The 57,671-nt window shown below is 63.7% G+C and carries 43 protein-coding genes (2 of these 43 cut by a window edge); 4 read left to right on the plus strand and 39 right to left on the minus strand.

The features are described 5' to 3' along the window. The 10 genes from BUA69_RS11165 to BUA69_RS11210 all read right to left on the minus strand — a co-directional run. Positions 1–377: the beginning of an MDR family oxidoreductase gene (locus tag BUA69_RS11165; RefSeq protein WP_046136540.1), read on the minus strand. 613 nt of this gene lie to the left of the window's left edge; 377 of the gene's 990 nt are visible here — the first part of the coding sequence; the start codon lies at positions 375–377; its stop codon lies beyond the left edge, outside the window. Between the two features lie 216 nt (positions 378–593). Beyond that, positions 594–1,283 carry a response regulator gene (locus BUA69_RS11170; RefSeq protein WP_046136541.1) on the minus strand — a complete coding sequence of 230 codons (690 nt, stop codon included), beginning with the start codon at positions 1,281–1,283 and terminating at the stop codon, positions 594–596. Continuing rightward, positions 1,280–3,955 (minus strand): sensor histidine kinase, encoded by a 2,676-nt coding sequence (locus BUA69_RS11175; protein ID WP_046136542.1) that lies wholly within the window; start codon positions 3,953–3,955, stop codon positions 1,280–1,282. The genes BUA69_RS11170 and BUA69_RS11175 overlap by 4 nt, the downstream gene beginning before the upstream one ends. 1 nt (position 3,956) lies before the next feature. Next, positions 3,957–4,517, minus strand: coding sequence for a potassium-transporting ATPase subunit KdpC (kdpC, locus tag BUA69_RS11180; RefSeq protein WP_046136543.1), 561 nt, complete (start codon positions 4,515–4,517; stop codon positions 3,957–3,959). A gap of 13 nt (positions 4,518–4,530) precedes the next feature. Beyond that, complete coding sequence (kdpB, locus tag BUA69_RS11185) at positions 4,531–6,588, minus strand: potassium-transporting ATPase subunit KdpB (protein WP_046136544.1); 2,058 nt, start codon at positions 6,586–6,588, stop codon at positions 4,531–4,533. A gap of 11 nt (positions 6,589–6,599) precedes the next feature. Then, positions 6,600–8,309, minus strand: a complete 1,710-nt coding sequence (gene kdpA / locus BUA69_RS11190) for a potassium-transporting ATPase subunit KdpA (RefSeq protein WP_046136545.1) — start codon at positions 8,307–8,309, stop codon at positions 6,600–6,602. Positions 8,310–8,337: 28 nt separating this feature from the next. Further along, on the minus strand, positions 8,338–8,424 hold the full coding sequence (gene kdpF / locus BUA69_RS21550) for a K(+)-transporting ATPase subunit F (protein WP_072866540.1): 87 nt from the start codon (positions 8,422–8,424) through the stop codon (positions 8,338–8,340). A gap of 469 nt (positions 8,425–8,893) precedes the next feature. Continuing rightward, positions 8,894–9,952 carry a D-TA family PLP-dependent enzyme gene (locus tag BUA69_RS11200; protein ID WP_143154490.1) on the minus strand — a complete coding sequence of 353 codons (1,059 nt, stop codon included), beginning with the start codon at positions 9,950–9,952 and terminating at the stop codon, positions 8,894–8,896. Between the two features lies 1 nt (position 9,953). Further along, on the minus strand, positions 9,954–10,733 hold the full coding sequence (locus BUA69_RS11205; RefSeq protein WP_046136639.1) for an SDR family oxidoreductase: 780 nt from the start codon (positions 10,731–10,733) through the stop codon (positions 9,954–9,956). A 21-nt stretch (positions 10,734–10,754) separates the two neighbouring features. After that, the gene (locus BUA69_RS11210; protein ID WP_046136547.1) at positions 10,755–11,138 is read right to left on the minus strand and encodes a RidA family protein; all 384 of its coding nucleotides are present in this window, start codon (positions 11,136–11,138) and stop codon (positions 10,755–10,757) included. Between the two features lie 195 nt (positions 11,139–11,333). Between BUA69_RS11210 and BUA69_RS11215 the strand changes: the two genes are divergently transcribed. Then, on the plus strand, positions 11,334–12,794 hold the full coding sequence (locus BUA69_RS11215) for a M81 family metallopeptidase (RefSeq protein ID WP_046136548.1): 1,461 nt from the start codon (positions 11,334–11,336) through the stop codon (positions 12,792–12,794). Between the two features lie 156 nt (positions 12,795–12,950). On the opposite strand, the gene BUA69_RS11220 is transcribed toward BUA69_RS11215, so the two are convergent. The 7 genes from BUA69_RS11220 to BUA69_RS11250 form a co-directional block, all read right to left on the minus strand. After that, positions 12,951–14,969: a beta-N-acetylhexosaminidase gene (locus BUA69_RS11220; protein ID WP_046136549.1), complete on the minus strand. Its 2,019-nt coding sequence runs from the start codon at positions 14,967–14,969 to the stop codon at positions 12,951–12,953. Between the two features lie 51 nt (positions 14,970–15,020). Then, positions 15,021–15,887: a MurR/RpiR family transcriptional regulator gene (locus tag BUA69_RS11225; RefSeq protein WP_046136550.1), complete on the minus strand. Its 867-nt coding sequence runs from the start codon at positions 15,885–15,887 to the stop codon at positions 15,021–15,023. A gap of 41 nt (positions 15,888–15,928) precedes the next feature. Next, on the minus strand, positions 15,929–17,005 hold the full coding sequence (locus BUA69_RS11230) for an ABC transporter ATP-binding protein (RefSeq protein ID WP_046136551.1): 1,077 nt from the start codon (positions 17,003–17,005) through the stop codon (positions 15,929–15,931). A gap of 96 nt (positions 17,006–17,101) precedes the next feature. Continuing rightward, complete coding sequence (locus BUA69_RS11235) at positions 17,102–18,301, minus strand: ABC transporter substrate-binding protein (RefSeq protein WP_046136640.1); 1,200 nt, start codon at positions 18,299–18,301, stop codon at positions 17,102–17,104. 147 nt (positions 18,302–18,448) lie between these two features. Beyond that, positions 18,449–19,291 (minus strand): carbohydrate ABC transporter permease, encoded by an 843-nt coding sequence (locus BUA69_RS11240; RefSeq protein WP_046136641.1) that lies wholly within the window; start codon positions 19,289–19,291, stop codon positions 18,449–18,451. Between the two features lie 110 nt (positions 19,292–19,401). After that, positions 19,402–20,289 (minus strand): carbohydrate ABC transporter permease, encoded by an 888-nt coding sequence (locus tag BUA69_RS11245; RefSeq protein ID WP_046136552.1) that lies wholly within the window; start codon positions 20,287–20,289, stop codon positions 19,402–19,404. A gap of 11 nt (positions 20,290–20,300) precedes the next feature. Further along, positions 20,301–21,455 (minus strand): Gfo/Idh/MocA family protein, encoded by a 1,155-nt coding sequence (locus BUA69_RS11250; protein ID WP_046136553.1) that lies wholly within the window; start codon positions 21,453–21,455, stop codon positions 20,301–20,303. Between the two features lie 423 nt (positions 21,456–21,878). On the opposite strand from BUA69_RS11250, the gene BUA69_RS11255 reads away from it, so the two are divergent. Together BUA69_RS11255 and BUA69_RS11260 are read left to right on the plus strand one after the other, a co-directional pair. Continuing rightward, entirely contained in the window at positions 21,879–22,373 is a 495-nt protein-coding gene (locus tag BUA69_RS11255) for a hypothetical protein (RefSeq protein WP_046136554.1), read from the plus strand. Between the two features lie 4 nt (positions 22,374–22,377). Beyond that, positions 22,378–23,571: an MFS transporter gene (locus BUA69_RS11260; RefSeq protein WP_046136555.1), complete on the plus strand. Its 1,194-nt coding sequence runs from the start codon at positions 22,378–22,380 to the stop codon at positions 23,569–23,571. 259 nt (positions 23,572–23,830) lie between these two features. Here BUA69_RS11260 and BUA69_RS11265 read toward each other — a convergent pair whose 3' ends face one another. The 17 genes from BUA69_RS11265 to BUA69_RS11345 all read right to left on the minus strand — a co-directional run bounded on the left by BUA69_RS11265 (position 23,831) and on the right by BUA69_RS11345 (position 43,066). Further along, entirely contained in the window at positions 23,831–25,414 is a 1,584-nt protein-coding gene (locus BUA69_RS11265; RefSeq protein WP_046136556.1) for a peptide ABC transporter substrate-binding protein, read from the minus strand. 55 nt (positions 25,415–25,469) lie between these two features. Then, positions 25,470–26,477 (minus strand): ABC transporter ATP-binding protein, encoded by a 1,008-nt coding sequence (locus tag BUA69_RS11270; RefSeq protein ID WP_046136557.1) that lies wholly within the window; start codon positions 26,475–26,477, stop codon positions 25,470–25,472. Next, entirely contained in the window at positions 26,477–27,517 is a 1,041-nt protein-coding gene (locus tag BUA69_RS11275; RefSeq protein ID WP_046136558.1) for an ABC transporter ATP-binding protein, read from the minus strand. Before BUA69_RS11275 ends, BUA69_RS11270 begins: the two co-directional genes overlap by 1 nt. Beyond that, positions 27,514–28,698, minus strand: a complete 1,185-nt coding sequence (locus BUA69_RS11280) for an ABC transporter permease (RefSeq protein ID WP_046136559.1) — start codon at positions 28,696–28,698, stop codon at positions 27,514–27,516. The genes BUA69_RS11275 and BUA69_RS11280 overlap by 4 nt, the downstream gene beginning before the upstream one ends. Then, positions 28,695–29,621 (minus strand): ABC transporter permease, encoded by a 927-nt coding sequence (locus BUA69_RS11285; RefSeq protein ID WP_046136560.1) that lies wholly within the window; start codon positions 29,619–29,621, stop codon positions 28,695–28,697. The genes BUA69_RS11280 and BUA69_RS11285 overlap by 4 nt, the downstream gene beginning before the upstream one ends. Positions 29,622–29,807: 186 nt before the next feature. After that, positions 29,808–30,305 (minus strand): hypothetical protein, encoded by a 498-nt coding sequence (locus BUA69_RS11290; protein WP_046136561.1) that lies wholly within the window; start codon positions 30,303–30,305, stop codon positions 29,808–29,810. An 84-nt stretch (positions 30,306–30,389) separates the two neighbouring features. After that, complete coding sequence (locus BUA69_RS11295) at positions 30,390–32,003, minus strand: GGDEF domain-containing protein (protein ID WP_072866541.1); 1,614 nt, start codon at positions 32,001–32,003, stop codon at positions 30,390–30,392. A 101-nt stretch (positions 32,004–32,104) separates the two neighbouring features. Then, positions 32,105–33,616 (minus strand): alpha/beta hydrolase, encoded by a 1,512-nt coding sequence (locus BUA69_RS11300; RefSeq protein ID WP_160300153.1) that lies wholly within the window; start codon positions 33,614–33,616, stop codon positions 32,105–32,107. 155 nt (positions 33,617–33,771) lie between these two features. Next, positions 33,772–34,575 carry an IclR family transcriptional regulator gene (locus BUA69_RS11305; RefSeq protein ID WP_082093942.1) on the minus strand — a complete coding sequence of 268 codons (804 nt, stop codon included), beginning with the start codon at positions 34,573–34,575 and terminating at the stop codon, positions 33,772–33,774. Positions 34,576–34,621: 46 nt separating this feature from the next. Further along, a complete protein-coding gene (locus tag BUA69_RS11310) occupies positions 34,622–35,818 on the minus strand; it encodes an aminotransferase class V-fold PLP-dependent enzyme (protein WP_046136563.1) in 1,197 nt (398 codons plus the stop codon). A gap of 50 nt (positions 35,819–35,868) precedes the next feature. Beyond that, positions 35,869–36,360, minus strand: a complete 492-nt coding sequence (locus BUA69_RS11315) for a RidA family protein (protein ID WP_046136564.1) — start codon at positions 36,358–36,360, stop codon at positions 35,869–35,871. A gap of 19 nt (positions 36,361–36,379) precedes the next feature. Next, positions 36,380–37,339: an ABC transporter ATP-binding protein gene (locus BUA69_RS11320; protein WP_201777477.1), complete on the minus strand. Its 960-nt coding sequence runs from the start codon at positions 37,337–37,339 to the stop codon at positions 36,380–36,382. A gap of 8 nt (positions 37,340–37,347) precedes the next feature. Continuing rightward, positions 37,348–38,367 (minus strand): ABC transporter ATP-binding protein, encoded by a 1,020-nt coding sequence (locus BUA69_RS11325; RefSeq protein WP_046136644.1) that lies wholly within the window; start codon positions 38,365–38,367, stop codon positions 37,348–37,350. After that, entirely contained in the window at positions 38,364–39,584 is a 1,221-nt protein-coding gene (locus BUA69_RS11330; protein WP_046136566.1) for an amidohydrolase/deacetylase family metallohydrolase, read from the minus strand. The genes BUA69_RS11325 and BUA69_RS11330 overlap by 4 nt, the downstream gene beginning before the upstream one ends. Next, positions 39,584–40,447 carry an ABC transporter permease gene (locus BUA69_RS11335; protein WP_046136567.1) on the minus strand — a complete coding sequence of 288 codons (864 nt, stop codon included), beginning with the start codon at positions 40,445–40,447 and terminating at the stop codon, positions 39,584–39,586. The genes BUA69_RS11330 and BUA69_RS11335 overlap by 1 nt, the downstream gene beginning before the upstream one ends. Then, positions 40,447–41,388: an ABC transporter permease gene (locus BUA69_RS11340; protein ID WP_046136568.1), complete on the minus strand. Its 942-nt coding sequence runs from the start codon at positions 41,386–41,388 to the stop codon at positions 40,447–40,449. The genes BUA69_RS11335 and BUA69_RS11340 overlap by 1 nt, the downstream gene beginning before the upstream one ends. A 145-nt stretch (positions 41,389–41,533) precedes the next feature. Next, complete coding sequence (locus BUA69_RS11345; protein ID WP_046136569.1) at positions 41,534–43,066, minus strand: ABC transporter substrate-binding protein; 1,533 nt, start codon at positions 43,064–43,066, stop codon at positions 41,534–41,536. Positions 43,067–43,430: 364 nt separating this feature from the next. Between BUA69_RS11345 and BUA69_RS11350 the strand changes: the two genes are divergently transcribed. After that, positions 43,431–44,108 carry a hypothetical protein gene (locus BUA69_RS11350; protein WP_046136645.1) on the plus strand — a complete coding sequence of 226 codons (678 nt, stop codon included), beginning with the start codon at positions 43,431–43,433 and terminating at the stop codon, positions 44,106–44,108. Between the two features lie 8 nt (positions 44,109–44,116). Here the strand turns inward: BUA69_RS11350 and BUA69_RS11355 are convergent, their stop codons facing one another. From BUA69_RS11355 to BUA69_RS11375, 5 genes are all read right to left on the minus strand, one after another. Continuing rightward, on the minus strand, positions 44,117–45,718 hold the full coding sequence (locus BUA69_RS11355) for a copper resistance CopC/CopD family protein (protein WP_072866542.1): 1,602 nt from the start codon (positions 45,716–45,718) through the stop codon (positions 44,117–44,119). Between the two features lie 55 nt (positions 45,719–45,773). Continuing rightward, the gene (locus BUA69_RS11360; protein ID WP_082093943.1) at positions 45,774–46,298 is read right to left on the minus strand and encodes a YcnI family copper-binding membrane protein; all 525 of its coding nucleotides are present in this window, start codon (positions 46,296–46,298) and stop codon (positions 45,774–45,776) included. 52 nt (positions 46,299–46,350) lie between these two features. Next, entirely contained in the window at positions 46,351–46,692 is a 342-nt protein-coding gene (locus tag BUA69_RS11365; protein ID WP_046136570.1) for a hypothetical protein, read from the minus strand. Positions 46,693–46,852: 160 nt separating this feature from the next. Further along, complete coding sequence (locus tag BUA69_RS11370) at positions 46,853–47,782, minus strand: Tim44 domain-containing protein (RefSeq protein ID WP_342021231.1); 930 nt, start codon at positions 47,780–47,782, stop codon at positions 46,853–46,855. Positions 47,783–48,083: 301 nt separating this feature from the next. Beyond that, a protein-coding gene (locus BUA69_RS11375) for a DUF5801 repeats-in-toxin domain-containing protein (protein WP_046136572.1) crosses the window boundary here: on the minus strand, positions 48,084–57,671 show its 3' portion. Its footprint extends 765 nt past the window's final position; the window shows 9,588 of its 10,353 coding nt (coding positions 766–10,353); its start codon lies beyond the right edge, outside the window; it ends in the stop codon at positions 48,084–48,086.

Consider the following 57,671-nt stretch of genomic DNA (forward strand, 5'->3'; position numbering starts at 1 on the left):
ATCATGGCGTCGCGGGTGGAGAGGCCATCGGGGAGCGGCACCAGCCAGTCGGCATTGACGCGGGCGCGTTCGGCATAGCCGCCCCAATGGGCTTCGCCGACACGCCAGCCGGTCAATACCACGGGCTGGCCGGCGACATAGCGCGGATCGGCGCTGTCGCGGACGATGCCGGCAAAGTCGATGCCGGCGACATGGGGATAGTTGCGCACGAGACCACCGGCGCCGGTCAGCACCAGGCCATCCTTGTAGTTGAGCCCGGCCCAGTCGATGTCGACCGTGACATTGCCTTCGGGCAGGCGCGCATCGTCCAGTTGCTGGACCGATGACTGAACCACGCCCGCGGCGTCCTTGTCGGTGACCAATGCGCGAAAACTCATGGGGCTATCCTCCTCGATCTGGGGTGAACCTGCCACAGGCGCGGGGATGCGGCCAGCCTGTCATTGCGCACAATCGGGCCACTACCGCTTTGCTCCCTCTCCCTCTGGGGGAGAGGGGTGGGGTGAGAGGGTCTTAAGGCGGCAATGGAAAAGGCCCCCTCACCCGGCGCAAGGCGCCGACCTCTCCCGGAGGGAGAGGTGAGGAAGGAAAGAAGACTAGTCGGGGATCAGGCGGTAGCCGACCCCGGGTTCGTTGGTGACGAGGCGCGGCTGGGCCGGATCGGCTTCGAGCTTGGCGCGGAGCTGGCCGACCAGCACGCGCAGATATTGCACATCCTCGACATGGGCCGGACCCCAGACCTGGGCCAGCAATTGGCGATGGGTGAGAACCCGCCCGGCATTGGTGGCGAGCAGGACCAGCAGGTCATATTCCTTGGGCGTCAAATGCACCGGCTCGCCATTGCGGGCGATGCGGCGGCGGATCAGATCGATCTCGACCGGGCCGAAGCGGAACTGGGTCTCGGCGGGGGCCGAGGCGCCATCGCGATGCCGCAGGGCGGTACGGATGCGGGCCAGCAATTCGCCGATGCCGAAGGGCTTTTCGACATAGTCATCGGCGCCGCGGTCCAGCGCCTCGATCTTTTCGGTTTCGCGGTCGCGGGCCGAAAGCACGATGATCGGTACGGCGGAAAAGGCACGGATGGCGGTGATGACATCCTTGCCGTCGCCATCGGGCAGACCGAGATCGAGCACGACCAGATCGGGCGCCTGGGTGGCGGCGAGGCGCTTGGCCTCGGCGGCGGTGCCGGACTGGATGACCTCGTAATCGACCGACAGCAGAGCCGGCTTGAGGAAGCGCTGGATCTGGGGTTCGTCATCGACGACCAGGATGCGGGGACCAGTCACGAACGGGCTCCTTCGGCGAGCGGCAGACGAATGGTAAAACGGGTGCCCCGGCGGCGCATGGCGGGGCTTTCGGCCTTGAGCGTGCCGCCCATGGCCTCGACAAAGCCGCGGGCGATGGAGAGGCCCAGACCGGTGCCGGCGGCGCGATGGTCGCCTTTGGCGCGACGGTAGAACTTGTCGAAGATGGCTTCGAGTTCGCCGGGCGGGATGCCCTTGCCCTGATCGGTGACGGCGATGGTGGCCATGCCATTGTCGACGCGGACAAAGATGGTCACCGGCAAGGCGGTGCCAGCATATTTGCGGGCATTGTCCAGAAGGTTGAACAGCACCGGATCGAGCAGGGCCGGATCGGCCAGCACCGGCGGCATGGCATCGGCAATGCTGGTTTCCACCACCAGCGCCGGATCCAGCGCGCGGGCCCGTTCAACGACATTGGTGATCAATGCCAGCAGATCGACTGGGTCACGCCGGGGTTTGACCGCGCCGGATTCGATGCGGGTCATGTCGAAGAGATTGGTGACGAAGCGGTTGAGCCGCCCGGTCTCCTCCTCGATGGACATCAGCAGGTCGGCGCGGGTCTCCCCATTCATGCGATCGCCCAGCTGACGCAGCGTGGTCACGGCACCGGTGATCGAGGCCAGCGGGGTGCGCAGATCGTGCGAGAGCGAAGACAGCAGCGCGGTCTGCAGCTTTTCGCCCTCCTTTTCCAGGGCAATGCGGGCATTGTCGCGCACCAGCCGGGCCCGGTCGATGGCGATGGCCGCCTGCTCGAGAATTGCGGCAACCTGGCGGCCCTCGTCGGGGGTCAGCGGACCGCGCTCGGCATTGAGTTTCAGGCCCACCACCCCGACCAGGCGCTGCTCGGAGCGAATGGGCAGGAACAGATAGGGCACGGCCGGCAATGTTGCGGTCAAGAAGCCGGCGGGCTCACGCTTGTCATGGGCCCAGCGGGCCGCGGTCATAGCGGTTGCATCGAGGTTTTGATCAGGAGGCCAGGCGACCTGCAATTCCAGCTCCCCACCATCGAGCGAGGCCAGCAGCACGGTATCGAGGCCCAGCGTCGTCTGCAGATGCCCGGCGGTGGCGGTCAGCACGTTATCGAGTCCATAGGCAGCCGAGAGCTTGCGGGAAAAGTCGTAGAGCGCCTGCGTGTTGCGGACAGCCTGGCGCGCCCGCCCCATCTGCTCGCGCAGACGCGCCGCCAGCGAGCCAGTGACCACGGCGACGCCCACAAAAATCGCCAGCGCCAGCACTTCATGGGGCCGGGCGATGGTGAAGGTGCGGACCGGATCGATGAAGAAAAAATTGTAGGCAAGGAAGGAAAGGCCAGCAGCCAGCAGCGCCGCAAAGCGACCTCCCAGCAATGCCGAAACCAGCACCGCGACAAGGAACAGCATGGAGAGGTTCTGCAGCGCCACCAGTTGCGACAGTCCCAGCCCCAAAACCGTGATGAGGCCAGTGGCAACAAAAGGCAGGGCCAATGTCAGCGCCCATTGCGGCAGGGTGCGACGCCGCAGCCGCAATGGATTGCGCGGCGCATCGCCCTGCCCCGGCACCATATAGACGCCGATGTCGCCGGCGGCGCGCAGCAGCGCCTCGGGCAGCGAGCGGCGCGGCAAGAGGCCGGGTCGGGGGCGACCGACGACGATCTGGGTGATGTTTTCGCGCCTAGCGATGCGCAGGATTTCGGCAACGAAATCATCGACGGTGGCGCGCCGGATTTCGGCACCCAGCCGCTCGGCCAGGTGCAGGGTCGCTTCGAGCCGCGCTGCCCTGGCAGGCGGGGGGATGGGATTGCTGGCACCGCTGAGCGACAGCACGATCCAGCGCGCATTCAGCCCGACCGCAAGGCGACTGGCGGTGCGCACCACTTTTTCGGAGAGCTGATCGGGACCGACACAGACCAACAGGCGTTCGCCGGTGGTCCAGGGCCCTTCGACGGCCTGCTGGCGCCAGATATCGGCCATCTGGTCATCGACGCGATCGGCAGTGCGGCGCAGCGCCAGTTCGCGCAGGGCGGTCAGATTGGCGGGCTTGAAAAAGCCTTCGGCAGCGCGGCCGGCATTTTCGGGCAGGTAGACCTTGCCCTCCCTGAGCCGGGCGATCAGCTCGGACGGTGGCAGATCGACCAGCACCACCTCATCGGCCTTTTGCAGCACGATATCGGGCACGGTTTCGCGCACCGGCACGCCAGCAATGCGGGCAACCAGATCGGACAGGCTTTCGAGGTGCTGCACGTTGAGCGCCGTCCACACATCGATGCCGGCGGCGAGCAGCTCGGCGATATCCTGGTAGCGCTTGGGGTGGCGCGCATCGGCATCGTTGGAATGGGCCAGTTCGTCGACGATGATAATGGCTGGCTTGCGCCGGAGCGCCGCATCGAGATCGAACTCGTCATAGGTGCGCCCCGCCTGACGGCCGGCGCGGCGCGGCAGGATTTCGAGACCTTCGAGCAGCGCTGCGGTTTCGGCGCGGCCGTGGGTTTCAACCAGGCCAATGACGATTTCGACGCCCTCGGCCCGCCGCTGCCGGGCACGGGTGAGCATGGCATAGGTCTTGCCGACGCCGGGCGCGGCACCCAGAAAAATCGTCAGCTTGCCGCGGGTTTCCCGCGCGGCAAGCTCCAGAAGGGCAGCCGGATCGGGCCGCAATGTGTCGTTGTTGTCAGTCATCTCAGCTTGCTGGTGGCGCCATGGCGTCGAGTGCCAGGTTGAGCCTTAGCACATTCACTTGCGGCTCGCCGATAAGTCCCAGCACAGGGTGTTCGATGGTGGCGGCAAGGAGGGCGGCGACCTGTTCGGGCGGCAGCGCACGCGCCGTGGCAATGCGGGCGACCTGGGTCCGGGCGAAGGCGGGCGAGATATGGGGGTCCAGCCCCGAACCCGAAGTGGTGACCGCATCGGCAGGCACCGGCATGTCCAGGGCCAGCGCGGCGCTGCGTTCGACAATGGCATTGCGCAGAGCCATCGATGTCGGGCCGAGATTGCTGGCTCCGGAGCTGGCGGCGTTGTAGTCGGCCGCCGAGGGGCGCGGATGGAAATAGCCGGCGCCAGCGAAGTTCTGTCCGATCAGCGATGAGCCAATCAGCACGCCATCGCGCTCGATGCGGCTGCCATTGGCCTGGGCGGGAAATGCCGCCTGGCCGATGCCGGTGATGGCCAGCGGATAGGCCAGCCCCAGCAGCAGGGTGAACAGGAGCATGAGCACGATGGCGGGACGAAGTTGAGCGAGCATGATGGTGCCTTCCCTAAATCAGGTTGAGGGCGGAAACCGCCATATCGACAAGCTTGATGCCCACGAACGGCGCGATCAGCCCGCCGAGGCCATAGACCAGCAGGTTGCGGCGCAGCAGGGCGGCGGCGCCCACCGGGCGGTATTTGACACCGCGCAGGGCCAGCGGGATCAACACCACGATAATCAGCGCATTGAAGATCACCGCCGACAGGATCGCCGATTGCGGCGAGGCCAGGCCCATGACGTTGAGCACGCCAAGTTCGGGATAGGTGGCCAGGAACAGCGCCGGGATGATGGCGAAATATTTGGCGACGTCATTGGCGATGGAGAAAGTGGTGAGCGAGCCGCGCGTCATCAGGATCTGCTTGCCGATCTCGACGATCTCGATGAGCTTGGTGGGGCTGGAATCCAGATCCACCATATTGCCGGCTTCGCGCGCCGCCTGGGTGCCCGATTGCATGGCGACGCCGACATCGGCCTGGGCCAAAGCCGGGGCGTCATTGGTGCCGTCGCCGCACATGGCGATGAGGCGGCCACCGGTCTGTTCGCGGCGGATGAAATCGAGCTTCTGCTCGGGCGTGGCTTCGGCGAGGAAATCATCGACGCCGGCTTCCGAGGCGATGGCGGCGGCGGTGACGGGATTGTCGCCGGTGACCATCACCGTCCTGATACCCATGGCGCGCAGGGCCGCGAAGCGCTCCTTGATGCCGGGCTTGACCACATCCTTGAGGTGGATGACGCCGAGCAGGCGCCCGCTATCGGCGACGCCGAGAGGCGTGCCGCCACTGCGCGCGACCTTGTCGACGGCGGCGAGGAATTCGCGTGGGGCGGTGTCGCGGCTGATGCCGGCAAAGGCCAGCACCGCATCGATGGCGCCCTTGCGGATCTGGCGGCCCTCGATATCGATGCCCGAAATCCGGGTCGTTGCCGAGAACGGAATGGTGGTGGTGCCATTGCCGACGATGCGCGGTTCGGTGAGGCCGAAATCGGCCTTGGCCAGCGCCACGATCGAGCGGCCTTCGGCGGTTTCGTCGGCGAGACTGGCCAGCAGCACGGCTTCGGCGAGGGAGACTTCGCTGACGCCGTCGACCGGCAGGAATTCGCTGGCCATGCGATTGCCGAAGGTGATGGTGCCGGTCTTGTCGAGCAGGAGGGTATCGACATCACCGGCGGCTTCCACCGCGCGGCCGGAGGTGGCGATGACATTGAAGCGGATCAACCGATCCATGCCGGCAATGCCGATGGCCGAGAGCAGCCCGCCAATGGTGGTGGGGATCAGGGTGACCAGCAAAGCGGCCAGGACCGCCAGAGACAGATCGCTGCCCGAATAGAGCGCCAGGCCATAAAGGCTGACCACGGCAATCAGGAAGATCAGCGTGAGGCCCGAGAGCAGGATCGACAGCGCGATCTCATTGGGGGTCTTCTGGCGCTTGGCGCCTTCGATCAGCCCGATCATGCGATCGACAAAGCTTTCGCCGGGCTTGGTGGTGATGCGGATGCGCAGCCAGTCGGAGATTACCTCGGTGCCGCCAGTGACGGCCGAACGGTCGCCGCCGCTTTCGCGGATCACCGGGGCGGACTCCCCGGTAATGGCGCTTTCATTGACCGAGGCCAGGCCAGCGACGACCTCGCCGTCGCCGGGGATCAGGTCCCCGGTTTCGACCAGCACGATATCGCCGACCCTGAGGCTGGCGGCCGGCACGATCTCGCAGCCATTATTGCCCGGCTGGCCGGGAAACAGCAGCTTCTTGGCGATGAGGTCGGCCTTGCCGCGCTTGAGGCTTTCGGCCTGGGCCTTGCCGCGCCCTTCGGCGACGGCTTCGGCGAAGTTGGCGAACAGCACGGTGAACCAGAGCCAGGCGGCGATCTGGCCGGAAAAGGCCGGTGCGCCGGTGCCGCCGCTCATTTCCAGCAGCCAGAGCAGCGTGACGAAGGCCGCCACCACTTCGGTGACGAAGATCACCGGATTGCGCACCAGTTGGCGCGGATCGAGCTTGACCAGCGCATCGCGCAGCGCCGGGAACAGGATCGCCGGGGCGAGCACTGAGGGCGAGAGGGTTTTGGACGACATGATTGCGTCTCCTAGAAGGTCTGGCCGGCGAGCATCAGCACATGCTCGAGGATGGGGCCGAGGGCGAGCGCCGGGAAGAATTGCAGGCCGCCCAGAATGAGGATGATGCCAATGAGCAGGCCGACAAACAGCGGGCCATGGGTGGGGAAGGTGCCGCTCGACGGCGCCACTCTGGGCTTGGTTGCCAGGGCCCCGGCAATGGCCAGCACCGGCACGATATAGGCGAAGCGCCCGGCCAGCATGGCCAGCCCCAGCGTGGTATTGTACCAGGGCGAATTGGCCGAGAGCCCGCCAAAGGCCGAGCCGTTATTGGCCGCCGCCGAGGTATAGGCATAAAGGATTTCGCTGAGGCCATGGGGACCGGCACTGGCGAGGCCGGCGAGCCCGGCGGGCAGCATGGCGGCGACCGAGGAGAAGCCGAGAATGGCCGTCGGCAGCAACAGCACGGCCAGCATGGCCAGCTTGATTTCGCGCGCCTCGATCTTCTTGCCCAGCAGTTCGGGCGTGCGGCCAACCATCAGCCCGGCGATGAACACGGCGAGGATCGAGAACACCAGCATGGCATAAAGACCCGAGCCAACGCCGCCGGGGAGGATCTCGCCCAGCTGCATCAGGAACATCGGCACCAGCCCGCCCAGGGGGGTAAGGGAGGACATCATGGCATTGACGCCGCCATTGGATATGCCGGTGGTGACGCCGGCATAGAGCGCGGTCATGGCCTGGCCGAAGCGGACTTCCTTGCCTTCCATATTGCCCAAAGCCGGATCGACGCCGAGCGCGAGATGGATCGGATTACCCGCGGTTTCGGCCCAATAGACGATGCCGATACCAGTGACGAGCAGGATGGCCATGGCACTGAGCAGGGCCCAGGCCTGACGGCGGCTGCCGACGATCTGGCCGAAGGCGTAAACCAAAGCAGCCGATATCGACAGCATCGAGAAGATGTTGAGGTAATTGCTGAAGGCGTTGGGGTTTTCAAACGGATGGGCGGCATTGACGTTGAAGAAGCCGCCGCCATTGGTGCCCAATTGCTTGATGGCTTCCTGGCTGGCAACCGGGCCGAGCGCGATGGTCTGGCTGGCGCCTTCGAGCGTGGTTGCCGCCATGGCGCCATCAAGCGTCTGCGGCAGGCCGAGGGCGACGAATGCCAGGGCCACGATGATGGCCATGGGCAGCAGCACGTAGAGGGTAGCGCGGGTCAGATCGACCCAGAAATTGCCGAGTTCCTTGACGCCGGAGCGGGCGAAGGCGCGGGTGACGGCGATGGCCACGGCGATGCCGGTGGCACCGGACACGAAGTTCTGCACGGTCAGGCCGGCCATCTGGCTGAAATGGCTCATGGTGGTTTCGCCGCCATAGGCCTGCCAATTGGTATTGGTGACGAAGCTGGCCGCCGTATTGAAGGCCAGGTCGGGCGCGAGGGCGCCAAAGCCCTGTGGATTGAACGGCAAATAGGCCTGCAGGCGCAGCATGGCATAGAGCAGCAGGAAACCGGCGAGGCTGAAGGCCAGCACGCCGATCGCATAGGCGAACCAGCCCTGTTCGCGGCGCGGATCGACGCCCGCCAGACGATAAAAGCCCGTCTCGACTGGCGCGAGAACGGGAGAAAGAGGCGTGCGGTCACCAGCGAACACGCGGGCCATGTAGAGGCCAAGCGGTTTGATGATAACGAGCACGGCCAGCAGAACCGCAGCGATCTGCAGCCAGCCTTGCCAGGTCATGAAAGGTCTCCTTGGGAGAAATTGAGGATTAGAAGCGCTCGGGCGCCAAAAGGGTCACGACGAGGTAGGCCGCCAGGCCCAGCGCAACGAGCAGACCGGTAACGAGGATGACCATGGCGGATCAAACCTTGCCGAGGCCGCGCGCGTAGAGCGCCAGACCGACAAAGGTGACAACAGCGATGGCAATGAAGACGAGATCGAGCATGCGAGCCTCCAGAATTGGACGCTCACAGCATCGCGCCGCCGTCCCTCAGGGTGCGATGCGAATTGTGGGGCTGGGGCATAAGGAAGGCATAAGGAAGGGGGGCCACGGCTATGGGGCAGCAACCGCAGTCACCGCGCCATCAGCGAGCGTCTCCTCCCCCTTGGGGGGAGGGGCAGGGTGGGGGTGCTGGGGCTTGAGCGAATATCGCGTTTGGGGCGGGCGCGGCACCCCCACCCCCCCCCCCCCCCCCCCCCCCCCCCCCCCGGGGGGGGGGTGCTGGGGCTTGAGCGAATATCGCGTTGGGGGCGGGCGCGGCCCCCCCCCCCCCGGCCCCTCCCCTCAAGGGGGAGGGGAGCCAGTTCTGTGCTTATGCGCGGCCTCAGTCGACCCGGCCGCGGGCGCCGACGGGGACGGTTTCGACGACTGCGTCGCCCGAAATCAGGGTCACGGTATCGAACAGGTTGCTGACGACGCAGGCGTGGTTGGGGATGATGCGAAGCTTGTCGCCGATGGCCGGCCTGGTGGCGCAATTGGTGAGGTCGATGGTGCCGTGTTCCTCGGAGAGGCCGGTGATGACAGCGCCGGGATAGGCTTCGATCAGGCCGAAGCCGTCCATGCCGAGGAGATCGCTGGTCAGCGCCTTGGAGCCGGCGTCGATGATAGCCCGGTTTTCGGTGGGGCGGCTGACCACGGTGGCGAGGACGGTCAGGGCGCAATCGGCGAAGCTGCCGACGCCTTTGGCGACCTGGAAGCGGTCGAGATAGATATAGGTGCCGGGGCGGTGTTCGGTGGCGGCGGTGACTTCATGGGCGCGCCAGACATCGGGCGTGCCGCCATTGGAGACGATGGCGGGCGGCAGGCCGGCATCGGTGAGGACGCGCCTGGCTTCGGCGAGCCAGGCGGCATTGGCCTCGACCTGCCCGGCAGCCGGATAGGTCATCAAGCCGCCAAAGGCGAGGCCGGGCGCAGCGTCGATCATCTGCGCCAAAGCCAGGGCGGCGGCCGGCGACTGCACGCCGCAGCGGCCCATGCCGGTATCGCATTCGACCAGCACGCGTAGCGGCTCCAGTGCATCGATGAAGGCGGAGGACAGACCCAGCACCGTCTCTTCGCTATCGGCGGTGACAGCGATGCGCACCCGATTGGCCAGCGCCCGCAGACGCTCCAGCTTGGCGAGCCCGATGATGTTGTAAGGCAGGAAGATGTCGCGGATCCCCGCATCGGCCATCACCTCGGCCTCGCCGAGCTTCTGCACGGTAATGCCGACGGCGCCCAGATCGATGGCCTGCTGGGCAAAGCGCGGCAGCTTGTGGGTCTTGATATGCGGCCGCAGGGCGAGGCCATGGCTATCGGCATAGTCCTGCACGCGGCGAAGATTGGCATCGACCCGGTCGATATCGATCAGAACGGCGGGGGTATCGATATCGATAATGCTCATGTCAGGCATTTCCCTTGAGGACTTCATTGACGAAACGCAGGTTCCCGGCGGTCAGCCCGGCATCGACCGGCAGCACCGTGCCGGTGATCCCCGAGGCGGCAGGGGAGCAAAAGAATACGGCAGCATTGGCGACTTCCATCGGCAGGACCATGCGGCCCAATGGATAATGCGGCAGCACATTATCGAGCAGGCTCGGGTCGGCCTCAAGGCGATGGTCCCAGGCCGGCGTGCGGACCGAGCCGGGGCAGATGACATTGGCGCGGACGCCCTGACCGCCGCGCTCGATGGCGATGGCCTTGGCATAGGCGACAAGCCCCGCCTTGGCGGCGGAATAGGCCGGGTTGCCATAATGAGCGATGGCATTGACCGAGGAGATGAAGACGAGGCTGCCCGAGCCGCGGTCAGCCATGGCAGCAACGATCGGATCGGTCATGGCATAGGCGCCATTGAGGTTGATCGCCAGTTCGGACGCCCAGATCTCGTCATCGAGATGCTCAAGCACCTCGGCGCGGGTGAAGCCGGCATTGGAGACCACCGCATCGGGCGTGCCCGCCTCGGCGAGGTAGCGGGTGATGGCGGCGCGGGTGCCCCTGGGATCGGCCTGATCGAACAATACCTGATGGGTCAGACCCATTCCATCGAGCATGCCGGCTTCGCGGTCGGCGCCGGCGACAAGCGCGCCGGCGGCCTGGAAGGCGGCGACCAGCGAACGGCCAATGCCACCGCCGGCGCCCGAGATCAACACCGTCTTGCCATCAAGGCGGAAGGGAGAAGAGGTCATGCCGGTCACCCGCTTTTCGAGTTATGGAGCCTTATAGGCGACGCATTCGATCTCGACCTTGCAGTCGACCATCATGTGGCTTTGCACGCAGGCGCGGGCTGGCGGGTGTTCGCCGAAATAGCTCTTGTAGACGCCGTTGAAGCTCCAGAAATCGCGTGGATCATCGAGCCAGACGCCACAGCGCACGACATGTTCGAGCCCGTAGCCAGCCTCGTTGAGGATGGCGATGAGGTTCTGGATGGTCAGATGGGTTTCCTCGACAATGCCGCCGCGGACGATCTCCCCGTCCTTCATGGCCACCTGGCCGGAAACGAACAGGAAGCCGCCAGCTTCCACGGCGCGGGCGAAGGGCAGGTTCTGGCCACCAGCACCCGACTTTTCAGCACCATAACGTTTGATCGACATCGCTTGCTCCAAGTTTTCTGTAAGTGAATTTCGCTATTTGGCAGCCTATCCCGTCGCAACGGCGATTTCTGCGACCAAAAGCGCGGTTTTGTGTAAATTTCTTACGTGATCAACACCGCCAGCCTGTGCTAGCGTGATTGCCACGGCGCAGTGTCTGCGTCGCCTGTCCCGACCCCAGCTTCTTGCGAGTTCATTGTGCGCCTCTTTACTGCTGCCTTGGCAACGGAAACCAATACCTTTTCGCCCATCTGCATCGACAAGCGCGCCTTTGAAGCCTCGCTCTATGCGAAGCCGGGCCAGCATCCGGCAACGCCGACATTGTGCACCGCGCCGATCACGGTGGGCCGCGAGGTCTGCGCCCGGGAAGGCTGGACGCTGATCGAGGGCAGCGCCAGCTGGGCCGACCCGGCCGGGCTGATCAACCGCGACACCTATGAATTCCTGCGCGACGAAATTCTCGACCAGCTGCGCGCAGCCCTGCCCGTCGACGGCGTGGTGATGGGGCTGCATGGCGCCATGGTCGCGGCGGGCTATGACGATCCGGAAGGGGATCTGCTGACGCGGATGCGCGAGATCGTCGGACCGGACGTACTGATCTGTGCCGAGCTCGATCCGCATAGCCACCTGACCGCCAAGCGCGTGGCGGCGACCAACTTCCTTGTCGCCTTCAAGGAGTTTCCCCATATCGACTTTGTCGACCGGGCCCGCGACCTCTGGGCCATCGTGGTGCGCACGCTCAAGGGCGAGATCAAGCCGGTGATGTCGGTGTTCGACCCGCAGATGATCGATGTGTTCCCGACCTCCAAGCAACCGATGCGCGGCTTTGTCGACCAGCTGCTGGCGCTGGAGGCCAGCGATCCGGAAATCCTGTCGCTGTCGGTGATCCATGGTTTCATGGCCGCCGACGTGCCCGAAATGGGGACCAAGATCATCGCCATCACCGATGGCAATGCGGCCAAGGGCGCGGCGCTGGCGGAAAAGCTCGGGCGTGAACTCTATGACATGCGCGGCACCTTCATGGTCAAGCAGATCGACGAAGTGGCTGCGGTCACCCAGGCGCTGGCGGCGCCCCGGGGACCGGTGGTGATTGCCGATGTGTGGGACAATCCGGGCGGCGGCACGGCGGGCGATGCCACGGTGCTGCTGGCCGAGCTGATCGGCAGGGGCGCGACCGATGTCGCGGTGGGCACCATCTGGGACCCGATCGCGGTGCAGATCTGCTTTGCCGCCGGGGAAGGCGCCGAGATCCCGCTGCGCTTTGGGGCCAAATCGGCCCCCGATACCGGCAATCCGATCGACAAGCGAGTCAAGATCATCAAGCTGGTGGCCAATGCCGAGATGAAGTTCGGCGAGAGCTTTGCCCCGTTCGGCGATGCGGTCTGGATCCAGTTCGACGGGATCGACGTGATCCTCAATTCGACCCGGGCACAGAGCTTTGACCCCAGCCTGTTCTCGGTGATGGGAATCGACCCGACGAAGCGGAAGATCCTTTTGATCAAGTCGACCAACCATTTCTATGATTCCTTCGCCCGGATCGCTGCCGAGATCATCTATTGCTCGGCCGGACGGCCCTATCCAAACACGCCAGCGACGACGAACTACCGCAAGGCGCGGCGGACGATCTGGCCGATGGTCGCCGATCCGCTGGGCGCTTAAGGCTCTCACCAGATCCGCAGCACACACGATGTCACCCCGGCGCAAGCCGGGGCCCAGTCTTGTGCGGTCAGCTAAAGTCCAGTAACCGGATCCCGGCTGGCGCCGGGATGACGGCGTCTGGTGGGGATGAGACGGGCGGGCCCGCCTCGATCAGTCCTACGCCTCGGCCCAGTGGCCATACATGATCGGCATCAGGCCAACCAAGGCGCTGAAACGCTGCCAGGACTTGCGCTCCGGCAGGGTCCAGCCGGCTTCGGCGACGGCAGAAATGCGCGGGAACACCAGGCGATCGAAGATCGCGCGGTCGGTCATCGATTCCGACCAGATGCAGGACTGCACGCCCAGCAGATGCTTGAGCTGCTCTTCGGTCCAGCCTTCGCGGGCCTCGAACTCATAGGTTTCCTGAGGGCCCGACCAGCCGGCCCAACCAGCGCCCGGTTCGGACCAGGCAACACCATTTGCCATGTCGAGATAATAGCGCTGGCCGGGCGAGGCGACGATGTCATAGCCCTGGCTGGCGAGCGCGGCGTTGATCTCCACATTGCGCCAGCCGACCAGATAGGTCTTGGACTGGTCAACGACATTGCCATGCGCCGCCTCTTCCCAGCCGCCGGTGATGGCGCCCTTGGAAGCGATGTATTCGTGCACGCGCTTGATGAGCTGCGCCTGCAGGATCGCGGTGGGCGAGCCTTCGATCTCGTCGGCGCCATTGTGATTGCCGAGCTGGTTGAGCTGGCCCTCATGTTTCTTGCGCATGGCGGGACCGGCAAGCTTTTCGAGCATATCGAGCGCCAGCGGCGAGCCCGACCAGGCGGCCAGCGGCACTTCATCGGCACCGAGGTGGAAAATATTGCCCGGGAACAGTTCGAGCAACTGATCGATCACCGCCTCGATGAAGGTATAGACCGGCTCATAAGCCGGGTTGAGGCAGTTATTGGGGAAGCCCTGCACCGACTGGTATTCGCCGACCTCATTGGGATCGCGCAGCTGCGGCAGCGATTGCAGCAGGGCATAGCAATGGCCGGGAATGTCGATCTCGGGGACGATCTGGATACCCAGGCTCTGGCCGAGGGCGACGATTTCGCGGACCGCCGCCTTGGTGTAATAGCCGCCGGTCGGGTGCGGGCCGCTGCCCAGCAAAGGCGGCAAGGCCTTGCCATGGCCGCGCCAGGCGCCGATTTCGGTCAGTTCGGGATAGCCGTCGATTTCGAGGCGCCAGCCCTCGTCTTCACTGAGGTGCCAGTGGAAGCGGTTCATCTTGTTCCAGGCGAGCAGCTTGAGCAGGCGGCTGACTTCGGCGGTCGTATAGAACTGGCGGGCGACATCGAGATGGGTGCCGCGCCAGACCAGGCCCGGCTCGTCGGCAATGGTGCCACCGCTCGGAAAGATCAATGTAGCGGGGTGCTGCTTGGCGCCGCGCAGGATCTGGCCGAGCGTGACCAGGCCATAGAGAAAGCCGGTCTGGGTGGTGGCCTTGACGGTGACCAGCGCTTCGCCAAAGGCGATTTCATAGGCCTCGGCGCCCAGGCCCTCCGTGGGAACCAGCTGCACCGGCATGCCCCCTTCGGCAGCGGGGCGGACCAGCGCCTCGACCGGGAAGAGATCGGCGACAAGGGTGGTGAAAGCGGCGGCGGCCTTGCCCGCGGCTTCGCCCTGGGGCTGCAGGTCAAGCCCGGCCGGGACCGTGCGGGCGCCGGTGGTGGCAACCGATTTCGGCCAGGGAATGATCGACACCGGCACCGGCGCCTTGGCCGGCATGGGGAAACGGGCCGCGCCCTTGAGCAATGGCGCATTGCCGCCAACGGCCTGGGTCGGCGCCGTGATGACCGGCAGGATGGCGCCATCGGCCAGCGTCACATAGGCGCTATTGGCGCCGTCGCTCCAATGGCGCAGGCCCCAGGACAGGCCGCGCACATTGACGGTCCAGGTCATGCCGGGGGCCAGCACCAGGCCGGATGGCGGCGCCAGCTGGGCATGGTTGGACAGGCGCTTGACCAGTGCGCCGCCTTCGACCGTAGCGTGCGGATCGATGCGGGCCGGGCCGGAAATGGCCAGGGTGAAATCGGCAACCGGCTCGGATCCCGCATTGGTCAGCTTGATGACATAGGCCAGCGGCTCACTGGCAGTTGCCGGAGTCCACAGCGTTTCAAGGTGCAAGGCAGGGCCGCTGGTCATAGTTCATTCCTGGATGGATTGGGGCTCTTGGAGCCGACTAGGGTAAGGAGATCAGTCCCCGAGGGGCTGGGCGTCGTCGCCATCGCGATTGACGACGAGCTGATGCTTGATGCGCCGCATGCTGGCGACCGCGGTCGAGCCGAGACGGGTGGCCACGGTCTGGGAGAGGATGTCGACAATGGCCAGAAAGGCGTAACGCCCAGGTGTTGGGCGCAGGATATCGGTGTCCTCGCGCCGGTCGAATGGCAGCAGGATATCGGCCTGCTCGGACATGTGCGAACCCGAGCGGGTGATGACGATGCGCGGCATGCCATACTCGCCGGCCACCGCCAATGCCCTGACCAGCGGCAGGTTATTGCCGGTCAGCGAGAAGGCGATGATGGCGGTGCCAGGAGGAGAGCCGGCGGCCCGCATCATCTGGGACTGGTGATCGATCGAGGAGGAGACCTTGAGGCCGAGCCGGAACAGGCGAGTCTCGGTTTCGGTCGCCACCATGGAGGAGGAACCGCCCGAGCCGAACGCGACGATGAAATTGGCTTTGACCAGGGTCTCGGCGGCCCGCTCGATGGCGTCGAAATCCAGGTGATCGAAGGTGTCGTAGATGGTGGACTGGATGCCGTTGACCACGCCCTGGGCGATTTCCCTGACGCTTTTGGGGCCGGTGGCGGGAGCGAAATAGCGCTGCCCGACGAAACGGGACTGCGCCAGGCGCACCTTGAAGTCAGCGTAGCTGTCGCAACCAAGGCGGCGACAGAAGCGGGTGACGGTGGGCGGGGACACATCGGCCTGCGCCGCCAGATCGACGATCGACAGTTTCAGCACGCTGTCGACGTCGGCAAGCACGATCTCGGTCAGCACGCGCTCGGAACGCGTGAACTCGTCTTTCTCGGTCTGCAGCAGGCCTACGATATCGAGCATGGCGATTTCCCCGTGCGGCCCCGGCGGGCTCGGCGGCCGCGTCAGTACACGGCCAGACCATTGCGATCGAACAGGTGGGCGGTATCCAGGGAGAAGCCCATATCGAGCGGCTTGCCTTCGGCGATGTCGGGATTGCCTTCGAACAGGCCGATAAAGACCTCCCCATTCGGCAGGTCGCAATAAATCACCGTGTGGATGCCCAGATGCTCGACGATCTTGGGGGTCAGGGTCAGGGTGAAGTCGCCTTTGCCGAGCGAGAGGTGTTCGGGACGAATGCCCAGGGTCACGCTTTCGCCGGTGAGATGGCTGGCCTGGCGCGGCAGTGTGAGCGAGCCGAGCCCGCCCAGATCGACGGTCACGCCCGCGCTGTCGGAAGCGGTGGCCTTGCCGGGGACAAAGTTCATCTTGGGGCTGCCGATGAAGCCGGCGACGAAGAGGTTGTCGGGCTTGTGGTAGAGCTCCAGGGGCGAGCCGATCTGTTCGATGCGGCCGGCATTCATCACCACGATCTTGTCGGCCATGGTCATGGCTTCGACCTGGTCATGGGTGACGTAGATCATGGTGGAGCCGAGCTTCTTGTGCAGTTCCATCAGCTCGATGCGCATCTCTGAGCGGAGCGCGGCGTCGAGATTGGAGAGCGGCTCGTCGAACAGGAAAATCTTGGGCTGACGCACGATGGCGCGGCCAATGGCGACGCGCTGGCGCTGACCGCCGGACAGGGTGCCGGGGCGCTGCTCGAGCCGGTTTTCCAGCTGCAGGACCTTGGCGGCGCGACCGACGCGCTCCTTGACCTCGTCATTGGGCAGCTTTTCGACGCGCAGCGGAAAAGCGATGTTTTCGAACACGGTCATATGCGGATAGAGCGCATAGGACTGGAACACCATGGCAATGCCGCGCTTGACGGGCGGCAGATCGTTGACGACGTTGCCGCCGATCTCGATCTCGCCCTTGGTCACGTCCTCGAGGCCGGCAATCATGCGCAGCAGGGTGGACTTGCCGCAGCCCGAAGGGCCGACGAACACCACGAACTCGCCTTCGGATACGTCCAGGTCGATACCCTTGATGATCTTGGTGTCGCTGAAGGATTTTTCCAGGCGCTTGAGGCTGAGTTGGGACATCTGTCGTCTCCGGTCGGCGGGGTGTCCGCGGGCGGCGTGTGGGAAGGGGAAGGTGTCGCCGCCATCCGAAGATGGCGACGACCAAGCCGTTAAGGCTTACTTGTACTCTTCGAGATCGGCAGCAGCCTTGGTCAGGGCAGCGGCTGGCTCAGCAGCGCCGGTGACGACGGACTGGACCATTTCGATCATGACGTTCTGGAAACCGATGTAATCGGTGAACAGCGGCTCAGGACCACCGAACTCGATGCCATCGAGGAAAGGCTTCCAGTAGGGCTTTTCGGCGACGAGGTTGGCAACCTCGGCAACCGGACGCAGCGGGGTCAGGCCCTGGGCCATTTCAGCCTCGAACTGACGCTCGGGCGCGGTCAGGAACTTGGCGAAATCGGTGGCCTGTTCCTCAACGCCGGTGCCCTTGAACACGGCCAGCGAGTCGGTGATCAACAGGGTGCCTGGACCCTTGGCATCGGGACCGAGCGGCAGGTTGGCGACGCCCCATTCGATGTCGGTTTCGTCCAGGCGGTTCACGGCGCCAACGGCGGCGTGGATCATGCCCAGCTTGCCATCGAGGAAGATGGCGCGCACTTCGTTCTGCTCGTAGGCGGTCGGGCCTTCTTCGGCATAGGCCGTGATGTCGCGCAGGGCGGTCAGCGCGGCAAGGTTCTGCGGGCTGTCGAGCACGATGTTGTTGTCGGCATCGATGACCAGGCCGTCATTGGTGTAGACCCAATGCAGGAACTGGTGAACGGTGTTGTCGAAGGTCTTGGCGACGACGCCAAAGCCGTCAGCATCGGTCTTTTCCGAAATCGCCTTGGCGAAGGCGACTTCTTCTTCCCAGGTCTTGGGCGGCATCTCGGGATCAAGGCCAGCGGCCTCGAACAGCTTCTTGTTCCAGTACAGAGCCTTGGTCGAGAAGGCTACGGGAACGCCCCACTGGGTGCCGTCGATGGTGACGGTTTCGGGAACGTAATTGTAGTAGCCGGCCTTTTCCTCATCGGTCATCGGGATGGGGATGATGAGGTCGTTGAGGGCGAACTGCTTGAGCGTACGCGAGCCGACATAGGCCAGCGCCACCGGGGTGCCGGCAGCTGCGAGCGTGGTCACCTTGTCCTGGCACTGACCCCAACCGACGAGCTCGGGAACGATCTTGTAGCCTGGATTGGCAGCTTCCCACTCAGCGATATAGTCGGGATAGCCAGCGGTCAGTTCGTCACCGCAGTTGATGAAGGAAATTTCCTTGACGTCCTGCGCAAAGGCAGCAGGCGATGCGCTGGCCAATGCCAGCAGCGATACCGCCAGAAGTCCGGTCGTTTTTTGCACTTAAAGTCTCTCCCTTGATGTGCGCAGACCCAAGCTGGGCGCGCTTCGTGGTCCGCAATCAGATTGCGGCCCAAACCCTCGTTGTCGTCCGCAGCAGCGCTCGATGCCGGGCGCTGCAGCTTGGGCTTACTGCTTCACGGCACCGGCGGTCAGACCGGCGACGAGATAGCGCTGCAGGAACACGATGACGATCATGACCGGCAGGATTCCGACGAAGCTGGCTGCCATCAACTCGTTCCAGACCACTTCCTGCTTGCCGAAGAAGGCGAAGAGCCCGATCGGCAGCGGCATGAACTCAGACTTGGAATTGAAGGTCAGCGCGAAAATGAACTGCTGCGCATAGGCACCGATGAAGGTCATGATCGAGATCACGACAATGCCCGGCATGGCCAGCGGCAGGATGACCCGGCGCAGCGTATAGAGCCGGCTGGCGCCATCGACCCAGGCCGCCTCATCGAGCTCGCGCGGGATACGCATCAGGTAGGTGCGCAGCAGCCAGATCGAAGAGGGGATAAGGAATGCGGCGCCCGGCACGATCATCGCCCAATAGGTGTTGAGCAGGCCGAGCGTGCGCATCAGGCGGAATAGCGGGATCAGCAGCACGGCGCCCGAGAACATGTTCACCGCCAGGAAACCGCCGAGCAGCATGCCGGCCCCGGCAAAGGGGAAGCGGGCGAAGGCATAGGCCGCCGGCACCACGACCAGGATCACCACAATGGTGATGATGGTCGAGATGAAGAACGAGTTGAAGATATAGAGCCCCAGCATCGGCACCGATTGCCACATGCTGAAATAGGCGTCGAAAGAGCCGTTTTTGGGCCAGAAGCTGTAGGGTGTCGAGAACAGCAGCCCAAGCGGCTTGAGCGACACCAGGAAGCCTTCGATGAAGGGCGCCAGGATGAAGAACAGGAACAGCGCGATGCCGATATAGATGCCCACCAGCTCGAGCCAGTGGTAGCGATCGATCATCGCGCGCGTGGCGCGGGTGCGCTTCTTGCTGGTGGCCGCAGGAGCGGCCGCGTCCGCCGAGGATTTCAGATCGGCGCCGGTCGCCAGACGCGCGCTTGCGTTATCGGTGGTCATTTGGCGGCACTCCCCGAAAGTTTGCGCAGGGCCCGGAAGTAGACGATGCAGAAGATCGACACGAAGATGCAGATGACCACGGCGCGGGCGGCGCCTTCGCCATATTTGCGGCTGCCGATGGCGGTCTTGTAGGTGTCGATGATCATCGTGGTGGTCGAGCCGGATGGGCCGCCCTGGGTCAGGATCCAGATGATGTCGAACGAATTGAAGGTGGCGATCAGCGAGAGCAGCGACATGGTCATCAGCGCCGGGACCATCAGCGGCAGGGTAATGCGGCGCAGCCGATAGAAGCGACCGGCGCCATCGGTCCAAGCGGCCTCGTAGAGGTCCTTGGGGATCGATTGCATGGCGGCCAGCAGATAAATGGTGACCAGCGGCACGCCGATCCAGACGTCGGTGACGATGGTGGCCCAGAACGCGGTATTGCCATAGGCCAACCAGGCGACCGGCCGGTCAACAAGGCCGAAATTCTGCAGCATGCCCGAGATCATCCCGAACTGGCCGTTATACATCCAGCCCCACATGAAGATGCCAATGGCCATGGGCACGACCCAGGGCGGCATGGTGAGGATGCGGAACAGGGCCTGACCGGGGACGGCGGCATTGAGCAGGATGGCGCCGCAGGTCCCCAGGATCATCTTCAGCGAGACCGAGAAGAAGGTCCAGATGAAGGTGCGCAGGATCACTTCGGTGAAATTGCCGGCCCCGAAGATCTTTTGATAATTGGCCCAGCCAACCCAATCATAGGTCGGGCGCAGCGCCGCATTGGTGAAGGAGAGAATGACCGTGTCGACCAGCGGATAGGCGACAATGGCCAGAATATAAATCAGCGCAGGAGCCAGCAGTGCGAAGGCGAATAGGGTTGCATTTCGTGTGCCGGTCATGTGCCGTCTCCTCAGCTTTTCTGACCGAGGGCAGCGTCGAAGCGCTGCCAGATCGGGGTCATGTCGACGACAGTTCTGGTCCGCATGGCCTGGTCCATGGTCAGCGCCAGCAAGCCAGCCTCCAGCGCATCGACCACCGAAACCGGCAGCGGCACACCTTCGATCATATGCTTGAGAATATCCTCGGCCATCTGCTCGTCAGCCCCATAGTGCTGGCTAAGCTCGCTGGTCTTGTAGGTCGTATCGATCAGGCGATCGCCGGTGCGGCTATCGGTGACGCGCATGAAATTGCGGATGAAGTCGCCTTCGGCCATGCCCTTGACGCCCATCACGGCGAAGCGCCGGAAATCGTCGGGGACATTGAGATTGGTGTGGAAGGTCAGCGCCGCGCCATTGGCATATTGCACCATGGCCGTCTGGAAATCGATGATATCGCCATCGCTGTCGAAGACCTTGTCGCTCCCCTGCCAGCCGCTCGGCTTACGGTGATAGACTTCCATGTCGTTGATGCCCAGATTCTGCGGGGCATTGGCCGGAATGAAGGTGCGACGACCGCCGAAGCTGGAGACATATTGCGGACGACTGCCCATGACGCCGTTATAGAGATCGAGATCATGGCAGCACTTTTCGAGCATGAAGCTGCCCGAATAGCGCTCGTAGCGACGCCAGTCGCGCATGAAGAAGGCGCCATGATAGGGCGGAATATGCTCGGAGGCTTCAATCGAGGTGACGTCACCCAAAAGCCCCTCGGCCTGCGCCTTGCGCAGATCGACATAGAGCGGAGCGTAACGCAGCACGAGGCCGACCATCAGGTTGTCGGAGCCATATTCGGCGATCAGCTCGGCGAGCGCCATGGTCTCCTCGATGGTGGTGACCACCGGCTTTTCGGTGAAGATCTTCATGCCGCGATCGAGGCCGATGCGGATGTGCTCGAGATGGAGATGATTGGGCGAGCCGACCATCAGCAGGTCGAGGTCTTCGCTGTCCAGCATCGCCTCGAGACTATCGAAAGCGGTGCCGACCGAGACACCGTGCTCCTGAGCATAGGGAAGACCTGCCGGATCAGGATCGACATAGCCGACGATGGTGAAATCGTCGCGCGCCGCGGAAAACACGCGCGCCAAATAGCCAAGCCGATAGCCGAGGCCAATAATTCCTACCCGCATGAACCTGCCTGCGTCCCCTGTTTTGTCCGCTCCCCTCTAATGGAGAAGTCAGACTTCGTGTAAACGATTTACAAGACTAAGATCGTCAACGCAGACATGTCAACACGAATCCGCAGCAATTACAATACCAATCTAAACCACCTCAAAAATAGGCAATTTTGGTGGATAAATGCCCAAAAACTGGGCGTTTACGCAGCAGATGGCTTAAGTTAGCATACAGGTTGCGTGGAGGGGGAGCCTAGCAATGTTCGAATTGGTATGCATGTGGACTTTTCATCAGGCCATCCCCAGGATGTCGTGAATGAAAATTTGGAACACAGCCAGCTGTGATCCATGCCGCGTCTGCGGCGCTCCCGGCCGCCCGCACATGCCCCAGCCTAACCAATCAACATCCGCACCGAAAGCCCAATCAGGAAGCCAAAAATGAGCGACATGACCAATCCGTTTCCCACTGACCCCGACCGCAGCGCCATCTGGACCATGCTGGTCGAGCGCGATATCGCCGCCTTCGTGGCCGCCGACTGGAGCATGGTGGATGGCGATTTCATCAAGGAAGGGTTTCTGGGGATCAATGGTGGCAAATCGGGCAATCCCGATGACTGGCGCATCAGCTTCCCGACACTGGAAGCCTATCGCGACGACTGGATCGCCCAGGCCAAGGCCAGCCAGAAGCTGGATTATGCCGAGGACGTGCTGGCCGGCATTCACCGGGCCACAAGCCTGACCGAGATCGAGATCAATGGCGACATCGCCATCGCGCACAAGAAGTTCGATGGCGAGATCGCGCTGACCGATGGCGGCAAGGACGTGCTGAACTGGCAGACGTTGTACTTCTGCCGCAAGGTCGACGGCGTCTGGAAGCTGACCGGGTTTGCCGGATACCTCCCCTACCCGATGGGCATTGCACACAAGGGCTAACGCCATGAACCGCCTTTCTGTCCAGCGGCTGACCATGCTGGTGTTTTTCCTGCAGCCCGTGGCCTTTGGATCATGGTTGCCACGCATCCCCGATATCCAGCATGGGCTGGGGCTGGGCCCGGCAGGACTGGCGCTGGCCCTGCTGGGCCTGCCCTGCGGCACGCTGCTGACCCTGCCCTTTGCCGGGCCGCTGGTGGGCAAGATCGGGCCGCGCATGGCGATCCTTGCCGGCTATGTGCTCTATGCGCTGGCGGTCAGCCTGCCCGCCTTTGCCGGCAATCCGACGCTGTTGTTCATCGGGCTGATGCTGGCCGGCTCGACCATCTCGTTCCTCGAGCTGGGGCTGAACGTGCAGGCCGACAAGGTGGAAAAAGCCAGCGGCAAGCTGATCATGAGCACCTCGCACGGCTTCTGGTCGCTGGGCATCATGACCGGCAGCCTGATCGGTTCGGGCCTTGCCTATCTGGGCATGCCGGCGCAATGGGCGATCCTGCTCGTCGCGGCGATCACCCTGCCAATCGCGCTGCTGGCCGCCAGCGCCCTGCCCGATTACGGCGCCGAACCCAGCCATGTCGAAACCGGCCAGCGCTCCGCCTGGAGCCTGCCCAGCTGGGCGCTGCTGGGCATCTGCTTTTTCGTCTTCGGCATCACCATGACCGAGGGCGCAATGGCGGACTGGTCAGCGGTGTTCCTGCGCGAGACCTTTGGCGCCGATGGCGGCGCGGCGGGCCTCGGTTATTCGGTATTTGCCGGCATGGTGGCGCTGGGCCGCTTTGGCGGCGACTGGCTCAAGCAGCGGCTTGGCGCCGTGCTGCTGGCCCGCATCTGTGGCTCGCTGGCCCTATTGGGCATTGCGATCCTGCTGGTGGCCCCCAATACGCCGCTGGCACTGCTGGGCTTTGCCGTGGTCGGCATCGGCGCTTCGGTAGCCTTCCCGCTGGCGGTAACCGCGGCGGCGAGCCTGACCGACCGGTCAAGCTCGGCCAATGTGGCGATCCTGTCGTTCATCGCGCTACTGGGCTTTTTGATCGGCCCGCCGATCATCGGTTTCATCGCCGAGCATCTCGATATCCGCCTGGGCCTGGCGGCGCTGCTGCCGGTGCTCGGTATCAGCCTGGCGCTGACCGGCATGCTGGGGCAGAGGCCAGTGCGCAAGCCGACGCACAATCCGGAAGCGGAAGTGCCTGGGGTGATGTGAATTTTTGGAGGCGCGGTTGTCGCTGCGCCTTCCAACTCTCTCCGGCTACCACAACGCCGTCCACACGCTCGGCGTCATTCCGGCGAAAGCCGGAATCCAGTTTGGGATGCGCAGGGAAACTGGATCCCGGCTTTCGCCGGGATGACGGCTGGTGGAGGTGGGAAGGGCCGGGCAGCCGCCAGAACATGGAAACAAACGAGCAAAAAACAAAAAACCGCCGCGAGGGATCGCGGCGGTTTCGTTGTTTGGGGGCCGCAGATTACTCGGCGATGACGGCGTCGCGGAAGTAGGGAACGTTCAGCGACGAGCGCCAGAAGCCGGTCACCTTGGGGCTCATCATCATGTAGTTGTTGCGGTGATACTGGGGCATGATGACGTGGTCGTTCATCATGATGGCCTCAGCCTTGCGCATTTCGGCCAGCGAGACGGCCTCGTCGCCGGTTGCCTTGGCGGCAGCGATGGCGGCGTCATAGTCGGCGTTCGACCAGGCAGCGAGGTTGTTCGGGCTGCCGGTGACGAAGTTGTCGAGGAAGGTCATCGGGTGCGGATAGTCGGCGCCCCAGCCCATCTGCGCAATCTGGTACTGGACCTTCTGCACTTCGGGATAGAAGACCTGCCATTCAGTGGCCTGGATATCGACGTCGATATTCAGGTTCTGCTTCCACATCTGCTGAATGGCTTCAAGCAGCTTCTCGATCGGCGGGGACGAGTAGGTCACGAACACCGTCTTGGGGAAGCCTTCGCCATTGGGGAAGCCGGCTTCGGCCAGCAGGGCCTGGGCAGCTTCGACTTCAGCGGTTGGCGCAAGGCCATAGGTGTCGGTGCCGGCGCGGAAGTCTTCGCCATTAACGCTCATGCCATAGGGCACGAGACCCATGGCCGGAATGTCAGCCGACTGCAGCACGAATTCGACGATTTCCTCGCGGTCGATGGCCATGGACAGAGCCTGGCGGACCTTGACGTCATCGAGCGGGGCCTGGGCCGGGTTGAAGAAGGCATAGGTCGTGCCGAGGGCGGGCACGATCATGAAGGCATCGCTTTCGACCGACAGGCGCGGAATTTCCGGAGCCGGAACGGATTCAATGCCGTCGACCTGACCGGCTTCCATTGCGGCGAGAGCCGTTGCGGGATCGGGGATCAGGCGGAAGGTCAGCTTATCGAGCGAGACCGCGTCGGCGTCGTAATATTCCGGGTTCTTTTCGAACACCACCGACTCGCCGGTGTTGAACTGGGTGACGCGGAACGGACCGGTGCCGATAAAGGTCGCCGGATTACGCGTCCAGCCTTCGGGATCAGCCTCGACGATGTCCTGACGCACCGGGAAGAAGGTGGTGTAGGGCAGCAGCTGCATCATATAGGGGACGCGCTGCTTGAGGGTGAAGGTCAGGGTCTTGTCGTCGGGGGCGGAGATGGCGATGCCAGCCGCTTCGGCGGGGGCGTTGAACGCCTCCTCGGCACCCACGATCAGGAACAGCATGGCCGAGTTCTTGGCGCCGGTTGCCGGGTTCAGCACGCGCTTCCAGGCATATTCGAAATCGCCGGCCGTGACGGGCTTGCCATCACTCCACTTGGCGTCGCGCAGGTGGAAGGTATAGGTCAGGCCGTCTTCGCTGATTTCCCAGCTTTCGGCCAGAGCCGGCACCACGGCGCCAGTCTCGTCGAAGCGCACGAGGCCCTCAAAGGTATTGCCGATGATGGGGGCAGCGAAGGTCTCGGACGTGGTGCCGGGATCGTACTGGGCGGACTCATTGTTGACCACATAGGTCAGTTCGCCCGCTGCCATCGCCGAAACGGTGGTAGCCAGCAAAGCTGCGGTCACGAGCGGCAAAATCAGCTTGTGCATGCTTCTCTCCTGTTGTGGGCGCGGTTGTTCCGGGCCCGGTTTATCACGGGGCAGGTTATGCAGCCTGCCCGGTCTGGTTGGCCGTGTCACCGGCATAATGGCAGGCGGCCAGGTGCCCCCCGCCGATATCTCTCAAAGGTGGCTCCTGGCTGGCGCAGAGCTCCGTCGCCAGCGGGCAACGGGTGCGGAAGCGGCAGCCGGAGGGCACATCGATGGGGCTGGGGATTTCGCCACGCATCGGCTCGGCGGTCCCGCGCACGGTGGGGTCCGGCACCGGGATCGAGGATAGCAGCGCCCGCGTATAGGGATGGCTGGGCCGCGCATAGAGCGCATGATTGGGCGCCAGCTCGACGATCTTGCCCAGATACATCACCCCGATGCGATCGGAGATATGGCGCACCATCGAGAGGTCATGGGTGATGAACAGATAGGTCAGCCCCAGCTCGTCCTGCAGGTCTTCCAGCATGTTGACCACCTGGGCCTGGATGGACACGTCGAGCGCCGAGATCGGCTCGTCGCAGATCACCAGGTCCGGATTGAGCGCGATAGCGCGGGCAATGCCAATGCGCTGGCGCTGGCCCCCGGAAAATTCATGGGCGAAGCGGGTGGCGTGATCGGGGTTGAGACCAACACGCTGGAGCAGTTCATGCACACGCTCGGTGCGGCTCTTGTCGGTGCCGATGCGGGCGATTTCCAGCGGCTCAGCGATCAGGTCGCGCACGGTCAGGCGGCCATTGAGCGAGGCATAGGGATCCTGGAAGATCATCTGCATGCGGCGCCGGAACGGGGCCAGTTCACGCTCGCCTAGATGGGCGATATCCACCCCGTCGAAATGCATCTCGCCTTCGGTCGGCTCATAAAGCCGGATCAGGGTGCGGGCGAGCGTGGACTTGCCGCAGCCGCTTTCGCCGACCAGGCCCAGCGTCTCGCCGCGCTTGATATCGAGATCGACACCATCGACGGCGCGCAGCACGGCGCGGTTGCGGGCCAGGAGGTTATTGCCGACGGAGAAATGCTTCTTGAGGTTGCGCAGGGAAACCAGCGGCTTGTCGGGAGTGTCCATCACACGGCCTCCTCAAGCGCCGGAGCATTGACGCCGGGCACTGCCGGCGCTTCGGCATGATGCAGCCAGCAACGGGCCCCCTGTCCGGCGGCCAGGGCCGGCGCGGTCGCAGTGGTGAAGAGCGGCGGCATCGCCTGGGCGCATTGGTTCATGGCGTGAATGCAGCGCGGCGCAAAGGGGCAGCCGGCGGGCGGGTGCACCATATCGGGCGGGCTGCCGGGGATCGGGGTGAGGCGACGATGGGTATCGTCCCGGAGATCGGGCACCGAGGACAGCAGGCCCTGCGTATAGGGGTGACGGGGATGGGCGAAGAGGTCCCGCACGCTGCCCTGTTCCATCACCATGCCGCCATACATGACGACAATGCGGTCGGTGACTTCGGCGATGACGCCGAGATCGTGGGTGATGAGGATCACTGCCATGCCGAGCCGGCTCTGCAATTCCTTGAGCAGCAAGAGGATCTGGCGCTGGATGGTGACGTCGAGCGCCGTGGTCGGCTCGTCGGCGATCAGCAGCTTGGGGTCGCAGGACAGTGCCATGGCGATCATGACGCGCTGGCGCATGCCGCCGGAGAATTCGTGCGGATAGGATTTGAGCCGCTTGGCCGCCGAGGGAATGCGCACCAGCTCGAACAGTTCGATGGCGCGCGCCCGAGCTTCGGCGCGGCTGACCTTGCGATGGCGGAGGATGGTTTCGATCACCTGCTCGCCCACGGTCAGCGTGGGGTTGAGGCTGGTCATCGGGTCCTGGAAGATCACCGCGATATCATTGCCGCGCAGGTCGCGCATGGCGTCTTCGTCGAGCCCGAACAGGTCGCGGCCATCGAACAGCGCCTCGCCGCCCATGATCCGACCGCTCGACTTGAGCAGGCGCAGGATCGACATGCAGGTGATCGACTTGCCCGAGCCGCTCTCGCCGACAATGCCGAGGATTTCGCCGGGATGCACATCGAAGCTGACGCCGCGCACGGCCTGCACTTCGCCGCGCTGCGAGAAGAAGCTGGTGCGCAGGTCGCGCACGGAGAGCATGGGGACACTCATTTGCGCATCCTTGGATCAAGCGCATCGCGCAGGCCATCGCCCAGGAAGTTGAAGGCGAACATGGTGAGGCTGATGGCGGCGGCAGGGAAGAACAGCTGGTGCGGATAGGCGCGCAGCGTTTCCACCGCTTCGGAGGTCAGCGTGCCCCAGCTGGCCATCGGTGGCGTCACGCCGAGGCCGATAAAGCTCATGAAGCTCTCGATGAAGATCGCCGAGGGGATCAGCATGGTCAGGGTCACGAGGATCGGGCCGATGGAATTGGGCAGCAGGTGCTTGGTGAGAATGCGGCCGGTGCCGGCGCCCATGGTGCGAGCGGCGGCGACATAGTCCTGTTGCTTGAGCATCAGGATCTGGCCGCGCACCATGCGCGCCATATCCACCCAGAACACCGAGCCGATGGCGACGACGATGGAGATCAGCCCGCTATCGAGCACGACCATCAGGAGGATGACGTAGAGGGTCAGCGGAATGGTCGAGATGATCTCGACAATGCGCATCATCACCGCATCGGTCTTGCCGCCGATATAGCCGGCAATGCCGCCATAGAAGATGCCGATGAAAAAGTTCACCAGGGTGGCGACAAAGGCCACGGTCAGCGAGATGCGCGCGCCATAGAGCTGACGCACCAGCACGTCACGGCCGAGCTGATCGGTGCCGAACAGATAGGTCATGTTCCACTGCCAGCCCTCGGGCTGCAGCACCGCACCATCGGGAGCGACGAGGCGAGCCGGCAGGCTGGAATAGTCCAGCACCACGATCTTGTCGCCGAACTGGAAGGCCTGGCTCTTCTTGAGCATATCCTTGCGCTCGCCGCGGATGATGCCGACGATGTGGCCGGAATTGTCGACCTCATAGAGGTTGAAATTGGAGGCGTTGAGGAAGAAGCGCGTCTCGGCGCCGGTGCTGTCGGTGACGCGATAGGTCTCGAAAACCGGCGGGATATTGGCCAGCTTGAGGTTCTGTTCGTAATAGCTGAAGGGGCTTAGCATCGGCCCGAAAATGGCCGACAGGATCAGCAGGATGATGAAGGCGATGCTGACCACTGCGGGCTTGTTGGCCCAGAGGCGCCGGCGCACATCCTGCCAATAGGTCAGGCTCGGCGCCGTGATGACCTCGGCCGCGCCAGCGGTGCGATCGAGCTTTTCCCACATGACGGGCGGAATATTGGTGTCGTCGCTCATGCCTGCTTCCCGAGTTTGATGCGCGGGTCGAGCCAGAGATAGAGCAGGTCGACGATCAGGATCATCACCATCAGCAGCGCGGCGTAGAAGATGGTGATGCCCATGATGGCGGTGTAGTCGCGATTGGTGATCGACAGCACGAAATGGCGCCCGATGCCGGGCAGCGCAAAGATCTGCTCGATGACGAAGGAGCCGGTGAGCAGATTCGCGGTGACCGGGCCGAGCACGGTGACCACCGGGATCAGCGAATTGCGCAGGCCATGCTTGAACAGCACCTGGCCGGGCTTGAGCCCCTTGGCGCGGGCGGTGGTCATATAGTCCTGGTCGAGCGTTTCCAGCAGGCTCGAGCGCGACAGCCGCGCCACGAACGACACCCAGAACCCCGATAGCGCCAGCACCGGCAGGATATAGCCGCGCCAGTCATCGAGCCCGAAGGTCGGCACCCAGCCCAGCCGCAGTGCGAACACATAGAGCAGCACGGTTGCGATGACATAGGAGGGGATGGCGACGCCCATGGTGGCTACCATCATCACCGCGGTATCGGGCCACTTGTTGCGATTGAGCGCAGCGACGATGCCCATGGGCACGCCGAGCGCGATGACGCAGATTACCGCCAGCAGCCCCGTGCGCAGCGTGACCGGCAGGCCATCGGCAATCATCTGATTGACGCTGACGCCGGGATATTTGAACGAGGGGCCCAGATCGAACATCATGATCGAGCGCAGGTAATTGAGATACTGCACCCAGATCGGATCGCTGAGGCCGAACTTGGCATTGAGCGCCGCTTCAATCTCTGGGGCGAGCATGCGCTCGGAGACGAAGGGGCCGCCCGGCACGGCATGCATCAGGAAGAAGGTCAGGGTGACAATGGCAAACAACGTCACCAGCATCAGACCCAGGCGCTGTAGCACGTAAAGCGGCATGGTCAGCAGCTCGCAGTGGAATCGACAGCGCCGGCCCAACAGGGGCAAATGGCGGGACGCAACGGGGCAGGCTGGTTCATGATGTTATTTCAATACCTTGGTCCCTGCTTTCATAGAGCGTTTTAGTGCCACTGCAACCAATCCCGGCATTTTTGCAGTGATGTTACTGTAAAACGCCCCCTCGGACTAAAGCGTGAAATGGGCCCGCAGGATGAGGAAGCAAGTCACCGCCGGCACGATCAGTGCCTGGGCGGCGGCAACCCGTTCGGGCGTATAATGGCCTTCGATATCGAGCGCATTGATGGTGCCGAGCAGGTCATTGCCGGCCATGGCGGGGATGCTGACCGAGGCATTGCAGCCCAGCGAGCGGATCAGTTCGAGATCACCGAACTGGCCTTCCATATCGGCGGCGGTGTTGATCGCGGTGATGACGCGCTGGGTGCGCATCTGCTCGAACCAGTCATCGATGACCAGCGGCTTGGTGCCAAGCAGGGGATAGACATCCTCATGGCTGGAATAGACGCGGCGGACATGGCCGGCCTCCATATTGATGGCGGTCAGTGTGAACAGGCGCACGCCGATGACCGCCTGGGCCAATTCATGCAGCGCCGCGCCGACCTCGATGGGGTCCTGGTAGCGCGCGAGCTTTTCCTCGAAGACGCGAAAGGCGGGAGCGTTGGTCATGGCTGATTTCCTGGGCGAAGCGGTGTTCGCGGGGCAAGACGGATGGCGGATGGATAGCGGGAGAATCGCCGATGGCGCAATCGGCTAGCCGGCGCGGAACTGGCGACGCGATGTCGCGGGATGCAGCGCATCGCCGTCATGGGTGACCAGCCGGTTGCGGCCCTGCGCCTTGGCGGCATAGAGGCGCCGATCGGCAATGGCGAGGAGATCGCCGCCGAGGTCGCTTTCGCCGCCCGCAGCCAGGCCAATGCTGACGGTGACCCGCAGGCCCGGCGCTATTGCGGCCCAATCGGCTTCCGCGACGGCGAGACGCACGGTGTCGCAAAAGGCGGCGGCGTTGGCGATGGCGGCATCGGGAAAGATCAGCGCGAATTCCTCGCCGCCCAACCGGGCAGCATGGCCATGGACGCCGATATTGGCGACGAGGATGCGCGCCACCAATTGCAGCACCGCATCGCCGACCAGATGGGAGAAGCGATCATTGACCGCCTTGAAGAAATCGAGATCGACAATCGCCACGGCAAAGCCGGTGCCCGCCAGCCGATCCAGGATGTGATCGAAGCTGCGCCGATTGGCGATGCCAGTCAGTGGATCCTGCATCACCTGCCCGGTCAGCTCCTTGGTGCGGGCCCGCAGATGCTCGCTCTCGAAGCGGATCTCGGCGACTTTGGCCTGGCGCCGCGTCACCTCGCCCGACTGGGCGACATAGAGCGCGTGAAAGCGCTGGTGCAGGGCCAGCGCCGTGGCAAAATCGCCCATGGCCTCGTGCACGGCCGAGAGGCGCGCGACGGCATTGAGCAGATGGTCGGTCTGGCTGCTGGCTTCGGCAAGCGCCAGCGCCTCGGCAGCGGCAATGCGCGCCCGCTCCGGCAAGCCAGAGCGCAGCAGGATGTCGCTCTGGGTATAGAGAAAGTGGATATGCAGGCTGGGGCCCGGATCGCCCGGTAGCGCCGCCCAGTCATTGAGATAGCGCGAAGCCGCATAGAGGTCGCCGCGCAGACCCTGAAATTCGGCACCATTGGCCAGGGCAGCGCGCAGGGTCCACAGATCGCCGCAGGCGCGGGCAGCATCGATGGCCGCATCGGCGTTTTCGATCGCCAGATCGAGCCAGTAGCGCCCGACGCTCTCTTCGCCCCGGTGATTGGCATCGTCGGCCTGCTTGATATGGCAGAAACCCAGATTGTGCAGGCAGAAAGCCCGCTCCGCCTCGGCGCCGGCGGCCGATGCCAGGGCAATGGCGCGCTCCAGCAGCGGCGCCGCCAGTTCGGGCTGGCGACAGATGACCAGGGCCACGGCCTTGGCATTGCAGGCAAAGGCCGTCACGCTATCGTCCAAGGCAGTTTCAGCGATCTGCAGCGCAGATTCCGCGGCCTGAAAAGCCTCATCGCTGAGCCCGATATCGATCAACAGGAAGGCCTCGATGGCGGCAGCGCGCGCCAGTTCGGCCGGATGGTCAGCGCGCTCCCAGAGCCGCCGTGCGCCGAGGGCACATTCGAGGCCAAACTCTGCTTGTCCCAGCTTCATGCAGCACCAGGCGATCTGGCTGAGACTATGGGCCATCAGCGTGATATCGCCCGCCGCCTCGGCGTCGGCAAAGACGATCTTGGTGGCCGCCAAAGCCTCTACGCACCGGCCGGCGGCAAGCAATTGGCGGCTTTGGGCATGCAGGCGGCTGGTGTCGGTAAGTTCGTCGGGCAAGGGCAGACACTCGGGTCGACGTCGGGGCGGGATAGCACGGGGGTATCGGATCAGCGATCGCATGGAGTGCCGCCACGCCGGAGCGCGGCGGCAGGAAACGGTCAGGGACGCGGGGCGTCGATCATATCGAACAGGATAGGATAAACCAGTTCGACATCGCCCATTGGCTCGCGTGGGTCGATCAGGTCATGCGGCAGGCGGCGCGAGAACGGCAGGACTTCCACGCTGACGCTCCGGCCATGCCGGCGCCAGGAGGTAATGATGCGCTCGGCCAGGTCCATGCTCACCGCCACATCGGCCTCGTTGAGCAGCATGTCGATATTGGCCGCCAAGGGCGGTTCGGCCCTGGCGCTTGAGGCAACGATGGCGCCGAGCCGCATCACCTGCCCCAGAGCATGGGACGACCAGCGCGCATAGGCATAGTTGACCTCGGGCGGGCGCACCGTCTCCAACGGGTTCCACCACACCCAGCTATTGGGCATCAGCAACAGCAGATTGGTGGCCGCATGCGCCGCCCATGCCGGCACCAGATAGGGTCCGAAGAACGGCGATACGGAAATCGAGATATCGACATCGGAGCGGTACTGCGCCAGCCAGGAGGCGATCGTCCCCCCGGCCGAGAGCCCGACAACCACCACTTCATCGCCCAGTCCCTGGGCCAGATCGACCGACCTACCGGCGTATTCGACCAGCTCCTCCGCCCGCATATCGGCTGGGGCTTCCGTCAGCGGATCGGCATAGCCGTGGCCAAACATGCGCGGCAGATAGACATTGTAGCCCTTCTCGAACAGCTGCAATGCCAACTCGTCGGCCTGGGCCGGGCAAGAGGTCAGGCCATGGAAATAGACGACCACCCGCGCCACCTTGCTGCCATGGGTCAGCAGCGTTGAATTGCAACGCTCATGCAGCTCCATCGTGGCCTCCTGGGCGCGGATACCATCATAGGCGGCAATCGCTTCCTCGTAGTTCTGCGCCGGAGTGCTGGCCTTGCTATTGGGCTCCAGCCCATCGACATTGAGCGGCATCAGCGTCAACCAGACAAACGAGCCGACGAAAAACACCAGCAGCACCAAGGCAGCAACGGTCGCGGCACGGATCAGGCCGCGCACCAGCTTGTGGCGGGGGCGGTTGGCATGGGCTGAGACGATGGCAGCGGTGGGACGATGGAAGCGCATCAGCAACCAGGTTATCGCCATGCCGACCACGGCGCCGAACAGTATGGCGGCAAAGCCGGTGGTGATCAGGGTCAGCCCGATGGCGAGCACGACGTGATCGGTGCGGGCTTCGAGCGTGCCGGCGCCCCAATTGCGCTGCACCAGATCGGCCAGTGTCAACACCAGCGGATAGGCAAAGAAGGTGACGAGAATGCCGGTGACCCCGCCACGGACCGGCGAAAAGCGAACCGGTCGCGACATCAGCAGCCAGGTGAACAGGCATCCGAGCAGGAACACGCCGACAAACAGGGTCAACCAGGTCACCTGCCCGGCCTGGTTGAACAGCTCATTGCTGATCTCGAGTCCCATAAGCGGAGCAACGACAACGGCCGCCAGCGCAAATATCAGGCCCGCCAATAGCGTCCACCACCAGTAATTCGGCCGTGTCGCAGTGCTCATCCCGTTATCGACCATTGTTCCGCCCCCGGAAATAGTGACGCTTCCTCCAGGGTCTTGCAGTCGCAGCATCTATGGGCCGCTTATGCGCCTGGCTGGGCGGAAATACAGCATGGGACGGCGCCGCGCGCTACCCATATCAGCGGAATGAAAACGGGTTAGCCGCGCTGGCGGCGCGTCCAGCCCAGGCGGCTTTCGACGCGGCGGGCGCTGTCGCGGACCAGGGCGATCAGATCGGGGTTCTTCTGATGCACCTTATGCTCGGGCACCACGATGGACATGGTGGCGTGGCAACGCCCCGAAGGATCCTGCACCGGAGCGGCAATGCAGGCCACGGCAAAGTCGGACTCGCCGGCCTGGATCGACAGGCCCTGCGCCAGTGCCTCGTGGGCGTTGTCGGCGAGCACTTTCGGATCGGTTTCGGCGCGGCCGGTGGGCGAGACCCGCGCGGAGCGAGCGAAAATAGTGAGCAATTCATCTTCAGGCAGATGGCCGACCAGCAGGCGCCCGGAAGCCGTCCAGTTGAGCGGGCTGCGCGAGCCAACGCGCGAGCTGACATTGAACTGGCCGGTGCCGTCTTCCATGGCCAGCACCACCATCATGTCCTGATCGCGCCCACAGACCTGCACGGTTTCGCCGGACTGGCGCGCCAGCTCGTGCATTTCGGGCGCGGCTGCGGTGAGCAGATCGAGGCTGCGGGCATAGCTCAACCCATAGTGGTAAAGCCGCGGCCCCAGCCAGATCAGGCCATTGCTGTCCCGGTCGAGCAGGTCTTTTTCCACCAGATCATCAATGATCGCATAAATGGTGGAAAGCGGCGCACCGACGGCACGGGCAATCTCATAGGCAGTACTGGCCTGTTCGACCCGCTGCAGGTGATCGAAAATCTGCAGCGCCCGATCAATGCCACTGGTGCGTGACCGGCGGGCAGCCGGTTCGGTCTTGCTGTCAATATCGCTCACGGATGCGCTCCAGCCGCTCGGGATGCGGTCATGTCCATCTACGCCCTCAGTCGGGCCAGTTCAATATTGCCGCTTCCTGCGCCAGCCACCGCTCGGGGAGCGGAGTGAAGATCACCTCGTTGGAGCGCTGGGCGCGGTCGAGTTCCTCGATCAGGCGCTCGGCGACGATGGTTTCCTGATCGGGGTGCAGATTGCACGGATCGAGGAAGAAATAGCCATGCTCGGCCTCGTGATCGCGCACGATGACCGGACGATCACCGCGGGCCATGGCCGCAGCAAAGTCCCAGGCCGTGATACGGGCGGTCTCGGGATCGAGGGCGACCTTGAGCCGGTCGAGCGGATTGTCGGTGGGATCGGGCACGATGGCGGCGGTGACGCCGGGGCGGCCATCGAGCGCCTCGACCCACAGATCGAGTGCGCGGCGTTCACGGGCGCGAATGCCGGCGTGATCGCGTACCTTCCAGGCTTCGAGCGCGGCGATGACGCCGGCAATGCCTTCCTTGCCCACCTTCATGCCGCGGCCGATGCCGCGGTTCTGCAGGTAAATATTGCGGATGAAATCCTTGTCGCCGGCGCAGAGGCCAGAGGTCGGGCCGCCCAGGAACTTGTGGCCGGAATAGAGCACCACATCGGCGCCATCGGCGAGGAACCGGCGCAGGTCATATTCCGAAGCGGCATCGACGATCACCTTGACGCCGCGCGCATGGCAGACTTCGGCAAAGGTCTTGAGCGGGATCTGGCCGTAGTCGACGACGTGGTGGGAAACCACGAACACCGCCGCGACAGTGCGCTCGGTGATGGCCCCGGCCAACTGATAGGCATGGGCGCTGGTGGCCTGGCCGACAGGCACGACCTTGCCGCCGGCCAGGCGGATGGCCTGCTCGACGGGCGCGCCATAGCTGATCATGTGGCCGGCCTGGATCAACACTTCATCTTTGAGGCTGCCCGTATCGGGCAGCTGCTCGATCGCCCAGAGATTATTGCCGGTGATTGCCGCCGCGACGGCCAGGCTAATGCCCGCCGAGCATGAGGCAGTGACAAAGCCGGCTTCGGCACCGGTCAGTTCGGCAATGGCGGTGCTGGCGCGGCGATGCAGGTCGCCCATCTCGACGAACTGGGTCAGCACGCGGGTAATGGCATCGACGGCTTCGGGCACCACGATGGATGCGCCCAGCCCGGTCATGGTACCGGAGACGTTGATAACGGGGCGAAGGCCCAACTGGGCGCGAATATCCTGGGTCATTGTCTTACTCTTCATTGGCGCAGCAGCGATGCATCTGGTTGGCGACGAGCCTAGTCGAAGGCCACGACCGCCTCGATCTCCACGGTGATCTGGTTGGGCAAGGAGCCGAACCCTACCGCCGAGCGCGCATGCACGCCGCGCTCGCCGAACACTTCATTCATCAGATCCGAGCAGCCATTGATAACAGCCGGATGGTCAGCAAATTCGGGCGTGGCATTGACCATGCCCAGCAGCTTGACGACGCGGCGCACGCGGCCGAGATCGCCCAGGGCCGCCTGCATCACTGCGATCAGATTGATCCCGGTCAGCCGAGCATGCTCATAGGCTGCATTGACCGAAACGTCGTCGCCCACCTTGCCGGTATGCAGGGTGCCATTGGCCTCGGTCGGGCCCTGCCCCGAGAGGAACAGCAGCTTGCCTTCGGCGACATGGGTGACAAAATTGGCGATGGGCGACGGGGCAGCGGGCAGGACAATGCCCAGGGCCGCCAGCCGGTCGTACGGCGTCGCATCCGGCCGCTTGGCAAGCTCGGAAATGCTCATAGGTAGAACTCCACTAGAACTAAAGCTCGCCGTGACGAATGCAGGCGACATGATGGTTGCCGCCGATATGGTCGACCGGCGGGATGGTCTGGGCGCAGGCATCGATCGCCACCGGGCAGCGGGTGCGGAAGACGCAGCCCGAGGGTGGATTGATCGGCGAGGGAATATCGCCCTGCAGCGGCACATGGGTGCGCTTGCGCGTTGGATCGGGCACCGGGGCGGTCGCCAGCAGGGCCTTGGTATAGGGATGGCGCGGCTGGGCATAGACCTGACGCGAGGGACCCCGCTCCATCACCCTTCCGAGATACATCACCACCACCTCATCGCAGAGATATTCCACGACGCTGAGATCGTGGGCGATGAACAGCATGGTCAGGCCGAGCTTTTGCTGCAGATCCCCCAAGAGGTTGAGCACCTGCGCCTGCACCGAGACGTCGAGCGCCGAGACCGGCTCGTCGGCGACGATGAAATCGGGCTCGACCGCAAGCGCCCGGGCAATGCCGATGCGCTGACGCTGGCCACCCGAAAACTCGTGCGGAAAGCGCCGGCTATATTCGGGCGGCAGGCCGACCAGGGTCAGCAGTTCGGCGATCCGCTCGCGCCGCTTGGCGCCACGCGGATAACCACGCGCATCGAGGGCCTCCCCGATGATGGCGTCGATGCGCATGCGCGGATTGAGGCTCGAATAGGGATCCTGGAAGACGATCTGCAGGCGCTTGCGCCAGTCTTTCATCTCGCGCGGATTGAGCGCGAAAATGTCCGTGCCGTCAAAGATCGCCTGACCACCGCTGGGCTCGACCAGCCGCAGGATCGAGCGGCCGGCCGTGGTCTTGCCAGAGCCGCTTTCGCCGACAAGGCCGACAGTGGTGCCGCGCCGGATATCGAAGCTGACATCCTCGACGGCGTGGACGGTGCGGCCATTGCGGCCAACGAAGTGCTTGGTCAGCCCGCGCACGCTGAGGAGCGGGGTTTCGTCCATCGGCTGGGTCATAGCTCATGGCTCCTGATGCAGCGCGAAAAGGTTTCGGGACCAGCCGGGATCAGCGGCGGCAGTCCGGTGCGGCAGGCGTCTACGGCCATCGAGCAGCGCGGCTCGAAGGCGCAGCCGGGTGGCAGATTGGTGATCGGAGGCACCGAGCCGGGAATGGAATAGAGCGCGCGGCGCGCGCCGTCCGTGCCGAGGTCACGGGTGGCGTCGGGCGTGCAGGCCAGCAGGCCCTTGGTATAGGGATGGGTCTGGTGCGCAAACAACGCATTGACCGGCGCCTGTTCGACAACGCGGCCGCCATACATCACCACGACATCATGGGCGACTTCGGCCACGACACCGAGATTGTGGGTGATGAACAGGATCGACATGCCGAACTGGGCCTGCAGGCGCTGCAGGAGATCGAGAATCTGCGCCTGGATGGTGACGTCGAGCGCCGTGGTCGGCTCGTCGGCGATCAGCAAAGACGGATTGCAGCTCAGCGCCATGGCGATCATGACGCGCTGGCGCATCCCACCCGACATCTGGTGGGGATACTCGTCGAGCCGCCGCGCCGCATCGGGGATCTCGACATGCTTGAGCATTTCGAGCGCCTTGGCGCGGGCGCCCTGGCGGCCGACATCGCTGTGCAGCGCGATCATCTCGCCGATCTGGTCCCCCACCGTATAGAGCGGGTTGAGCGAGGTCATCGGCTCCTGAAAGATCATCGCGATCTCGCGGCCGCGGATGGCACGGAATTGCTTGGGCGCGAACTGGGCCAGGTCATGCACCTGTTCGGCGCGGTCGCGGAACAGCACTTCGCCACCGGCAATGCGGCCCGGCTTGGCGAGCAACCCCATGATCGAGAGGCTGGTGACCGACTTGCCGGACCCCGATTCCCCGACCACGGCCAGCGTCTTGCCGCGCTTGAGATCGAAGGTCACGCCATCCACCGCCTTGGCGGTGGCGCGCTTGCTGACGAACCAGGTCTTGAGGTCGCGAACCGAGAGGATAGTATCGGCGGGGAGCGTTGCTGTCATGATTTCCACCCGCAGCTTGGGCATTTGTGGCCGGGCTCTCCGGCAGCAATCGGCTGATGGCGATGCGCAGTGACAGCCTCAGCGCCCAGAATGGCGTAACGCGGCTCGAAGGTCTGGTGCAGCGTGCTTCTGGCGCCCTGGCTATCGGTGACGACGAGGTCGCCCTGCTCGAGATCAAAGATCGTGAACTCGGCCGGCTTGCCCTTGGCGAGGAGATTGTCGGCCGGCTTGTTGATGGCGCGCTTGGGCGCGGTCGAGGAGGCGATGATGACGTCTTCCATGCCCATGCCGAGCGAGAGCAGCTTGCTCATCGTCGTGGCCATATCCCACACCGAGGTATCGAGCGAACGATTGTGCAGATCGGTGGAAATGGTGTTCGGCAGGAGGCCACGTTCCAGCGCTGCCTTGCCGACATCGAAGGAGAACGAGGCGCCGCCATGGCCGACATCAAGGATGATGCCGCGCTTGGCCGCGTCTTCGGCGAGCTTGTAGAGATCCTCGTCCTCGATGATCGAGCCGCCCTGCTTGCCATTGAAGCAATGGGTGACGATGTCGCCTTCGGTCAGCAGGCCCAGCACGTCATCGTAGAGCGGCGGGGGCTCGCCGACATGGACCATCACCGGCAGGTCGAGCACGCGGCTGAGCTTTTTGGCCAGCTTGAGCGGCACCAAATCCCAGCCACCCGAGATGACCGCGCTGGCCCGGACCTTGAGACCGACGATGATATCGCGGTTTTCCTTGATCACGGCAATGGTGCGGTCGATGTCGATTGAGCGCATGTCCTGCAACTCGGTCACCCGATTGCAGGCGACGAGGCCAATGGAGCCCAGATTGAGGAAAGCGTAGATATTCTCGCGCGCCGGCTCGATGATGAACTCGCGCAGGCCGTGGAAATTGGCCTCGCCGGCCGAGCCAGCGTCGACAATGGTGGTGACGCCACGCGGGGCGCCGCCCTGCTCCGGACGGATCGAGATATCGGTGCCGCCATACCAGACATGAGCATGCAGATCGGTCCAGCCGGGCGAGATGAACGCGCCCTTGGCCTCGACCAGTTTGGCAGTGTCGGCGGCGATATCGGCGGCGACATCGAGGATGGCGCCGTCGGCGGAGACCAGCACATCGAGCACCGGCGGCAGGCCAGGCTGGGCGAAGCCGACCGGCCGGGCACCCTTGATCAGCAGGTTCCGGGCTTGCGGTTTGAAACGGTTATCGAACATCAGACATCCTTGGCGAGGCGCGGATCGAGGAAATCGCGCAGGCCGTCGCCCACAAGTTGCAGAGACAGAACGGTGATAATGATGGCCCCGCCGGGGAACCACATGATCCAGGGCGCCTGGTCGAGATATTGCCGGCCGACCGAAATCATGGTGCCCCAGGTGGGGATATCGGGCGAAATGCCGACGCCGAGGAAGGAGAGGCCGGCTTCGGCCAGGATGGCATTGGCGAAGATGAAGGTGGCCTGCACCAGCAGCGGCGAGGTCAAATTGCGCAGCACGTGCCGCACCAGGATGACTGGCGTCGGCACGCCCAATGCCCGGGCGGCCTCGACATAAGGCAGCTCGCGGATCACCAGTGTCGAAGCCCGCACCACGCGGGCCAGCCGTGGCGCATAGACCACGCCCAGCGCGATCACCACATTGGTGGCCGAAGCGCCGAGTGCCGCCACCAGCGCAATGGCCAGGAGGATATCGGGGAAGGCCATCATCGCATCGATCAGGCGCGACACCGGCGCATCGAGCCGGCGGAAGAAACCGGCCATCAACCCCAGGAACACGCCGATGATCGAGGCGAAGATCACGACCGCAAAGCCGACAGTGATCGAGGTCCGGCCCGAATAGAGCACGCGGGTAAAGACGTCGCGGCCGAGGTCATCGGTGCCGAACAGGTGCTGCCAGCTCGGTGGCTGCAGGCGATTGCGCACCGCCAGCTGGGCCGGATCATAGGGCGAGATCACCGGCGCCAGCAGCGCCAGCACGATCATGGCGATGATGATCAGCAGCCCCGCCATGGCGGTGGGCCGGCTGGCCATCTTCATCAGCAGATTGGGTTCGCGGAACCCGCTTTGAGCAATGGCGGCCATCAGTAACGCACCCGGGGATCGACGATGAGGTAGAGCATGTCGATAATGAAATTGACGAGGACGTAGAGCCCGGCGACCACCAGCAGCGCCCCTTGGATCAGGGGATAATCGCGGCGCAACACCGCCGAGACGATGAGGCTGCCGACGCCGGGCAGACCGAACACGGTCTCGGTGACGATAGCGCCCGAAATCAGCAGGGCGGCGGTGAGGCCGATCACCGTCAGGATGGGGATCAGCGCGTTCTTGAGCGCATGCTTGACCACGACGCGCCATTCGCTCATGCCCTTGGAGCGGGCAGTGCGGACATAATCGTCATTGAGCACGTCGAGCATGGAGGCACGGGTGAAGCGGGTGATCAGCGCCGAGCTGATCAGGCCCAGCGTCACCGCCGGCAGCACCAGATGGTGCATGCGCTCGCCAAAGCTGGCACCGGGCCCGCCATAACCGGATGTATCGAACCAGCCCAGCTTGACCGCAAAGAACTGCATGAAGATCAGCCCGAGCCAGAAGCTGGGGATGGACGCGGCGAACATGGCCAGGGTGGTCGCGGCCTGGTCAAACAGCGAGCCGCGCCAATAGGCCGAGAGCACGCCCACCGGCAGCGCAATCACCGAGGCAATCAGCAGCGAAAACACGGTCAGGAAGAAGGTCGGCTCGGCGCGCTGCCACAGCGCATCGGTCACCGGCATGTTGAGAAAGATCGACTGGCCGAAATCGCCGCGCAGAACGCCGCCGATATAGCTGATGAACTGCTGCGGGATCGAGGCATTGAGCCCCAGCCGCTCGCGCAGGTTTTCGATGTCGGCGGCGGTCGCATCGGGTCCGAGCATCACGGCGGCCGGGTCACCCGGCGTTACGCGCACGATCACGAAGACGATGGTCACCACCAGCGTCATCACGATCAGCATGCCGAAGATGCGATTGAGTGCTGAACGAAGCATATGTCTGGCAGACCTCTGTTCGGAGCAAAGCTAAGGAAATTCAAGGGGACGCTGCCCGGCAAGGGCCGGCAGCAGCAATCAGGCAAGGGCAAATTGGCCGCATTCCCATCGCGGCCGAAGCCGCGATGGGAGATTGGTGGCAGGCTTACTCGGACAAGTAAGCGTTCCAGAAGTAAGGCCACGGTGCCGGGGTCACGCCATCAAGGGCGGGGTTCTGGGCAGCGAGAGCATTGAAGTTACCGACCTTGAATGCCGGGACTTCCTCGTAGATGACCTTCTGGACGTCCACGAACAGCTCGACGCGCTTGGCCGGATCGCTTTCGGCATTGAACGCTTCGACGGCGGCATGCTTGGCATCGGTTGCCCACCAGCCTGGCGAGGTATCGGACATGATGCCCATCAGCGACGGCTCCGGCAGGAACGGGCTGTGGGTGATGTAGATATCCCAGAGTGCCGGATCGGCGCGGTTGGTGGTGAGCGTCGCCCATTCCACCACGTCCATCTGCACCTTGAAGCCAGCGGCTTCGAGATAAGCCTGCGCCACCAGAGCCATCTTGTAGTGGAACTCATACTGGCGGCTGGTGAGGATGCGCAGCGGCGAACCATCATAACCGGCCTCGGCCAGCAGCGCCTTGGCAGCTTCGGTGTCACCCAGGGGCTTGTAAGCCTCGGTGCCGGTTTCGGAATGCCAGTTAAAGCTGTCCGGGTACCATGCTGCATCGATCTTGAAGAAATCTTCCGAACCGAAGGCGGCCAGCATCATGTCTTCGGGGGCCAATGCCGCCTGGATTGCCTTGCGGACCAGGATATTGGAGTTGAGGCCTTCCTTGGTGTTCATGACAAAGACCGGCCAGCCGAATGGCGCCAGAACAACAGGTTCGGTCGCGCCGTCGGTGATCTGCTGGAACGACTCGACCGGCAGCTGATCGACATAATCGTACTGGCCGGCCATGGCCGCACCGATACGGGTATTGGGATCGGGAACCGGCACGAAGCGGATTTCGTCGAGATACTGGTTGCGGGCGCCGCCGTAACCATCGATTTCGCCACCGAGCGACTGGTAGCCATCGAAACGCACCAGCTGGATGTACTGATCCGGCACGCGTTCCTGCAGCTTGTAAGGGCCAGTGCCGATGAAGCTAGTCAGGGGGTCCTGGGCAGCATTGGCAGCCGGGATGATGATCGCAGCAGCGTTGTTGAGCGACAGCAGCGCCAGCAGCGGCGCATAGGGCTTGGACAGCGTGATGGTGACGGTCGCGTCATCGGTGGCGGTGATGCCGGTGATGACTTCGCCGGCCTGCTTGCCGCGGGTGGCGATCTTGGTCCAGCGCTCGAGCGAGGCAACGACGTCGGCAGCGGTCATGACGCTGTCGTCATGGAACTTGATGCCGGTGCGCAGCGGGATGGTGACGGTCATGCCGTCATCCGAAATGGTCGGCAGCGCCGCCGCCAGCAGCGGGGTCGCGCCCCACTTGGCGTCGAACGTGTAGAGCGTTTCGAACATGTGCTGGGTGACGATACCGACGAGATCGGCGGTCGATGCCATCGGGTCGAGGGTCGGCGGTTCGCCGATGGTGGCAACATCGATGATGCCACCCTTGGTCTGGGCGTAGGCAAGTCCGTTGACTGACATCAATGCAACGGCCGTGGTGGCAACTGCCAGCGCAATGCGCTTCATCCTAAGTCCTCCTGGCTTATTCCTTAACAGCGGAATATATGCTCTTGTTACGGATGGAGCTTACACCGACATAGCTTGGCGTCAAGCGACTCGACTCGAGCGATCCTCTTGGCCAGCAGCAATAGGGGCAGGCCAAGACGCCGAGATCAGCCGCGTTTACGCGTGTGTCGGGCGGCGATAAGTCGATGGCGGAAATGTATAAAGTGCAGGACTTGCCGGTCTCTGCCCAAGTATTCGGCAGGTCGGCGGCGCACTGGAGCGGCCAGCCCCAAGCGCATTAGCCTTTAGTCTATATCGCGCGGCATGATTGACAGCACGCGGCAGAATCCTGCCGATTGCGCCTGGCCATATGCTGGAGGCTGAGATGGATTTCATGCGCCTGCTCAAGTCCGTAGAAGAACTGCTCTACGAACTTGTCACCTGGATCCTGTTCTACCCGCTGACTTTCTGGCGCAGCGTCCGGCATCCGCTCAAGACCATGGCCTATGCCGAAAAGGAACTGGACGATGTCCAGCAGGAGCAATATTCGGACGCGCTGAGTCCGCCGATCTTCCTGTTGATCACGCTGTTCGTGGCGCATCTGTTCGAGCTGCAGATTGCCTCCAGCAGCCTCGCTTCCCTGCCGGCATTCTTCGCCGATGAGCGCAATCTCTTGCTGTTCCGGGCCATGACCTTCAGCATTTTCCCACTGCTGTTCGCGCTGACGCGGCTGCGGCTGGGCGGTGTCCGGCTGACCCGCAAGACCCTCAAGCCGGCTTTTTACAGCCAATGCTACGTCGCTGGCCCCTTCGTGCTGGCTTTCGATCTTGCCGTCATGCTGGCCAATCTGGGCTCGGAATTCTGGCCGATCTTTGCCGCTGCGCTGTTTGTGCTGGCCCTCACCTGGTACGCCGCCATTCAGACCCGCTGGCTGATGACCGCCAATGGCTTCCCCGTCTGGCGCGCTGCGCTGATGGCGCTGGGCACCATCATCGTCGCCTACCTGCTGGTCCTGTCCGTCGCGGCCATAACCGGGATTGTCGCTCTCCGCTCGCAGATCTGAGGCCGCCGCTAGGGCACTTCCAGCACTTCGCGCAGCGTCACCAGCTGAAACCGGCTGGCCCGAATATCGAGCTGCAATTCCCAAAGCCCGGGAACCGGAATGACCAAGTCCTCGACGCGCCATGCAGCATCCAGTGCCACGGCCTCGCGCTTGAATGGCTCAATGCCCAGGGTTGGCGCCGACAGGGTCACCGATACGGCTATTGGCGAGATCGGCATGCCCTCAAGGTCGGTGAGATCGATATCCATCGCCACCGGACCGGCCTGACCGGGGGTGACAAACACCATGGCCATGGTCTGCTCATCCATCAGATGCACCAGCAGCGGCTCGCTGGCCACGGCAAGCGGAGCCTCCGCCAGAGCGCGCGGCGGCGGCGTAAAGCGCCAGCCGGCGACAAGGCCGAGAATGACCAGCACGAGGCCGATTTCGAGCAGGATCGAGCGGCGCAAATGCCTGCTCGCTATTGCCTCCCCCGCCAGAGCCGGTGCTGTCAGCGCCTGACGGTTCCAAAGCGCCAGGGCGAAGAGCACAACCAGCAGCACCAGCTTTGCCGCCAAGATCGCACTATATGGCGTCAGCCATTGGGACCCCGGCCATCCCATCTGGATCAGTGCCAGGACCAGACCCGACACCACCAGCGGCGCTATGGCGAAGGGCACAAAGCGCGAGAATCGGGCGAGTGCCTGATCGGCGTGCCCCGCTGCCCCCCGCAGGAGCAGCAGCAGCGGCAGCAAGGCGCCAATCCAGAACAAGAGCGCCCCGATATGCAGGAACACCGCCGGGCGGGTCAGCCATTCCGGTGCCGCCGCACTGGCATGGCCACTGAGCGCCAGCGACAATGCGCCAAGCCCACCCGCCAGCAGGGCCAGCACCTGCTGCCCCCGCCCTGCCCGCAGGCACAGCGCAACCGCCGCCAAAACAAACGACACCATGAGCACCAGCGCGGTATTGCCATAGCTGGTCGATAGCCCCGCCGCCCAAACCCGGCCATCAAAAACCGAGCCCAGCGGCAGCCCCAGGCCATCCAGCCCCTGCAACCCCAGCGTTGCCGATGCGACCATCACACCAAAGAGGCAGAGGACCAGTGAGGTTCGTCGGCTCGCCACCGGCAGCGTCGCCACCGCAGAAAAAATCGCGCCACCAACGCCAAAAAACAGCGCCACGAAAACCAGCACCTTGCCCGCCCACAGGACCACGCCAACCGCGTCATCGCTGGCGACGGGCACAGGTGCAATGCCCGAGACGCTGCCGATGGAAAACACCAGGGCGCCGGCAATCGGATGCCCATCGGTCGACACCACGCGCCAGCTCAAGACCCGAGTGCCATCAACCAGACCTGCCGGCAGCGCGACACTGACGGTTGCCCCCGCGCTTGCCACATCGAGCAGATCCAGGCTGGAGCCATCGCCACCTACGAGGCCAATGGCAAGCGGCGTAACCGGCTCATTGAAGTGCAGTTGCACTGCCAGCGGCGCTTCGGCGAGCACGGTATTTTCGGTGGGATCGGTCGCCAGCAATTGGGCATGCGCCCACGCCAATTGTACCGGCACAATGGCGAGCAATAGCGTCATGGCGGCGAGCGCAGCCAGGCGGACCAGGGCATTGGGCATAGCGCCCTCCTATCGCTGGGCGAAGAGGCGCGGCAACCAGCCGCGCCTCACGCGCCTAGTGGCTGGCGGCGCCGGCCGGGATCAACTCAACGCCGGGCGCAGGCATTTCGGCACCCGGTGCCCCCGTGACATCGATCCAGGCTTCCTCGCCATTGGCGCATTCCTGGATGGTGGGGAAGTAGAACTGGCCGGGTTCGAGCGTCGCTGCGAAAGTGCCGCGGAACACGAACTCGTCGTAATATTCATTGGGCAGTTCACCGCCCGACCAGACGATCTCGGTCACGCCCTCGCTCACCGTCGAGCCGTGATTGTCATAGCTGTTGGCATAGGGCGCGGTGACCGTTTCCAGCGTCCAGCCGGCCTTGGGCATCGGCTTGACGTTGTAGAAGCCCTCGGGGATCTGCACACGGACGACATTGGTCGCCTCGGTGCCGCAGCCATGCGGAACGCGGACAATGGCCTTGTAGGTGGAGCCAGGCTTGGCCTGCTGAGTCTCGAGCGTCACATGGGCAAAGGCCGGCACGGCAAGGGCAGTGAAAGTTGCGACGGCGACGGCCGCGCGCGCGAAAGTACGGATCATGATGATTTCCAGAAATATGAGGTCTGACAGGCAGCACGGCTGCCATCGGCAATCAGACCGCTGCTGGAGGCGCCCTGGCCTGCGCATCATGGCTGCGCGGCGCTAATGGCTTGCTGACAGGGGCGATGGCATAGTCGACCGCATCACTGACACGCTCGACGACCAGCACAATCGGATCGGGGGTGATCGCCGCGAACTGGCCCTTGGCCAGGCTGGCGATGGGGCATTTGACCGCCGTCGGCGTCTCGTCGCTCTGCGCCAGTGGCGTACAGATCGACCATTCTGTGGCAACAAAACCCAGTTCGCCGAGATCGCGTTGCAGGCCCGCGGCCTGGTGCAAAGGCACCAGCAAGGTCAGCGCATAGAGCAGCAACACCGCAAACGCGGCGCTCAAATCCCTCGCAATGCCTCGCGACCGAAACGGCATATTACCCCCAGGCCCTGAGCACTACCGCTCCGGCGGGCTCGGCTCAAGTTCGAGATTGCCGCAGCTGCAAAAGAAATCGCCCGAAGCGGCAAGGCCCCGGGCGACACGCGTCGAAATCAAACTGGGCTTACGCCTCCTGGATGGCCGAGAGCTTCCAGTCGCCACCACGGTCACGGACAAACGTCCACAATTCCGTCGATTCGCTCGGATTTTCTGCATCGCCATCGACAACCTCGCCGGTGACGCGGTCCCTGGTGCAATCCAGCACCGAATAGCGCATGGCGGCAGTCGCGTATTCAACGCCGCCCTCGCGCCAGCTCTCGGCCAGATCGCCCTGCAGCAGCTTGACGTCAGAGACGTCGTTGCGGACGCCCTTGGCAGAATTCTCAGCAAGTTCTTCAGCCAGATAGGAGACCATTTCGGCGGTGACCAAACGGCGCAGCGCGGCGTAGTCCTCGCGGCCGAAGGCCGATTGCACATCGGTCAGCATGCGCTCGAAAATTTCCAGATCGGCGCCGCCAATGTTCAATTCATTGGCGTCTTCCGGCCGCGCGGCGCCTGTCTCGGCACGCGCCTGACCACCACCCAGGCCGCCGGCCAGTCCAGCCAGACCGCCGAGCGGATTGCGCTGAGGCTCATGGGCTGAGCGGTTCATGCCGCCGCCTGCGCCCGCCATGGCCGGCTGCATCGCGGAGCGCGACTTGAGGAAGCGCATGACGAGGAAAACAGCGCCGCCGATCAGCGCCACCTGCACAAGCAGACCCAGCAGGCCCGCCATGCCGCCAAAACCGCCGCCAAACAACAGGCCAAGCAGTCCGCCCAGCATCACGCCGCGCAGCAACGAGCCGCCGAGACCGCCCATGAAGCCGGCCCGCGGCTGGCTCGCCGCCGTTCCGGCAGTCGCGGCGCCCGGCTGATTACTGGGCGCCATGGTCCGCTGCACCGGTGCGGTTGGCGCCGGAGCGGTATTGGTGGTCGGCGCCGACTGGAAGGTGCGGGTGCCCCGATTGCCAAAGCTGCCTCCCTTGCGCGCCTGGGCCTCATCGACCGAAACCATGGAAAACGCCACAGCGACGCAAGCGAAGAGACTAGCAAGCCGGAAACCCCGGGAAGCAAACATGAACAATGGCCTATGATCGAAGATGAACTAACCCGACCATATAGGGGAAATCGCCGGGGATTTTTAGGGGGGGCGATGACGATTATCAGCAAGGCTTCACGAGACCGGTGCGAACCGACCGCCCAGCCCCCCATATCGCCCGCGAGACCAGTGCACCGCCGGCGATATCGGGCGGCAGGTCAGCAAAACGCCGGCACCAAGGGCGCCGGCGTTTTCGGGTGTTGTCGCTGCGGGACGGCTAGATATCGAAGATCTTGACCGTCTGATTGTCGTCCAGGATCAGGTTGATGCTCTCGGCGGCACTCGAGAGGTTGCCACCGGTATCCTTGATCACGGCGACATCGTGCCAGCCCGAGGCGTCGTGAACCTGGATGGTCACGTCGCCTTCGACACCACCGCCGCTCGCGTTGATGGCCTTGGTCGAACCGTCGGCATATTTGAACTGGACGTCGGCCTCATTGCCCACCGCACCGGGCAGCAGATCGCTGAGATCGATGACGTCCCCGATGACGAAATCGGTGATGGTATCGACGTTATCGGCACCCATTTCGGCGAACTTGAACGTGTCGTTGCCGCTGCCGCCGCTCAGGGTGTCATTGCCCAGGCCGCCGAAGAGGATGTCGTCGCCATCGCCGCCGGTGAGGATGTCATTGCCGGAATTGCCAATCAGCACGTCGTTGCCGGCATTGCCGTTGAGGATGGAACCGCCAGCATCAGCAGGGGTAGTGTCGACTGTGGGAGCGGTATGGTTGGTGGGCGCAATCTGGAAAGCTGTCACCTGACCGTTGGCTACAGGGCTATTTTTCACATCCTCCGTTCCGGTCGAGGTCGCCGTTATGCTGAGGGCGGTGGACGAGTCGATGGTGAAAGTATTGTCACTGGTGTCGTAGCTGGCGAAGTACCCTGCCGCCTTTAGATTGGTCACGAGATCCGCGGCGGCGTTGTCGAAGCGTCCGTTGTCTTTCCCACCACTCGATGCACTCCCGGTGAACGTAGCGCCCCCGCCGAAGGCAAAGGTAATCTTCTCGCCACTCTTGAAGTCATCGATATCGTCGTAGAAATCGATCACATACCTCCAAGGCTGCCCTGAACCATTGACGATCGCAGCGGCCACGGCAAACGTTACGCCAGCATTGGCCGTGAGAGTCACGCTGTTGCTGCCATTCAGATTGGCAGACGACCAAGCCCCGCCCTTTCCGCTGAGCGCGTTACCCACCAGAGCCCTGAGGCCATCGTAGACATTCTCCCCGGAGCGCGCGTTGGCCGCCACGGTGTGGGTATAGGTGACCCCATCGATGGTGAGCGAAACCATGTCACCAACATCGTATTGAGGAGCAAAGGTGATCCTGGTGGATTGCGCTGTGGCGTTGGGCCCGGTGGCAACGAGGATGTCGTTGCCGTTCCCGCCGTCGATGCCGCCATCGACGTCGCGGGCGACGGTCACAGAGGCCGTTGCCTTCTCGCCGTTACCACTGGACAGCTCGTATTTGAACGATCCGCCGATGTTGCCATTGCCGTTGCCAGTGTCCGTAATCGTAACGGCACCGGGGTTGGACGTGAGGTTGGCAGTCAGACTGCTCGGGCCGGAAATTGCCGTGACATCCAGATTTGGTTCACCGCTGTCGTTGGCAAGCAGGGCCCATTCCGGCACTAGGAATGGCGTGTTGTTTCCAGCATTGCTGACGATCTGGTCAGCGCCGGCCACCGCCGGCTGAAGCATCTGAAGCTCGAATTCAGACTGCGGCGTATAATCGAACTGCGTGTTGCCGGCGACATCCTGGGCGCCGGTGACGTCGATGGTGATGTTGGAGAGTTTGGTGTCGGTGTCCACAACCGTATATGTGGCCGAGAAGACCGTGTTGCCGTTGCTCCAGGCGCCAGCGGTCAGGGCCAGCGCACCGCCGACACTCTGACCAAACGTCAGGGTCGGATTGACGCTGGTGTCCATGGCCTCGCTGAACCTGACGGTGACCACGAACTTTCCGGGGCCGACATCGCTCTCCGCTAGAGACTCGTCGTTGACCGTCACGTCGAGAACCTTCGGCGCGACACTGTCGACCACGTTGAGCGTGATCTTGAGGTCGGCCGTGGACTTGTCTCCGTCGCCGTCCTGGATGGTGTATTTGAAGGTTTCCGAAGCCCCGACCGGCACATCGGCGCCATCGGCGGTCAGCGTATAGGTGTAGCTGCCATCCGTGTTGATGACGAGCTTGCCGTATTGACCGTTGATCTCGAAACTGCCGGCCGTGGCGGTCGTGTCGCTGGCATTGCCATAGGCGATAGCCACAATCTCGGCCCCGTCGGCACCGGCATTGCCATTGGTGACGTCACCCGAGGACTGCAGTGCCCCCGTCGCAGAGACGAAGCTGGCGCGCAGTTCAAAGGAACTGGAGGCATTCTCCGCCGTCGTGATCTGCGAGACGGGAGCACCATTCGGGTTGCCCGCCGGTACGAAGCCAAGAATGTTCAGCGTATAGTCCTGGCCGGCAATGTTCACCGTCGCGGTGGCGTTGGAGATGCTGATGATATCGTTGTCGCGGCTATCTCCATAATCATTGGAGGTTTCGGTGTGGTCGAAGTTGATGGTGACCGGCCCCACCAGCGTCGGAACGCCGTTGATAATAGCGGTGAATGTCACCTGGAGCTTGGCGCTATCAAGGGTTTCGCCATTCACCGGAAAATTGAAATGGGTGAAAGTGCCCAAAGAAAAGGCGTCGTTGGTCACGAGGTTATCGAGGCTCGATGCCGGAGCGTCCACGAAGCCATAGCCCGACCCCGACCCATCTGGCCAACGAATCTCGTCCTTGGCCCCGTCGCCATCGCGGTCGTAGGTTGACAGGTCATCATCATCATCGTCCCCGGTCATGTCGATGCTGGTCCACTTGGCAACGACATTGGAAACGCCGAGTTCATCGACCTTGATAGTCAGGGTCGAACCGACATTGGTAGCGAGGGGAACGTCATCGATCACGTCGACCTTCACATCGGTGAAGATATGCGTGTCGCTGTCCGCGTCCGTGGCCTTGAACACGTTATTGAGATTGATCGAAATTGTGCCTTCGACGCCGTCGGCGGCACTGTCGGCATGGTGGTCGATATTATCGAGCAGGGTGAGCGTGAACGCACCGGTGCCGGCATTGAGTTCGACCGTGAACACGGCGCGATCAGTAGCGGGATTATAGCCTGCCCCGCTGACATTGACGTAGCCGAACAGCACGTCACCGCTCATGCCGAACAGCACTGGCTGACCGTCCGAGGTCAGGTTGCCGCCGCCGACAAGGGTGACATTGCCGCTCGTGGTGTTGAAGCCATAGGTGATCGTCCCGTCGCCGCCATCGAGCATGGTGTCGAGATTGCCGGTGGTGACGTTGGTGGTCTGGCCCAGATTGCCAACCGTGTCATTGTCGGTGTCAGGCGAGGCGGTCGTATCGTCGAGACCGCCGACGAGCTGCTCTTCCTCCACAGTGCCGCCGAAACCGCTGAGCTGTGAGAAGGGGGTATTGCCATTGGCGATTTCGATAGTCTGCACGGCGTCGGACACGTCGCCGTCGCCATCCTGGATCCGGTAGGTGAAGGAAACCGATGTCGCGGCGGTGCTGGCACTGACCAGCGGATCGAAGGTCCAGGCGCCGTTGGCCTGGAAGGTGTAGGTGCCCTGGCCCCCGGCCGGGGTGAGCGTAGTGGTCCCCACGCTACTGACAGCGTGCCAATTGACGCCGTTGTCGAACGAGACCTGGGTCAGTGTTGCGCCGTCGGCTCCCTGCGCGTCATTGACCAACAAGTTGGTTCCTGCGGAAACGCCAGCGGTTTCGATGACTTCAAGCACCGGTCCGGCATTGGCGGTGGGCACATCGTCGCTAATGGTGATGTCCAGGCTGCCGCTTGCCGAGGAATTGTCGGTGTCCGTTACGACCACCGGGAAGGCGATGGAGAAGGTGTTTTCGCCGTTGGCATTGGTATGGGCGATATTGTCCGTCAGCGTGTAGCTGTAGGCGACACTGCCTGCCCCGCTCGCAGCATCAAGGGTGAACCCGGTCACCAGCAGCGTCCCCGTCACATCGTTGACGATGACCAATGGGAATGGTCCGCCCACGGGCACAGAGGTGCCGTTGATGGTCAGCGAGGCAAAGCCGTCGGCGGCGGTGAAGGTGAAGGTTCCAGTACCGGTCTGCGCTTCGGGCGTCGTATCGGAGCCAGCGGGCTCCGAGCCGCGCACCGGCAGGTCGTCCTCATCGAGCCTGATCTCGCCGCCCGTAACGTCCAGGCCGCTTATCGTCACCAGGTCGTCGGTCCCCTTGATGGTGATGGTCAGCGTGGTGGACGAGACGTCGCCGTCGCCGTCCGTGATGGTGTAGCTGAACGTCTCGGTCAGCGTTTCGCCGAAAGCGAGCCCCTGCACTGCCGCTGTTTCATTGCTGGTGAGGGTATAGGTGTAGGACCCATCGGCATTCAGGATCAGCGTGCCATAGGCGCCCGCCGTCGAACCACCCACAGTGCCCGTCGTCGCGCCGATGGAGACGGCAGTGACCGTGGCACCGTCGGCGCCCAGGATGTCCGCGACCCCATCGAGGTCATTCACATCGGGCGACGAAGCCCCGGTGAGCACATTGCCATTGGCAACCAGCGCACCATCTTCCGTCACGATGTCTGCATCGGCCATCGCCGTGGGTACGTCGTCGTTGAACTCGATGTTCAGGGTACCTGTTGCCGTATCCGTCGCCGAGGTGTCGCCGTCGGAATCGCCCAGTGTGTAGGAAATGGAGGCGTGGAAGCTCGCCTCGCTATCGCCCGCCGCGTGCTGCACCGGCATGAGCAATGTCAGCACATACGCACCGGTCGCCGGATTGAGAACGATCGAAAACAGGCTCTGGCCAGAGCGGGCACCGCCGTCAATGACTGCTGTCAGCGTATTGGTGACACTGTTCCACGCATAGGTCACTGCCTCCTGGCCAATCGTGTCGGCCTGGTTGTTCATACCGGCAAGGCTGAAAACCAGGTCGCCATTGCCGCCCGAGCCGGGCAGAGAGCCGGTGAATGTCGCCTCATTGGCGTCGGGATCCGGCGACACCACGATGTCGCCTGCCGCAACGGTAGGATTGCCTGCCAACCCATCGTCGTCGACGGCAGCGCTGGCCGTGCCGGCTTCGGGCGCCAGATTGATCTGCTTGACCGAAAAGACGACCAGACCATCGCCGAACGGCACGCCATCGCCGTCACCATCGCGGGCGACGATGAAATCACCGAAATCGAGGTTGAGATGGCTGGCGCTGCCGTGATCGAGCTGCCCGTTCAGGGTCAGCACGGCCTTGCCGTCGACTATGGTCAGCTCGAACAGTTTGGCATTGCTGGCGGTGAACCCGGTGATGGTGGTGCCATCGGATCTGACTTGAACCTGCTCGCCGCCGGCGTGGATTGAGCCGAAGTTCGCGGCCGCAAAGGCCTCAAGCTCGAAGCCACCGGCCGCGTGCGCGCCATCGGCGCCGAAATTCACCAGGGGGGCCAGATCGATCTCGCCGGTTTCCGACACCGAAGGGGTCGAAACGGCCTGGGTGACCGACATGTTGTCCAGAATGATACGACCGGCGAGCGTGCTGGGCGGAACGATTTCGAGCCGGGAAAGATCGAGCCCCTCGAACGCACTGCCCAGCGCACTGAAAACCGAGGTCGGCGTTTGAGCGGCGTAGCTCATGCTTGCGGTGCTGAACACCACGCTGGCGACGAGGTCACCGGCGGCATTGTAGCCATTCAGCGTAACCTGGCCTGCCCCTGAATTCGCGCCGAACAGGCCAATAGCCATATTTTCGATCGTGAAGGTCGTGCCGGCTGCAGCGGTGAAAGCAATCGGCTGCGAGCCGGGATCCTGCGGCGGCCCCTGCAGGGCCGACTCGGCCGCATGGGTAGCGATTACCACGCCAGCGTTCACCGTAAGGCTGGGCCCCAGATCGGGAATCTGGCCGGTGCTGCCGTGGAAATCGAAGGTCGATTCGGTGACCGCCATGGATGGCGCACCGGGCTCGTCCATCTCCGTCGCCGCAGGAGGGGGAGCAACAAGCGTCGGGCTATCGTCGTCCACATTGACGCTGATCGTGCCGGTAGCGGCATCGCCATCCCGGTCGTAGACCTTGATGCCGAATTCGAGCAGCAGGTTATCCTCGAAGGAGGTTTCCACGCCACCGGTCGACGCATCGTCCTGAGCGGGATGGCTCAATGGAGCGGAAACGGTCAGCGTATAGGTGCCGTCGGACCTGACCTCCAGCGTGAAGGCATTGACCTCGCCCAAGCCGGGCACGGTGATGGTGCCGACCAGCGTACCGCCCTGCTCGAAGCCGGCGGCATTGCCAAGCGCATCGGTGCCGGCAACCCAGTTGGTGCTGACATTGTAAGGCGTGCCGACACCATTGGCGCCGATATGGATGGCTTGCAGCGGATTGACGACACCATTCTGACCATTGATGGTCAGGCTATCGACAACAATCCTGTCGAGCCCATCGGCACCCGCAGTGAAGCTCACACTGCCGGTCGCGACCTTGCCACCAGCGTCATCGCCCGGACCGCCCTCATGGCCGCGAGGCTGGCTGTCGTCATCAAACCGGATGACAGCCGTGCTGGCTGTTACACTGGGGGCGTCGTCGCGGAACTGGACCTGGCCGCCGATCTCGACGCTCTTGCTGACGGTGTCGCCATCGCTGTCGGTGACAGTGACAGTGAGAGTAATCTTGCCGGACAAGCTCTCGATGTCATCGGGGCCGCCATTCGGATTGTGCTCAATCGGCAGGTATTGCGCGATGGCAATATTCCCCAGCGTCGTGGGGGTATTGCCCGAGATGGCGATGGCAAACGCCACCTGGCCGTCGGGATTGGCAGAACCATCGGGCGCAGCGAGGCGCCCAACAATCAGGCCGTCTTCCGCAAAGAGATAAATGGCGGTGCCGTCAGCGGCATTGAGGCCGGCAGCGACGCCGCCCGTACCTGCCAATTCGAGGGCGGCAGACACTGAGCTCGGTTCATCGGCACCCGAAGCAAAGGTGTAGTTGACTTCACTAACATCATTGGCCGCATAGCCGATTGGTGCGGTGATGGACTCTGCCGCCTCGAGGGCGCCAAAGAGCCCTCTTACAAAAGCCGAATTGGTGTCGTTCCCCTGCAATCCAGCGCTCTCGTCGATCAGCACCGCCTGGTTGGTGGAGGCAATCGACAATACGGGGATATCGTCCGTGACCACGACATTGGCCTTGCCGTCGAGCACGACGCTATCGCCATCACGATCGGTGGCCTGGATGATCGAACCGAAGTCAATCGAGGGGACCGATCCGGTGCCCGATACCAGCGCCACGTTCTCGCTGTTGGTGTCGTCATCGACATGGTCCAGCTGGTCGAACAGACGGAAGGTGAAGTCGCCGTCCGATTCCAGCGTGAAGCTCATTACAGTCCGCGAGACCAGCGGAATGTAAACACCGAGCCCCGTGTCGACGTAACCGATAATGGTATCGCCGACCCGGGCATATGACAGTTGGACGCCCTTGGACTGGAGCTGCAGGTTCTCCAGCGCGGTCAAAGCGTTGGCTGTGAACGAGAAGCCGCCGCCGACGGCCGCGCCATCCGCACCGAAATTCACCACGCTCGACAGGTCCCCCGAAGCGAGCGCAGCGCCGGTCAGCAGGGTCGTGGAAGAGCCGTCGCCGGTGCCATCGCGCGGGCTGGTGCCCACCGACTGCGAGTTGCGCAGGTCATCTTCATCGACCTTGATGGCGGAATTGCCAGCGCCCACCGTCGGACCATCGTCCCTGAACGTGATCTTGTCGCCGATTTCGACGCTCTGGCTGGCGGTGTCGCCATCGCCGTCCCGCACCGTCACGGTCGCCTGGATCAGGCCATCGAGATCAAGGGCATCGTCGTGGTCAGCCGGGGTGAAACCATCCTGCTGATGATTCAGCGCGACGTTCTGGGTCACCTTGAGCGTGCCGTCGGCCAGAATCTCGACCGTGAAGGCGACCTGGCCGCCATTATACTGTCCGGTGATGGTGGCAGCGTCGGTCGAAACCAGGGTGATCGCATGGCCACCAATAGTGGTGACGAAGCCGGTGGCGTTGCTTCCCGTCAAGGACAGGCCATAGCTTATCGAGCCGGCCCCGGCCGCACCGTCCTGCCCGAAATCGACTACGGGGGTGATGATCGCCGCCGTGCCCGAGGCGCTGATCGGGCCAGTGGCGAAGTTCGCACCGGTCTCGTCCAGCGTCAGTCCACCGGCGCTATTGACGCTGGCCGTGACCTGCGGGCCATCATCGTCGAATGTGAAGTAGGACCCGTTGCTGGTGATCAGGTCCACAACCGCCGCTTCGGTGACACTATCGCCGTCGCCGTCGGTGCGGGTGACCGAGTATTGCAGCTGGATCGGACCGCTGTCAGCCAGAAGCTGCAGCGTAGCGGTGGCGTCGAACTGATTGGCGTCGGTATGCGCGATCGCCTTGTAGAGGGTGGTCTGCAGCTGGCCATCGACGATCTTGATGTCGAACACCACAGTCCCGCTGGCTGTGCGGCCTTCGATGGTGGTCGCATCGAGCTGGAACAGGGTGATGACGCCGCCATCGGTTGCCGACAGATTGGTCGCCAGGCCACCTGCGTCGGTGCCCGTCGGCAGCCCGACAAAGCTCAAAGCGCTGGTATCGCTGCCGCCATCGGCGCCGAACGAGCCGCCGACGGTGAACAGGGACGCAAGGCCCGCCCCGCCGATCGCAGTCGTGCTGCGGCCGAGATACTGATCGACTGGCACAATAATGTCGTCATCATTGGCTATGCCACGAACGGTTTCACCAAGGCCATTGGCGCGGTCGACGCCAATGGTTTCGTCAACCTCGGACTGCAGACCGCCGAGCTCGCCGGCGAATGCGACGCCGACGGACAGTGTTGGGCCATCATCCTCGAAGCTGATCGCGCCGCCGGGCGCGGTGCTGGCCAGCGTAACGGATGCAGTCTGGCTGGCCACGTCGCCATCGCCATCGGTCGCGGTGATCGTATAGGTGACGGCAAGGGTCGGGCCGCCGCTTTCGCCCCCGATCAGCGACAGCAGCTGGGCTTCGTCCATGCTGGCAATGTCACCATGGGCCAGCGGGATCAGCTGCTGTACGAGGAGGCTCGCCGTCGCCGGATCGCCCGCACCGGTCACCTGGATATGCAGGGCAATCAGTCCGTTTTCGCCGCCAATGCGGCCGGTGATCGAGCCGTCTGCCTCAGTGAACAGGTAAATGGTGCGATCGGCCAGCGAGAGGCCTGCCAGGGGGGTCCCCGCGACTGCGGTCACCACCAGGTTGGACTGCACGCCAGCGTCCCCTACGCCCGACCCGCTCAGGACCAGGGCAAACTGATGCGCGACCACGCCACCATCGGCGCCAAGGCTGACGGAAGCAGAGAAAAGCGCGGCGAGCGCCCCGCCCCCGACGCCGACACTCGTGGCCGCTTGCCCGAAGGCCTTTGCATCGACCTCTGACAGGGTGCTGGTCAGGCCGGCACTCGAGAACGCGGCGCCATTGACATCGTCGGTCGCTGCGTTGCTGTCACCGGGCTTGGCGCTGAAAGTCTCGTCGAGCACCAGCGCGATGCCGCTCGAGCCAGCTTCGCCGCTCGTCGGCAGCACACCGACCTCGACAACAGGGGTGTCGTCATCGACATTGATGGCCATGCTGCCATCGACAAAATCGCCATCGGTGTCGGTCACGCGATAGGTGATGTCGAAGGCGACATTGTCCTCACCGGCGCCCGGGTGCTGGATCGCCGCAAGCTGTTCGATCGTGTAATTGCCGCTGGTGGTGTCGCTCAGCGTGACGCGCAG

This window comes from Devosia limi DSM 17137 (assembly GCF_900128975.1).
GTDB classification, from domain to species: domain Bacteria; phylum Pseudomonadota; class Alphaproteobacteria; order Rhizobiales; family Devosiaceae; genus Devosia; species Devosia limi.

Bases quoted from the DNA above. Each gene is read 5' to 3' on its own strand.
- BUA69_RS11175 (WP_046136542.1), bottom strand. From the start codon at position 3,955: ATGACTGACAACAACGACACATTGCGGCCCGATCCGGCTGCCCTTCTG.
- kdpC (WP_046136543.1), bottom strand. From the start codon at position 4,517: ATGCTCGCTCAACTTCGTCCCGCCATCGTGCTCATGCTCCTGTTCACC.
- kdpB (WP_046136544.1), bottom strand. From the start codon at position 6,588: ATGTCGTCCAAAACCCTCTCGCCCTCAGTGCTCGCCCCGGCGATCCTG.
- kdpA (WP_046136545.1), bottom strand. From the start codon at position 8,309: ATGACCTGGCAAGGCTGGCTGCAGATCGCTGCGGTTCTGCTGGCCGTG.
- kdpF (WP_072866540.1), bottom strand. From the start codon at position 8,424: ATGGTCATCCTCGTTACCGGTCTGCTCGTTGCGCTGGGCCTGGCGGCC.
- BUA69_RS11200 (WP_143154490.1), bottom strand. From the start codon at position 9,952: ATGAGCATTATCGATATCGATACCCCCGCCGTTCTGATCGATATCGAC.
- BUA69_RS11205 (WP_046136639.1), bottom strand. From the start codon at position 10,733: ATGACCTCTTCTCCCTTCCGCCTTGATGGCAAGACGGTGTTGATCTCG.
- BUA69_RS11210 (WP_046136547.1), bottom strand. From the start codon at position 11,138: ATGTCGATCAAACGTTATGGTGCTGAAAAGTCGGGTGCTGGTGGCCAG.
- BUA69_RS11220 (WP_046136549.1), bottom strand. From the start codon at position 14,969: ATGACCAGCGGCCCTGCCTTGCACCTTGAAACGCTGTGGACTCCGGCA.
- BUA69_RS11225 (WP_046136550.1), bottom strand. From the start codon at position 15,887: ATGCTCGATATCGTAGGCCTGCTGCAGACCGAGAAAGACGAGTTCACG.
- BUA69_RS11230 (WP_046136551.1), bottom strand. From the start codon at position 17,005: ATGTCCCAACTCAGCCTCAAGCGCCTGGAAAAATCCTTCAGCGACACC.
- BUA69_RS11240 (WP_046136641.1), bottom strand. From the start codon at position 19,291: ATGATCGATCGCTACCACTGGCTCGAGCTGGTGGGCATCTATATCGGC.
- BUA69_RS11245 (WP_046136552.1), bottom strand. From the start codon at position 20,289: ATGACCGGCACACGAAATGCAACCCTATTCGCCTTCGCACTGCTGGCT.
- BUA69_RS11250 (WP_046136553.1), bottom strand. From the start codon at position 21,455: ATGCGGGTAGGAATTATTGGCCTCGGCTATCGGCTTGGCTATTTGGCG.
- BUA69_RS11255 (WP_046136554.1), top strand. From the start codon at position 21,879: ATGAGCGACATGACCAATCCGTTTCCCACTGACCCCGACCGCAGCGCC.
- BUA69_RS11260 (WP_046136555.1), top strand. From the start codon at position 22,378: ATGAACCGCCTTTCTGTCCAGCGGCTGACCATGCTGGTGTTTTTCCTG.
- BUA69_RS11265 (WP_046136556.1), bottom strand. From the start codon at position 25,414: ATGCACAAGCTGATTTTGCCGCTCGTGACCGCAGCTTTGCTGGCTACC.
- BUA69_RS11270 (WP_046136557.1), bottom strand. From the start codon at position 26,477: ATGGACACTCCCGACAAGCCGCTGGTTTCCCTGCGCAACCTCAAGAAG.
- BUA69_RS11275 (WP_046136558.1), bottom strand. From the start codon at position 27,517: ATGAGTGTCCCCATGCTCTCCGTGCGCGACCTGCGCACCAGCTTCTTC.
- BUA69_RS11280 (WP_046136559.1), bottom strand. From the start codon at position 28,698: ATGAGCGACGACACCAATATTCCGCCCGTCATGTGGGAAAAGCTCGAT.
- BUA69_RS11285 (WP_046136560.1), bottom strand. From the start codon at position 29,621: ATGCCGCTTTACGTGCTACAGCGCCTGGGTCTGATGCTGGTGACGTTG.
- BUA69_RS11290 (WP_046136561.1), bottom strand. From the start codon at position 30,305: ATGACCAACGCTCCCGCCTTTCGCGTCTTCGAGGAAAAGCTCGCGCGC.
- BUA69_RS11300 (WP_160300153.1), bottom strand. From the start codon at position 33,616: ATGAGCACTGCGACACGGCCGAATTACTGGTGGTGGACGCTATTGGCG.
- BUA69_RS11310 (WP_046136563.1), bottom strand. From the start codon at position 35,818: ATGACCCAGGATATTCGCGCCCAGTTGGGCCTTCGCCCCGTTATCAAC.
- BUA69_RS11315 (WP_046136564.1), bottom strand. From the start codon at position 36,360: ATGAGCATTTCCGAGCTTGCCAAGCGGCCGGATGCGACGCCGTACGAC.
- BUA69_RS11320 (WP_201777477.1), bottom strand. From the start codon at position 37,339: ATGGACGAAACCCCGCTCCTCAGCGTGCGCGGGCTGACCAAGCACTTC.
- BUA69_RS11325 (WP_046136644.1), bottom strand. From the start codon at position 38,367: ATGACAGCAACGCTCCCCGCCGATACTATCCTCTCGGTTCGCGACCTC.
- BUA69_RS11330 (WP_046136566.1), bottom strand. From the start codon at position 39,584: ATGTTCGATAACCGTTTCAAACCGCAAGCCCGGAACCTGCTGATCAAG.
- BUA69_RS11335 (WP_046136567.1), bottom strand. From the start codon at position 40,447: ATGGCCGCCATTGCTCAAAGCGGGTTCCGCGAACCCAATCTGCTGATG.
- BUA69_RS11340 (WP_046136568.1), bottom strand. From the start codon at position 41,388: ATGCTTCGTTCAGCACTCAATCGCATCTTCGGCATGCTGATCGTGATG.
- BUA69_RS11345 (WP_046136569.1), bottom strand. From the start codon at position 43,066: ATGAAGCGCATTGCGCTGGCAGTTGCCACCACGGCCGTTGCATTGATG.
- BUA69_RS11350 (WP_046136645.1), top strand. From the start codon at position 43,431: ATGGATTTCATGCGCCTGCTCAAGTCCGTAGAAGAACTGCTCTACGAA.
- BUA69_RS11355 (WP_072866542.1), bottom strand. From the start codon at position 45,718: ATGCCCAATGCCCTGGTCCGCCTGGCTGCGCTCGCCGCCATGACGCTA.
- BUA69_RS11360 (WP_082093943.1), bottom strand. From the start codon at position 46,298: ATGATCCGTACTTTCGCGCGCGCGGCCGTCGCCGTCGCAACTTTCACT.
- BUA69_RS11370 (WP_342021231.1), bottom strand. From the start codon at position 47,782: ATGGTTTCGGTCGATGAGGCCCAGGCGCGCAAGGGAGGCAGCTTTGGC.